Genomic DNA, 55612 nt, shown 5'->3' with positions numbered 1-55612 from the left:
AGCGCCGTGGTTTCCCGCACCGCGGGGTCGAACAGCAGCGTGGTCAGCGCCGCGGCCGTCGCGGCCGGATCCGCCGGCGGCACCACGATCCCGCCGCCGCCGGCCAGCACCCCGGCGATCCCGCCGACGTCCGTCGCGACCACCGGCCGGCCGGCCGCCATCGACTCCAGCACCGCCAGCGGCAGGCCTTCCCAGTCGCTGGTCAGCACCGTGACGTCGGCCGCGGCGAGCAGGTCCGGCACGTCCGCGCGGGTGCCGAGGAACTCGACCCGGCGGCCCAGCTCCTGCGCGCGCCGCTCCAGCTCCGGCCGCAGGCTGCCGTCGCCGGCCAGCCACAGCACGGCGTCGCCGCCGACCGACGCCCAGGCATCGAGCAGCACGTCGTGGCGTTTCTGCGGTTCCAGCCGCGCCAGGCAGAGTGCGACCGGCGTCCGCTCGGGGACGCCGAGGGACGCGCGGATCTCCGCGCGGCCGAACACCGGCGGCCTCGGGAACACCGCGTTGCGGATCACCACCGGACGCTCCAGCCCCGACGCCGCCAGCCGGTCCGCGGTCGCGGTGGAGACCGCGACGACCCGGCCGGACGTGCGGCGCAGGATCCGCGCCGCCGCCGGGTAATCCGGCTCGGCGACGCCGTGGAAGACGGTGACCGGCCGCCGCCGCCCGGGGGCGAGGGCGAGGCGGGCCACCAGGCTCGCGCCGACGTTGTGGGCCAGCACGACGTCGGGCCGGAACCGCGCGATCGCGCGGCGGGCGGCCCAGGCCGCCTTCAGCACCCCCGCCTTGCTGCGGCGGGCGAGCGGCACGGGGAACACCGGCGTGCCGGCCGCGGCCAGCGCGTCGGCGCGGAAGCCCCCACCGCCGGCGACGGCGGACACCCAGCCGTAGTCCTCGCCGCGGGCCACCATGCCGGCCACGAGCGTCTCCGCCCCGCCGGCCCCCATCTCACTGATCACGTGCAGCACCCGCATCGGCGCTTCCCTCTCCTTCTCGAACCCGGGTTTCGGCCGCGACGGCGAGCGCGGCCAGCGACCACAGCGGCAGGTAGTACTGCTCGGACAGGAACGTCGAAGTCACCAGGACGGCCAGCAGCGACGCCTGGATCGCGACCGCTTCCGTCCGCCGGGCGCCGGGGCCCACCCGCCGGACCGTCCGCTCGCTCGCCACCGCGGCGGTGGCGACCACCCCGGCGAACAGCGCGAACCCGGGCAGGCCGAGTTCGGCGGCGACCTCGAGGTACATGTCGTGCGCCACCGGGGTCTGCTCGTCGACCTCGGCGTTGTGCGACTCGGCGGCGTAGTGCTCGCGGAACCCGCCGGGGCCGACGCCGAGCACCGGGTGGGCGGTCAGCATCCGGGCCGCCGCCTGCCAGCGCAGTTCGCGGGTGTCCACATTGGACGCGGCGATGAAGGTCTTCTCCTGCAGGGCCCGGTCCAGCTGCGGCCCGGCGAACGCCCACGCACCCAGCCCCAGCCCGGCGACCGCCACGGCCGCGGCGGCGAGCAACCGCCACGGCAGCACCCCGCGCAGCAGCAGCCAGCCCACCGCGGCGGTCAGGCCGAGCGCGCCGCCGCGGGAAAACGTCGCCGTCGCGCCGGCCACCAGGACGATGCCCGCGGCGGTCAGGACGGCGGCCCGGCCCCGGCGGTGCAGCGCCGCGAGCAGGGGCACCGCCGCGACGAGGAAGTAGGCCAGGTCGTTCGGATCCGGCTGCGGCCCGCTCGCGCGCGCTTCGCCCTCGGCGACCAGGGCGTAGAGGGCACCCGCGCCGGCCGCGGTCGCACCGGCGGCCGCCGCGAGCAGCAGCCACCGGATCGGCACCTCCCGGCTCGCGACGTCCGCGAGCGCCGCGGTGACCACCAGGAACGGCAGCCAGCGCACGGTGTACTCCGCGGTGAACGGGCCCGCCGCGTGCGCGGACGCGGTCGCCGCCAGCACGACGGCGAGAAGCGCGAGGACGGCGTACAGCGGAGTCGGCCGGGGCGCCTGCCGGCGGCGGATCCGCACGGCGAGCCAGACCGCGGTCAGCAAGGCGGGCGCGACCTTGCCGAGCTGGCTCTGCACGGCCGTCAGGTAGCCCTCGACCGGCGCCAAGCCGACGGTCGCGCACGCGAGGACCCGAAGCAGGGTCGTCTCGAGGTTTTCGCGCCGGGCCGGCCGGACGACCGCAACCAGGGTCATCTTCCGGCGTCCAACCGGGTCACCGGCCGGGTGCGCCGCACGGCCGTCCGGCTGACGTACTCGCCGGTGCCGACGACGTCGAAGTGCTCCCGCAGCGCGGAAAGCACCCAGCCGAGCCAGGCCACCTTCCGCGCACCCGGTGCCGCCATCCCGGGGAAGAACTCCATACCGGGAGCGTCGGCCGCGCCGAGGACGTCGGTCGGGTGCAGCAGCAGCGAAGGCGACACCCCGCGGACGAGGCAGAGCCGCAACGCCGTCCGGAAGTACGCCCGGGCCAGCCGCGGCGAGATCGCGTGCAGCTGCAGGAGGTACGAACCGTGGATCGGCGTGCGCAGCAGTGGCATCGTCGTCACCGGGAGCTCGACCAGCGCGCTGCCCGCGCACGTCTGCCAGCGGTAGGCGTGCACCGGCGCGAGCACCCGGGAAACCCCGCCGAACAGCTCGCCGAGCCCTTCTTCCGCGGCTTTCGCCGTGCGGTTGTGGTACGCGCGGGCCAGCGGGCCGATCCACGTCGGCAGCGTGCTGGCGTCGTAGGCGTAGCCGCGTTCGGCGAGCAGCTCGACCAGATCGCGCGTGACGCTGTAGCCGGGGCCGCGGAACCCGCTGGGCCGGGGCGCGCCCGCGGCGGTGATCGCCTCCTCGGTCCGGCTCAGCTCATCCTCGAGCCGCTCGCGGGAGTAGCGGTGCAGCCAGGGTTCGTGACCGAAGGAGTGGTTGGCCACCTCGTGCCCGGCCGCGGCGATCTCGGCCACCGCCTTGGCGCCGTCTTCGCGCACGACGTCGGCGCCCACGACGAAGACCGTCGTCGTCAAGCCCTGTTCGCCGAGGATCTCCAGCAGCCGCGGTACCGCGGACGGCAGGAAACTGGGCCGGTCGCGCCAGCCGGGATCGCCGTGGGTCTTGAGGTAGGCCCACAGGTTGTCGAGGTCGACCGAGACGCTCGCGAGCGGCCGCGGGGTCACGCCGCTTCCCCCGCGAGGGCGGGCGCGCCGGCGCGTGACTGCAGGCCGAGCAGCAGCACACCGCCCACGACCACGGCGAGGCCGGTGGCGACCCACGCCCCCTGCCCGGCGACGACGTGGTCGCCGAGGACGGCGATGCCGGTGACCGACGCGAGCACGATCGTCGTCGCGTCGGCGGTGGCCACGACCGCCGCCGCCGGCCCGCGCTGCAGGGCGGCCGCCATCGAAGCCTGGCCGAGCACCGCGGCCGCCAGCATCAGCCAGGTCAGCGGATTTCCCGGCAGGGCGAGGAGATCGAGGTGCGCGAGGGTCCGGCTGGCGACCGCCACGACGGCGAACGCGACCCCGGACACGACCGCGGCCGGCAGGAACGTCCCCGCCCGGCCCGCGGGGATCATCGCCAGCCCGGTGCCGAGCACCACGACGGCCAGTGCGGCGACCCCGGCGGGCGGGAGATCGGTGGCGACCGAGGCCGACGACGACCCGGCCAGCACGACCAGCCCGGAGGCCAGCAGCACCAGCGTCATCGCTTCCCCGGTGCGGATCCGCCACCCGAGGACGAGCACCCCGAACGCGGTCGCCAGGCCGATCGCCGACGACGACGCGGCCTGGACCAGGTACAGCGGCAGGGACGCCCGCGCGAAGAACGCGAGCGCGAAACCGCCCAGCTGACCGGCGAAACCCAGCAGGTACAGGCGATCGGCGGCGAGCCGGGCCAGCAAGCCCAGTCCCGCGCCCGGCCGGTTCCCGGCCCGCCGCGCGGCGACGCTCTGCGCGACGATCCCCACCGCGTAGAGCACCGCGGACGCCACGAGCACCGCGTAATCCACCACGAACGACTCCTCACGTCCCGCCCCGCGTACCGGGTGACCCGGCAAAGCGTAGGAACGCGGAAGTGGCTTCACTTTCGAAGGATGGGGTTCGGGAATTCGTCACGCTCCGACACTGATCCGCGCTGGTTCGGCAACCCCAAAGCGTGACGCACCGCAGTGTCTCGATCGGCGGAACACGTGGCGTAGCAACGGTTCGTTGATCACCGGCGCCGGCTTCCGGCCGACATCGTGGTTCGCCTCCGGCAGGCCACCCGTTCGAGCTACACGAACCCCGGTCAGGGGTTCGCGGACCCCACACGATCGGTTAACCGGCTGGAACGCCCGGCGGGCCGTCAGTACGTTTTTCCCACCGAGGCGGAACACTTCGTTGAATACCGCCTTGGCAACTGTCTTGTCGAAGACAATTGTCTTATCGAGGGAGAACCCATGCTGAAGAAAATCGGCTTCGTCGCCGCCGCCATGGCGGCCGGCGCATTCGTCACCGGTGGCATCGCGTCCGCCGGGACGCCGGACGAAGAGCACGGCCACCACCACGGCAACTACGGCTACGACCACACCAGCCAGGTCGGCCTGGTGAACCTGGACAACACCGACGTGCTGCACAACGTCGAGGCCACGGTCGGGCTCTGCGGCAACGACATCAACGTGCTCGGCGTCCAGGTGCCGATCCACGACTCGCTCAACGGCATCGGCGTGCCGGTCCTGTCGCCGGGCGCCAGCGAGGCGAGCGGCGAGTCGCCGTACAACTGCGCCTCCAGCGGGCTCGCCGACGGCGGCACCAGCCAGGGCGAGTGACTTTCCGCTCCGGCGGAATGAATGGTTTTCCGGAAATGGCGCAGCCTCGGTTCGCGCCGTGAAGTATCGCCCCGGAACCGGGGCGGGCAGTTGAGGAGTTTTTTCTCGTGATCAAGCAGCTCGGATTCGTCGCGACCGCACTGGCCGCCGGGTTGGCCGCCTTCGGCGGCTCGGCCTCCGCGACCACTGTCAGCGTCTCGGGCCACCCGGTCGACCAGAGCGAACAGTTCGGCCTGGTCAACCTGCAGAGCCTCGACGCACTGCACAACGTCAACGTGGTCGGCGGCGTCTGCGACGACAACGTCAACGTGCTCGGCGTGCAGGTCCCGCTGCACGACGTCGCCGAGGGCATCGACGTCCCGATCCTGTCGCCGGGGGCGCACGAAGCCGAAGGCTCGACGCCGTCGAACTGCGCCAGCGGCAGCATCGCGGACGGCGGGACGGCCCAGGGCCACTGATCGACCCGGTGGGAAGAAGCCGTCGCACGGATGCAGTTTCCGTGCGGCGGCTTTTCGCTGTGCCCGGAAAAACGAGAGTGCGCCCGCGGCCGGTGGCGTCGACCCTCGCGGTCGTCATGGCCGCCGGTACGTGCCGGCTTGGCTGGGGGCTGGGAACCGGCGAAGTCGTGCGTCGCCCGGCTGCGGGCTCGGCTGAGGGGTTCACACCTCGCCGGTTCCCAGCCGGAAACCCGTTCCCGGGGTCGAGGGGAACGCGTTCCGTGTGTCCGAGCCTACGGCTTCCGCCTCGTTTCCGTGGTGTTTCTTGGAGTGATGGTGTCATGAACGAGTGTGCGAATGCGGCTCGTTTCACGGAAAGTGTTCTTCCGCGATAAACCTCGCTGACCCGATCGGGCCAATCATGGCCCGGTCAGCGGCTTGTGGTGCGCACCCAATGGTGTCGTGCGGTGGAATTCGCACCATTCTCTCAGTATATTTCCCTCACGCGGGACGGAGCACACACACCTCGCCGCCGTCCTGTCCGATGCACCGACTGATCGAGGAGAACAAATGCTGAAGAAGATTGGGTTCGTCACGGCTGCCATGGCGGCCGGCGCTTTCCTGGCCGGTGGCGTCGCGGCTGCCGGTACGCCCGACGGCCACGACCACCACCACGGTGGCCACACCGGCCAGCTCGGCCTGCTCAACCTGAACAACACCGACGCGCTGCACAACGTCAACGCCGCGCTCGGCGTGTGCGACAACGAAATCAACGTGCTCGGCGTCCAGGTGCCGATCCAGAACTCGCTCAACGGCATCGGCGTGCCGATCCTGTCGCCGGGCGAGCACGAGGCCAGCGGCGAGAACCCGGAGAACTGCGCCTCCAGCGGCCTCGCCGACGGTGGCACCAGCCAGGGTCACTGAGTCCCCGCGCCACGGCCGCCCGTTGTGTGTGCGGATGCCGGCCGAGGCGCGGAACCCGGCGCCGCGCCCGAGGTGGTGCGGCGTGCCCGGAACAGGGAGCGAGCTGCACACTCCGGTTCCCCGTCCCGGGCACGCAGCGATCCCGGCGCCGACGCCGGCACGGGTGGGACCGGCCACCGGGCAGAACCGGTGAGCCGGCCCCACCCGGCGCAGGCAAAAGCCGCGATCGACACGTCGGTCGCGGCTTTTCCATGTGTGCGCTCAGCGGCGGCCGAGCAGCCTCCCGACGACCCCGCGCCGGCGCCGCGGCTCCGGGACGGGCGTGGTGCCCACGCGCAGCACGATGTCCAGCACCGCCGCCTGCTGCTCGGTGGCGGCGCGGGTGTAGCCGGGTGACGCCGCGACGGCGCGGCGAAGGTCATCAGGGTCGGCGGTGCCGCTGTCGAACCCGGTCACCCGGGTGACGTCGATGGGGCCTCGGCACGGTGTTTCCACGCGAAAGTTCTCCTGCGGTCGGACGGTCCGTATCCCGTTATCGCTCCGTTACCGCCCGCGCGTTACCGCCCCGGCGTCCCTCGGTCAGGTGAGAAGCGGAAGCCCGATCGGCTGCCGCGTGACGAGGCAGCGCCGCAATTTCGCTGGTCACGGTGAGGAGAGCGGCCCTAATCTCGGCAGCATGACGAAATGGCCCCGGTGGTTCGACCTCGACCATGACAGCGACGAGCTCAGGCCGGACGAACAGGCCTTTCTCGCCGCGCTGCAGCAGGCGAGCGCGCACTGGGACTTCGAACACACCTCGAGCTGGGCGAGCCGCCGCGAAGAAGAGCACCCCTGCCTGATCGCCGTCGCGATGCTCTCCAATCCCGTCAAAAGCTTTCTGCTGGCCGAGTTCGGTGTCCACTACCGGGACGGGCGCGCGCAAGGCGACAAGTTGCACATCTGCCTGCACGAGCTGCCGGAAGAGCCGACGCGGTCCGCTCTCGACGTGACCGGAAGGCCCGAGCAGGCGGCGGCCGAGTGCGCGGCCTGGTTCGAGAAGATCCTGCGCGGCGCGGCCCCACGCTCGGCGCTACGCCGCGCCCGGTGAGCAGCGCTAACACCGCGTGCGCTGGTGCGGCACCGCTGCCGCACCAGCTCCACGCGTTGCCGATCGGTCAGACGCGGCTCCACTGCTGGTTCGCCTGGCCGTTGCAAGTCCACAGGATCGCGTGGGTCCCGTTGGCCGTCGCGGCGCCTTCGACGTCGAGGCACAGTCCTGATTGGACGTGGCGGATCGTGCCGTCCGAGCCCGAGGTCCACTTCTGGTTGCTCTGCCCGGTGCACGAGCGGCTGAAGACGCGGGCTCCGCTGGTCGTGGCGTCGAGGCACTTGTCGCCGAAGACGCGGATTTCGCCGTTTTCCCAAGTGGTCCACAGCTGGTTGGCGGCGGTCTGGCAGTCCCAGATCAGGATGCCCGCGCCGGAGGCGGTGGAGGCGTTGTCGACGTCGAGGCAGCGGTTGGCGCCGGCGCCGCGCAGCCGCGACGTCGTGGCGGCGAGCGGCGTGCCGCCGGAGACGCGGTAGGCGGCGGCGCCGTGGGCGGGGACGCTCGCGCTGATCGCTCCGCTGCTCGCCGAGGTGCCGCCGGTCCACAGGTCGGTCAGGGTGAACGACGTCCCGGCGAGCCCGATCTGCGCCGCGGTGGTGCTGATGGTCGTGGTGGCGCTGCCGCGGTTGAGCAGGCCGACGGCGACGGACCCGTCGGCCAGCGGCTTGGCGAAGACCTCGACGTTGCCGTCGTCGCGGACCCGGCGGCCGCCGGCAACGAGGCGGTCCTGGTCGACGGCCAGCAGGCGGGGGTTGCGCAGGACGGCACTGATGTCCGCCGACATGGTGCGGATGTCGTTGCCCGCCATCAGCGGCGCCGCCAGCAGGGCCCACAGGGCGAAGTGCGCGCGGGATTCGGTCAGCGACAGGCCGGGGCGGCCGACGACGAGCATGTCCGGGTCGTTCCAGTGCCCGGGACCGGCCTGGGCGGCCAGCGGGGCGGTGACGTCGAGGACGTTGCCGACGCCCATGGGGTAGCTGTTGGTGTTGCCGTTCTGCCAGATGTCGAGCAGGTCTTCGGTGGTGCGCCACAGGTCGGCGACCTGGCCCCAGTCGTACTTGTCGCCGGTGATGGCGTGGTAGCTGTTCGGGTTGATGCTGTAGACGATGGGGCGGCCGGTGGCGCGCACGGCGTCGCGCATCAGGCCGAAGCGGCTGACCTGCTCGTCGCGGGTGCCGGCGGGGGAGCACCAGTCGTACTTGAGGTAGTCGACGCCCCAGGAGGCGAACGTGCGGGCGTCCTGGGTTTCGTGGCCCTGGCTGCCGGTGGAGCCGGGGTAGGCGCCGCCGCGCTGGACGCACGTGCGGTCGGTGGGGACCTGGTAGATGCCGAACTTCAGGCCGCGGGCGTGGATGTAGTCGCCGAGGGCCTTCATGCCGCTGGGGAACTTCGAGGCGTTGCCGCGCAGGTTGCCCTGGGAATCGCGCTGCGGGTCGAACCAGCAGTCGTCGACGACGACGTACTGGTAGCCCGCGTCGCGCATGCCGGAGGAGACCATCGCGTCGGCGGCTTGGTGGATCGTGGACTCGCTGACGTTGCAGCCGAAGCTGTTCCAGCTGTTCCAACCCAGTGGCGGGGTGACCGCCGGGCTCCCCGGCGCGGCGACGGCGGCGGCCGGGACCGCGGCGGACAACGACACCGCGGCGGCCACCCCGGTGAACAAGTGCAGGATCCGTGAACGGGTTCGAGCGGGCATCGTCGCCCCTTTCCGGACGAGCGACCGGGAGTTAGCGTTAACATTTCCGGTCGCACGGACAGTCGTGAAACTTTCCGAAAGTTTTCGGCCTGGCTGGCCCTGATGGCTCAGGTATGTATAGAGGAAGCCCGATGCCGCGTCCACCTCCCTTCCGAGGATTGCCAAAGGCGCGCGCACCTGATTACAGTCCCCAGTCTGGGAGCGCTCCCACTTACGCCTGGCTCGACGACGAGGAGTGGCGAATGCGGGCAAGGAAATTCCGGGCTGGTCTGGTGTTACTGGCGGTGACGGCGCTCGGGCTGACGGCGGGATCCGTGCCCGCGTCCGCCGCGACGTACGAGCGGCTGCTCAACGGCACCTTCGCCGGCGGCACCATCGACCCCTGGTGGGCCGGGTCCGGGACCACCGGCCACGTCACCGGCGGGGAGTTCTGCACCGACGTCACCGGCGGCACCGCCAACGGCTACGACGCGCTGGCCGGCCAGAACGGTGTCCCCTTCGAGACGGGCCAGCAGTACACGCTGACGTTCGACGCGCACGCCACGACCACCCAGCAGATCTCCGCCGTCGCGGGCGAGGCCGTCTCACCCTACCGGCAGATCTCCCGCACCGACCTGACGGTCACGCCCGCCACCCAGCACTTCACCGTCACCTTCACGTCCACATTGGACTTCCCGAACGCGGGCAACGGCCAGCTGGCCTTCTGGTTCGGTGGCCAGGCCGCGAACAACACCGTCTGCCTGGACAACATCTCGCTGATCGGCGGCGTCATCCCGCCGGGCGGCCTGCCGCCGACGAGCGGCATCCGGGTGAACCAGGAAAGCTACACCCCCGGCCTGCCCAAGCACGCCACGGTGATCAGCAGTTCCTCGACGCCGCTGACGTGGACGTTGCGCAACTCCGCCGGCACCGCGGTGACCACCGGCCAGACCCGGCCCCGCGGCGCGGACGCCGCCTCCGGCGAGAACGTCCACGACATCGACTTCTCCGCCTACGACACCGCGGGCACCGGGTACACCCTCGCCGTCGGCTCCGAGACGAGCTTCCCGTTCGACATCTCCGCGGACGGCCTGAAGAAGCTGCGCTACGACGCGCTGGCGTTCTTCTACCACCAGCGCAGCGGCATCGCGATCGACGCCCGGTACGTCGGGGCGACCTACGCGCGCCCGGCGGGACACCTCAACGTGGCACCGAACCAGGGTGACAACAACGTGCCCTGCCGGTCGGACCTGAACTGCGGCTACACCCTCGACGTCCGCGGCGGCTGGTACGACGCCGGCGACCAGGGCAAGTACGTCGTCAACGGCGGCATCGCGACCTGGGAGCTGCTCGACGAGTACGAGCGCGCGCTGAAGCTGGGCGACGCGAGCGCACTGGGCGACGGGAAGCTGGCCATCCCCGAACAGGGCAACGGCGTTCCCGACATCCTCGACGAAGCCCGCTGGGAAGTCGACTTCCTGCTCTCCATGCAGGTGCCCGACGGCAAGCCGAACGCGGGCATGGTGCACCACAAGATCCACGACGCGGCGTGGACCGCCCTGCCCACCCGGCCCGACCAGGACAGCCAGCCGCGCCGGCTCTCCCCGCCGAGCACGGCGGCCACGCTGAACATGGCCGCGGTCGCGGCGCAGGCGTCCCGGCTGTGGCGGACCATCGACCCGGCGTACTCGGCGAAGCTGCTCGCCGCGGCCGAGAAGGCGTACGCCGCGGCGAAGGCCAACCCGAACGTGCTCGCCGACCCGAACGACGGCACCGGCGGCGGGACCTACAGCGACAACACCGTGACCGACGAGTTCTACTGGGCCGCCGCGGAACTCTTCGCGACGACGGCGAAGTCCTCCTACCGCACCGACGTCACCGGTTCCTCGCTCTACCGGGGCGTCAGCTTCAACACCCACGGCTTCGACTGGGGCTCGACGGGCGCGCTCGGCGACATCACCCTGGCCCTGGTGCCCACCGACCTGCCCGCGGCCGACGTCACGGCGATCAAGTCGGCGATCACCACGACCGCCGACAGCCACCTCGCGCAGATGGCGGGCATGGGCTACCCCGCGCCCTACCGCACGGCCGACGGCACGTACGAGTGGGGATCCAACGGCCTGGTGGCCAACAACGGCGTCGTGCTCGCCCTGGCCTACGACTTCACCAAGCAGGACAAGTACCGCGACGGCGCGTTCCAGGCCATGGACTACCTGCTGGGCCGCAACCCCGCGAACTACTCCTACGTCGCCGGCCACGGTGACCAGGCCGTGCAGAACGTGCACCACCGGTTCTGGGCGCACGAGCTGGACCCGTCGCTGCCGACCGCGCCGCCCGGGGCGCTCTCCGGCGGGCCCAACAGCGGCCTGCAGGACCCGACCGCGGCCCGGCTGCTCACCGGCTGCGCGCCCCAGCGCTGCTTCGTCGACGACATCCAGGCGTACTCGGTGAACGAGGTCGCGATCAACTGGAACTCGGCGCTGGCCTGGCTGGCGAACTGGACGGCGGAGAAGTCACCGTCCGCGGTGGACACGACCGCCCCGGCCGCGGCGGGCAAGCCCGTCGTCTCGGCGGTCTCCGCCACCGGTGCGACGGTGACCTGGACGGCGTCCTCGGACGCGGAGAGCGGGATCAAGAGCTACGACGTCGTCGGCGTGACCGGCTCGGCCCGCAAGGTCCTCGCCACCGTCACCGGAACGACCGCGACGCTGACCGGGCTGTCGCCGTCGACGGCGTACACCGTGGTCGTGGTGGCTCGCAACGGCGCCGGCCTCACCGGGCCGGACTCGGCGTCGACGCAGTTCACGACGCTGCCGGACGCCTCGGGCGGCGGCTGCTCGGTGGCCTACGCGGCCACCTCGTGGACCGGCGGCTTCACGGCCTCCGTCACGCTGACCAACACCGGGACGACGGCGTGGCCGACGTGGACGCTGAAGTTCGCCTTCCCCGGCAATCAGAAGGTGACCCAGGGCTGGTCGGCGACGTGGGCGCAGTCCGGTGCGGGCGTCACCGCCACGGCGCTGCCCTGGAACGCTTCGGTGGCGCCGGGCAAGTCGGTTTCGATCGGCTTCAACGGCAGCTTCACGGGCAGCAGCAACCCGTCGCCGACGGCCTTCGCGGTGAACGGGAAGACCTGCGGCTGACGGCCTCGCCGGTCGCTCGATCGGCGAACCGCCGGAGAGTCCGCTAGCGTCAACACCTGCGGGCAGGTGCGCCTCCTCCCCCTCGGCGCGCCTGCCCGCTCTTCTCGCCTCCGCACCCGGGCCTTGTCCCGGACCGTCCCGGCGCTCACCATGAGGGCCCGGGGCGGGAAGGAGGACGCCGTGGACGAGCCGGCGATCGTCGTGGCGGACCTGCGCGTCCACCGCGGCGGCGAAGAGGTCCTGCGCGACATCGGGTTCACCGTGCGGCGCGGGACGGTGACCGGGCTCCTGGGCCCGAACGGCTGCGGCAAGAGCACGCTGATGCGCTCGATCGTGGGCGTCCAGCTCGTCGAATCGGGGCACGTGACCGTGCTCGGCAAGCCCGCGGGGCACCCCGAGCTGCGCCGCCGGATCGGCTACGCGACCCAGGAACCGGCGGTCTACGCGGACCTGACGGTGACCGAAGCCCTGCGCTACTTCGCCGCGGTGCTCGGCGCGCCGCCGTCCGATGTGGACCGGGTGATCACCCGGACGGGGCTCGGCACCTCGGCCCGCGTGCTGGTCGGCCGCCTCTCCGGCGGCCAGCGCGGCCGGGCCAACCTGGCCGTGGCGCTGCTGGGCACCCCCGAGCTGCTGGTGCTGGACGAGCCGACGGTCGGCTCCGACCCCGAGCTGCGCGACGAGCTCTGGAAGCTGTTCCACGACCTGGCCGCCACCGGCGTCACGCTGCTGATCTCCAGCCACGTCATGGACGAAGCCGCACGCTGCGACGACCTCCTGCTGCTGCACCGCGGCAAGCTCCTCGCCCGCGGCACCCCCGAGGCGCTGCGGACGCGGACCGGCGCGCCCGATCTCGAGCAGGCGTTCCTGCGCCTGATCAAGGGCCGTTCGGAGGCGGCCCGATGAACGCGCTGGCCACCACCCGCCGGATCCTCACCCAGCTGCGGCACGACCCGCGCACGGTGGTGCTGCTCGTCGCGGTGCCGAGCGTGCTGATGATCCTGCTGCGGTACGTGCTGAACTCGGAGCAGCGGTTCAGCGCGGTCGCCCCGGCGTTGCTCGGGATCTTCCCGTTCACGATCATGTTCCTGCTGACCTCGGTGACGACGTTGCGCGAGCGCACGACCGGCACGTTGACGCGGCTGATGACCATGCCGATCGGCAAGCTCGACCTGCTCCTCGGTTACGCGCTGGCGTTCGGCCTGCTCGCGACCCTGCAGGTGGTCGTGGCCGCCGGGATCTCCCTGACCTGGCTCGGGCTGGACATCGCGGGCTCGGTCTGGGTCCTGCTGCTCATCGTGGTGCTGGACGCGCTCCTCGGCACCGCGCTCGGCCTGTTCGTCAGCGCGTTCGCCCGCACCGAGTTCCAGGCGATCCAGTTCCTGCCGGTCTTCGTGCTGCCGCAGTTCCTGCTGTGCGGCCTGTTCGTCCCGCGCGGGGACATGGGCTGGGTGCTGAGCGCGGTGTCGGACGTCCTGCCGCTGTCCTACGCCGTGGACGCGCTCACCCAGGTGACCCGCTCGGCCGAAGTCGGCGGCACCCTGGTCCGCGACATCGGGATCATCGCCGGCTGCGCGGTCCTCGCGCTCCTGCTGGGTGCGGCGACCCTGCGCCGCCGCACCCCCTGAGGGCGGAGGCGGTCGACGAGCGGGAGGGTGGATTCCCCTGCTGACCGGGACCGACCGTGACCACCGCCTGCGCAGCGGGCTGACCGGGTACCTGGCCGCGGTGAGTGCCGCCGTGGGCGTGGAGTCCTGCACGGTGGACCCCGACGCTCCGGTGCTCGCGTACCTCGGCCTCGAACGCGTGCCGGCCTGCTGGCGCGGTTGCGGTGTCACCGCCGGTCGGGCTGGTGGTCATCGACTGGCGAGGCCGCCCATGATGGCGTCGATGAGGCCCTGGTGGGTGACCGCGTAGGACTTCCGGTCGAACAGGCCGAAGCCGTATTGGCCGTTGTTGCCGTTGTCCCAATAAACGGTCGCGGCGCCGTACTTCTTGGACGTCGACACGATGGCGCGCGCGAAGTCGGCGCGGTACCGGTTGTTCGCCGAATCGAACGCGGACTTGTCGATGGACCCGTATTCGCCGACGACGACCGGGTAGCCCTTCACGACGAATGCGTCGTGCACCAGTTTCAGCTGGGCGTCGAGGTAGTCTTCCTGTCCCCAGGTCGACTTCTTCGCCGGATTGGTCGCGCCCCGGCCCCACTGGGTGATGGTGCCATTCTCCTCGCCGGCGAAGTCCCAGGGGCTGTAGTAGTGCACGGAAATCATGATCCGTTTTTCGGCGGCGGGCACCGACGAGGAGCGGAACTGGTCGGTGGGCAGCGTGAATCCGTAGTTCCCGGTGGTGTAGTCGATATTGGTGTTCCAGCCGGGGATGAGCAGCCACCGCGAACCGTTGTTCCCGCCGGTCTTGCGCACGGTGTCGACGAAGATCTGGTTGTAGGCGTTGATGTTCGAGTAGCACGGCTGCGTCGGGTTGCCGTACTGGCCGTCGAACTCCTCGTTCATGGACTCCAGGACCAGGTGCTGGTCGTAGCCGGCGAACCGGGCCGCGACCTGCTGCCAGACCTTCTGGTACTTGGCCTTGATCGTGGCCTGGTTGCCGGAGTCGCAGATCAGCCAGGAGCCGTTGACGGTCTTGTAGCCGTCGCCGTGCATGTTGATCAGCACGTACAGGCCGCGCTGGTAGGCGTAGTCGGCAACCTGCTGGATCCGGTTCAGCCAGGCGGCGTTGATCGGGTAGTTCGGGCCCGCACCGATATAGCCGAGGTAGGAGACGGGAATCCGGACCGTCTTGAACCCGGCGGCCTTGACCTTGTCGATGAGCGCTGGGGTGACGGCCGGCAGCCCCCACGCCGTTTCACCGGGCACGCCGTTGCTGCTGGCTTCCAGCTGGTTTCCCAGGTTCCACCCGGCGCCCATGTCGGCGACGATCTGCGAAGCATTCAATGAAGTGGCGGCGGTGGCCGGAGCGAGCCCGGACACGCTCGCGGTGACGGCCAGTGCGGCGGCAAGGAAGACGGACCGGAGCTTCGTTGCTCTCGAAGTCATGAGGGATACCTCTCGTGCCCATTGGTGGACATATTCCAACATGCCCGGTACCCGCCGTCAATCCTCTCGGCGATGCGGATCTTTAATGCGGAAGAACGGCGATCGAAGAAATCGAATAATCGAAAGAATCGACGTTTCTTCGACGGTGGCCGGCGGGAATCCGGCTCGGTCGGCGGCCTCCTGGCGGCAGCGCTTAAGGTGGAGCGTGTCCGGTGCCGGACCGAGCAGAGGAGTGCGCATGCAAGGAGTGGATCCCTCGGTGCCGCCCAGTGGCACGGGGTGCGCGGACTGCGAGGCCGCCGACCCGCAGGGCTGGTGGTTCCACCTCCGGCGCTGCGCGGAGTGCGGGCACATCGGGTGCTGCGATTCCTCGCCCGCGCAGCACGCCAGCGGCCACGCCGCCGCCAGCGGGCACCGGCTGGCGCGCAGCTTCGAGCCCGGCGAAGAGTGGTTCTGGGACTACGGCGAAGAGGTGCTGTACGAATCCGGCCCCGCGCTCGCCGCCCCCGAACACCGGCCGCTCACCCAGGCCGTGCCCGGCCCGGCCGAGCGGGTTCCCGCGGACTGGACCCAGCACCTGCACCAGTAGCCGCTCCGGTCTCGCGGGCGAGCGGATCCGGCCGGACCACGCCGCGACCCCGGTGGTACCGCGGTACCACCGGGCGCCCCGGATTCCCTCCGGCGGTACCACGGATGGCGCCGCTCCCGCTCCTAGCGTGGACCTGGACGGGCCGGCAGCCGGCCCGCGGGACCCACCGGAGACCGGCGATGATCGAAGCACTGCAGCTCACGAAGCGGTACGGGGAAAAGACGGCGGTCGACCACCTGGACTTCACCGTCCGGCCCGGCGCCGTCACCGGCTTCCTCGGCCCGAACGGCGCGGGCAAGTCCACCACGATGCGGATGATCATCGGGCTGGACGCCCCGACCAGCGGCTCGGTCCGCGTCAACGGCCGCCACTACGCCCGCCACAGCGCCCCGCTGCAGGAGGTCGGGGCGCTGCTGGAGGCCAAGTCGATCCACCCCGGCCGGTCCGCCTACGACCACCTGCTGGCGCAGGCCCACACCCACGGCATTCCGCGGCGGCGGGTGGACGAGGTGATCGACCTGGCCGGGCTGCGGTCCGTGGCGAAGAAGCGGGCCGGCGGGTTCTCCCTCGGCATGGGCCAGCGCCTGGGCATCGCCGCGGCCCTGCTCGGCGACCCGGCGACGGTGCTGCTCGACGAGCCGGTCAACGGCCTGGACCCCGAAGGCGTCCTCTGGATCCGCACCCTGCTCAGCGGGCTCGCCGCCGAGGGGCGCACGGTCTTCGTGTCCTCGCACCTGATGTCCGAGATGGCCCTGGTCGCCGAGCACCTCGTCGTCGTCGGCCGCGGCCGGCTGCTCGCCGACACCACCGTGGCCGACCTGGTCCGCGACGCCGGCGGCGACACGGTGCAGGTGGCCACCGCCGATCCCGCGCGGCTGCGCGAGATCCTGGCCGGCCCGGGTGTCGAGATCACCGGCCGGACCGGTTCGGAGGTGCTGCAGGTGACCGGCCTGTCCGCGCGGGCCATCGGGCTCAAGGCGGCCGAGCACGGCGTGGCGCTGTTCGAACTCACCGCCCGGACCGTCTCCCTGGAGCAGGCCTTCATGGACCTGACCAGGGACGCCGTCGAGTACCACGGCACCGGCATCGAAACGCTCCGGAGGGCCGCATGAGCACCGTCACCGCCCCCTCGACCGACGTCGAACGGCCCGCCTACCGGGTGACCGGACCCCGGGTGCTGCGCTCCGAGTGGGCCAAGCTGTGGTCCCTGCGCTCGACGTGGATCACCCTCGGCCTCGGCCTGGCGTTCCTGATCACCTTCGGCCTGATCGCCGCGGCGCAGTACACGCCCCAGCCGGCCGGGTCCGGTGCCGGGATGGAACGGGAGTTCGCCAACGCCACCACCGTCAGCCTGTCGCTGTTCGGCCTGACCTTCGCGCAGCTGGCGCTGGGTGTCCTCGGCGTGCTGGTCACCGCGGGCGAGTACTCCACCGGCATGATCCGGTCGACGCTGGCCGCCGTCCCGAGCCGGCTGCCCGTGCTGTGGGCCAAGGCGGCGGTGTTCGGCGTGGTCGCCTTGGTCCTCGGCGTCATCGGCGTGTTCGTCACCTTCCTCATCGCCGGCGGCCTGGTGTCCGGGACGCCGGCGGCGGTGACGCTCGCGGACGCGGGCGTGGTGCGCAGCCTGCTCGGCGCGGGCCTCTACCTCGGCCTGGTCGGCGTGCTCGGGGCCGCGCTCGGTGCCCTGCTGCGGTCGGTCGCGGGCGGCATCTCGGTGCTGGTCGCGGTGCTGATGCTGATCCCCGGCCTGATGTCGCTGCTGCCGGCGAGCTGGCAGGACGACGTCGGCCCGTACCTGCCCAGCAACGCCGGCCAGTCGATGTACGCCCTGACCCACGACAGCAGTTCGCTCTCGCCTGCGGCCGGGCTGCTCGTGTTCCTGGGCTGGACGGCGCTCGCGCTGGCCGGAGCGGCCTACCGGCTGCGGCGGACCGACGCCTGAGCCGCGTTTCGTCCACGATGGACAGGTGACCGACGTGAGCAGTGACGACACCGCGGGTGTAGCGGGGCAGCCGCTGTTCACGCGCGCGCTGGCGATCGGACGGCGGCTGCGGCGGCTGGACCGCGCTCACCCGTGGCTGCTCGACGCGGCCGTGGTGGCCGCCGTCGCCCTGCTGTTCTGCGTGCCGGAGTTCGTGCACCCCGACGGCGACCGCGATGGGCTGCCGATCACGTTCACGCAGCTGCCGGTGGCCGGGACGCTGGCCCTGCAAGCCGGCCTGGTGCTGCCCCTGCTGGCCCGGCGGCGGGCCCCGTCGGCGGCGTTCGCCGTGATCGCGGCGGTATTCGCGCTGCAGTGGTCGCTGGGGGTGTTCCTGCGGGCGGACGTGGCCCTGCTCGTCGCGCTGTACAGCGCGACGCTGCACGGACGCGTCCGGCACCTGCCGTGGGTGGGCGCGGCCGTGGCCGGGCTGGTCGTCCAGGTGGCGGTGCGCGTCTCCCCGCTGGTGTCCGTGTGGGGTGCGCTGTTCTTCCTGGTCAGCACGGCGATCGCGGCGGCCGCGCTGGGGTTCGCGGTGCGGATCCGCCGGGCTCAGCTGGCCAACCTGCGCGAACGCGCGGCCCGGCTGGAGGTCGAACGCGACCAGCGCAGCAGGCTGGCCACCGCGACCGAGCGGACGCGGGTGGCCCGGGAGATGCACGACATCATCGGTCACAACCTGTCGGTCATCATCAGCCTGGCGGACGGCGGTGCGTACGCGGCCGAGGCGGCGCCGGAGCGGAGCCGGGAAGCGCTCCGGCTCGTCGGGGAGTCCGGTCGCCAGGCACTGGGCGAACTCCGGCGCATGCTGGGCGTCCTGCGCGAGCAGGCGGCGACCCCGGAGCTGCACCCGCAGCCCCGCATCGCCGACATCGAGGCGTTGTGCGGCCGGCTGCGCGCGGCCGGGCCGGAGGTCTCTTACCGCTCCGGAGGCGACCTGGACGCCCTGGACCGCGGGGTCCAGCTGATGGCGTACCGGATCGTGCAGGAGGCGCTCACGAACACGCTGAAGCACGCCGGCCCCGGCACGCGCGTCCACATCACGCTCACCGCCGAAGGCACGCGCTTGCGGATCGACGTCCAGGACACCGGCCTGCCCGACGGCAGCCGGCCCGCACCCGGCGAAGGGCACGGGCTCACCGGGATGAGAGAACGCGCGGCCCTCTACGGCGGCACCCTCACCGCGGGTCCCGTGCCGGGCGGCGGCTGGGCCGTCCGGGCGGTCCTCGACGTCAGCCCGCTCCCGGGAGGCCCGGCGTGATCACCGTGCTCATCGTGGACGACCAGGCCCTGCAGCGCTTCGGCTTCCGGATGCTGCTGGAGGCGACACCCGACACGGAGGTGGCGGGCGAAGCGGCGCACGGGGCCGAGGCGGTGCGCCGGACGGCCGAACTGCGCCCCGACGTGGTCCTGATGGACATCCGCATGCCGGGGATGGACGGCATCGAAGCCACCCGCCACATCATCGCGGGCGGCGGGCGGTCCCGGGTCCTGGCGCTGACGACGTTCGACCTGGACGAGTACGCGCACGCGGCGCTGCGGGCGGGCGCGAGCGGATTCCTGCTCAAGGACGCCCACCCGGAGGAACTGCTGGCCGGCATCCGCGCGGTGGCCCGGGGTGACGCCGTCGTCGCGCCGGCCCTGACCCGGCGTCTCCTCGACGCCTACGCCCACCACCTGCCGTCCGCGACCGGCGGCGGTACGGACGACCCGCGCTGGGAGGCGTTGACCGAGCGCGAGCGGGAGATCCTGGTCGCGATCGGCCAGGGCCGGACGAACGGCGAGATCGCCGAGCGGCTGGTGCTGTCGGAGTCGACGGTCAAGACGCACGTGGGCCGGGTGCTGGCCAAGATCGGCGCTCGCGACCGCATCCAGGCGGTGATCATCGCCTACGATCTGGGCCTGACCCGGCCCGGCTGATCCAGGGGTTCCCATGCTGAGCGAGGAAGAGCGCCGTGCGGCGAAGAAGGCGTACAAGCAGCGCGCCCGGGACGAGATGTGGGCCCGCCTCGGCCTGAACGCCGCACAGCTCGCCGACCTGCTCGAGCACCTGGAAGACCACTTCGACGACGACCTGGCCGACGACTGCGACGGCGAGCTCACCCTGACCCGCGAGTGGGCGCTGCGCGAGGGGCTCAGCCCGGCACCGCTCGAAGACCGGCTGCGGGAGCTCGGCGGCGGGTGCGACTGCGAGGTCCTCGCGAACCTGGATCCGGCGGACTGGGTCTGACTTCGCGCGTCACAGCCGGCGGAACCGGGCTTCGAGCAGGGCGAACACGCCGAACACCGCGATCCCCGCCGCCAGGGCCAGCAGCAGCACCTGGCCGTACGGCTGCACGGCCAGCGTCTTCAGCGCCGGATCCAAGCCGGCGGCCTTGCCGGGGTCGTAGCGGACCGCCGCCAGGACGAACATCGCCCCCACCGTGGCGTAGGTGATTCCCACCGCGCACCAGCCGATCTGGCCGAGCCGGGTGGTGGACAGCCGGAGGGTGCGGGACGCGCCGCCGAAGTCGAGGTCGTGGAGGAACTTCTTCCGCGCCCCGCGGTAGGCGAGCCACGCCGCGACCACGATGACCAGGACGCCCGCTGCGATCACCGCGACCGCGCCCCACGGCCGGCCCAGCACGCTCGCGACCACCGACCCGGCCTTGCCGGACGCGCCCATCGCCGTCTTGCCCGCGCTGTAGGCGACGAGGCCGTACAGCACCACTTCGACGCCGCTGACGGTCCGCCGCACCCAGCGCCGCCGGGGGTCGGCGTTCCGGTGGCCGGTGATCGCCTCGGCGAGCTGCCACAGCGCCAGCACCCCGGTGCCGGCGGCGATCAGCCAGAGCAGCCACGCCCCGCCTTCGGAAGCGACGATCTGCAGTGCGCCCGCCTTGTCGGCTCACTCGTTGTCGCCGAGCGCCACCTGGGCGGCCAGCCACGCGACGACGAGGTGCACCGCCGCATAGCAGGTCAACCCGATCCGGGCAAGCAGGCTGAAAACTCTCAGTTCGGGCATGAAGGTGAGTTTTACTCACCTTGGCCGGTTTGGCCAGACTCGATCGGCGCCGAGGCCGCACCCCTCGCCGAGCCGCGCATCGCAAATGCATCGCAAGTTGGTCCTTTCGTGGCCGCTCGCCTCCAGTTTTGGGCGTATCTCGCGGGTACGGTGATGCAAAACCTGTGCAGCCAGCGCCCGGGGAGACCGCGTGAGCAGAACACCCGAGTCGCGCTCCTTGAGTTCGGGCGACGTCGCCCGGGCTCTCGGCGTCTCGCAGGTGACGCTGCGGACGTGGGAGCAGCGGTACGGCATCGGTGCTTCGGATCGCGAGGAGAACGGCCGCCGCCGCTACACGCCCGATGACGTCGATCGGCTGCGGCGGATGCGGGCGCTCCAGGCGCAGGGCACCCGGGCGCGCGACGCCGCCAGGCTGGTGCTGTCGCGGTCGGCGGGCGAGACGACCGCCGGCCGGCGACGGGAGCGGATCGCCGAGGCCGCCGAGCTGCTCGACGTGTCCGCGATCGGTGATCTGGTCGACGACGCGCTCGCGAGCCTGGGGGTCGCGAAATCGTGGACCGAGGTCGTGGCGCCGGTCCTGCGCGCCATCGGGGAGCGCTGGGCGCGAGCGGGCGACCGCGACGCGATGGCCGCGGAATGGGCGCTGGCCGCCGCGGCTTCGGCGGCGCTGGACCGGTTGCGCGCGCCGGCGCCCGCGCGGGCCGGCCGGGGTCCCGCGCTTTTCGTGTGCGGGCCCACCGAGCGGCACGAACTGCCGGTCAAGATGCTCAGCGCGGCGCTGGCCGACGACGGCGCTCCGGCGATGTTCCTGAGCGGCCCGGTGGCGCCGGACGTCCTGCGGGTGGTGGCCGGCCGGTTCGCGCCGAGCGCGGTGGTGGTGTGGTCGATGACGTCGCCGTCCGCGGATGTGCGAACCTTGCGCACGCTGCACGCCGAGGGGGTTCCGGTGCGCCCGGCCGGCCCGGGCTGGCGAGGCCTGCCGACGGTCGGTGAGCCGCTGCCGCCGTCGTTCTCCGACGCCTTGGCGGCTTTCGGCAGCTGACGCGCCGCATCGAAACCGAAACGCGGCCAAAACGCTTCGGCGAGCGCAATGGCGAACGTTCTCTTAGGCTTGCGCACCTGCATCGTCCGTGCATCGAGAGGTGAGCGTGGCCAGGGTTTTTTGCCCGGTCGTCCGGCCGGCGGCCGAAGCCGGCCACGCCGGCACCCCGGCGCCCGAGGCGTTCCGGCGCTCGATGTCCGCCCACCGGCACCGGCAGCTGGCCGCCGACCTGGCCGCGCACCGGCGCTACCGGCACGATCCGCTGACGGTCGCGGTCACCGGGGCGAGCGGTCTCGCCGGGACGGCGCTGACGGCCTTGCTGACCATCGGCGGCCACCAGGTCGTCCGGCTGGTGCGGCGGCCCGCCGAGACCCCCGGCGAGCGGACCTGGCAGCCGGAAACCCCGGCGGCGGACCTGCTCACCGGCGTCGACGCGGTCGTGCACCTGGCCGGGGCCCTGCTCGCCGGCCCGTTCGACGACCGCCACCGCCGGGCCGTGCGCGAGAGCCGGATCGCGCCGACGCGGGCGCTCGCGGACCTGGCCGCGCGTACCGCCGGTGGGCCGAAGGTGTTCGTCTCGGCGTCCGCGGCCGGCTACTACGGGCCGGACCGCGGCGACGAGCTCCTCACCGAGGAAAGCGAGCGCGGGCAAGGGTTTCTCGCCGACGTCGTGACGGACTGGGAAGCGGCCACCGAGCCGGCGTCGGCGGCGGGGCTGCGCGTGGTCCGGGTGCGCACCGGCCTGGTGCTGAGCCCGCGCGGCGGCCTGCTGCGGCTGCAGTACCCGCTGTTCGCCGCCGGGCTGGGCGGCCCGCTCGGCACCGGGCGGCAGTGGATGCCGTGGATCGGTCTCGACGACCTGGCCGACGTCTACCTGCACGCCCTGACCGACTCCGTCCTCAGTGGACCGGTCAACGCGGTGAGCCCGGAACCGGTGCGCACCGCCGAATACGCGCGCACGCTGGGAACCGTGCTCGACCGGCCGACACTGCCCGAGGTGCCGCCGAGCGGCCCCCGGCTGCTCCTCGGCCAGGACGGCGCCCGCGAACTGGCGGTCGCCGACCAGCGCGTGGCACCCCGGCGGCTGACCGCGGCCGGCCACGAATTCCGCCACCCGAGCCTCGCCGGCGCCCTCGGTCACCTGCTCGGCACCGCCGCGGACGTGATCGACTCGGCCGCTGGAGACCGGGCCTGACGGTCCGGCCGGCCTGATCGGCGGTCGAGCGCCGGCGGCGTAGCGGACCGAACCGGCCCGGGCGGTTCGGCGAAGGCGGGGCCCCCGCCGTACCGCTTCGTGGGATTCCGGTGCGTGCGCCGAGCGGGTGAACTCCGGCGCGCGGCTGCGTCGGACAGCGGTACGGAATTGCTCCGTTTGCCACGGTGGTTGCTGCGCATGCCCGGGTTTGATTCTCCGTTCCGGCGGTTATCAACCTCGTTCCGGTCGTTCGACCGGCGAATCCGCCGCGTTGCCCGGCAATTGCCGGTGCGGTAGAAAGTTATTACACGCCGCTTCGCCTTTGCGCGAATGAATGGAATTGTCCATCGCTACCTCCCCTGGGGGAACCTGTGCCTGATCGTCACGCTTTCGTTTCCTGCGCTCGTCTCATGGGTCGGGTCGATTCCGCTTACATGGACTGCGTTTCGGACGTCGTGGCGCTCCTGCTGGCGCACGCCGGGGTGGCCGACGTGCGCACCCCGTTCGCCTACCAGTGGGCGTTCCGCGTCGTCGGCGGAATCGACGGGGTGCTCGAACTCGACCTGCCGCCGCGGGCCCGAGACCGGTCGGTCGCCCGCTTCACCGGGCTCCGGCCGAAATGGACGGACGTCGAATCGACGGCGGAATGCCTCGATTCGTGGACGGCGGAGCTCGGCCGCGGCAACGCGGTCGCCGTCACCGCGGACGCGTTTTTCCTGCCGTGGCTGCCGTATTGCGGAAATGAGCACATGGAACACGGATTCGTCGTCGAAGGCGTCGAAGGAGGGCGCGAACCCGTGCTGCACGTGGTGGATCCGTATGAAAACCGGACCCGGTGGGGGCACGCGCGGCCGACGACGACCAAGGTGGTCCTCGGCGACCTGGGGCCCGCCCTCGACCGGGGTGCCTGGGCGGTGCTCGAACCGTGCGGGCCGGCGGAACCGCTGGACCCCGAACGCGAAGTCCGGGCGAACTGCGAAGCCGTCCTCGCTTCCCACGCCGACGGCACGGCGGCCGCCTTCGCCGGGCAGTACCGCGAGCCGGACAAGGCCGCGTTGCACCGGCTCGCGCTGCAGAGCTGGCTGATCACCCGCGACCGGCAGCTGCACGGCCTCTGGCTGCGGGAACTGCCCGGCACCCCCGCGCCCGGGTTCTCCCGCGCCTTCGACGAAACCGTCCTCCCGCGCTGGCAGAAGCTGCAGGAACTCACCTACATCGCGATCCGCCGCGTCGAAGCCGGCCGCTCGGTGCCGCCGGCCGTCCCCGCGGCCCTCGAAGCCGCGCTGGCCGCCGAAGCCGAGCTGGCCGGTGCCTCACTCGACCATCCGGAAGGAACCGCTTGATGCTCATCCACCAGCACTTTTCCGCACAGGCCCGGCGCGCGCCCGGCGCCGTGGCGGTCGTCGAAGACGACGGCCCGTCGATCACCTACGGCGACCTCGCCCGCGCCGCCGCCGGGCTGGCCGGGCAGCTGGGCGACCGGCCCGGCCGGGTGGCCGTGGTGAGCCGCAAGCGGATCGGCACCGTGGTCGCCTTCCTGGCCTGCCTGCGGGCCGGCCGCGCCTACGTCCCGATCGACCCCGCCCACCCGGCGGACCGCCGCGACTTCGTCCTCGCCGACGCCGGCTGCGAAACGCTGCTCGACGCCGAATCCCTGGACGTCGGCGCGCTTCAGCAGCAGCCGGAAGGCGAGCCGGCGCCGGTGGGCCCGGACGACGAGGCGTACGTGCTCTACACCTCCGGCTCGACCGGCACGCCGAAGGGCGTCGTCATCACCCACCGCAACGCGGCGGCGTTCACCGACTGGGCCGTCGCCGAATTCCCGCTCACCGCGCAAGACCGGGTCGCGGTGCACGCGCCGCTGCACTTCGACCTGCCCGTCTACGACCTCTACGCCGGCCTGCGCGGCGGCGCCGCCCTGCACCTGGTGCCCGAGCGGGCCGCGCTCTTCCCGGCGGCGCTGGGACGGCTGCTGCGCGAGCGGCGCATCACCAGCGTCTACGCCGTCCCGACCGCGCTGGCCGCGCTCGCCCGCCGCGGCGGCCTGGCCACCGGAGACCTGCCGGAGCTGCGGCAGATCCTGTTCGCCGGCGAGGAGTTCCGGACGGCCGCGCTGGCCGAGCTGATGGCCCTGGTCCCCGGCGCGGCCGCGGCCAACCTGTACGGGCCCATCGAGACCAACGTCGTCACCGCGCACCGGCTGCCGGGCCCGCCGGACCCGGACAGCCGTCTGCCGATCGGCCGGCCGGTCACCGGCGCCGTCATCGGGCTGCGCGACACCGAAGGGCACATCGAATTCGACGGCGAGGGCGAAGGCGAACTGGTCGTCGCGGGCGGCTGCGTCACCCCGGGCTACCTGGGCCGGCCGGACCTGACCGACGCCGCGATCGTCCACTCCGGACAGTTGCGCTGCTACCGCACCGGCGACATCGCCCGCCGCGACGCCGACGGCACGCTGCACCTGCTGGGCCGCGCGGACGGGCTGGTGAAGACCCGCGGCTACCGCGTCGAGCTGGGCGACGTCGAAGCCCACCTGGCCGCGCACCCCGGCGTGGACGGCGTCGCCGTCGTGGCGCTGCCCGACCCGGCCACCACCCACCGCCTGCACGCCGCGGTCGTCCCGCGCGCCGGCACCGACCACGACACGCTGCCCGCGGACCTGCTCCGCCACTGCCGCGCCCGGCTGCCGCACTACATGGTGCCGTCCCAGGTGCACGTCCTGGCCGCGCTGCCCACCACGAGCACCGGCAAGACGGCGAAACGGGTGCTGGCCGAAACGCTCGGAGGAGACAGCCGATGACCGACACCCTGGCCCGGACGGTCGCCGACGTGCTCGGCGTCCCCGCCACCGACGTCCTGTCCGCCGACTCCCTGTTCGACCTGCCCGGCTTCGACTCGATCGCCATCGTCTCGGTCCTCGAACGGCTCGAAGACGACCTCGGCGTCGAGGTGCCGGCCGAGCGGATCGTGCCGGAGGCCTTCGAAAGCCTCCCCGCCCTGCGGTCGCTGCTCGCCGCCGCCCTTCCGGAAGGAGCACACCCGTGACCCCGCGGTTCCTGCACGACCTGCTCGACCGGCGCGCCGCCGCCACGCCGGACGCCCCCGCACTGGCCCGCGACGACCTGCAGTGGACCTACGCCGAGCTGGCTCGCCGGTCGCACACGCTCGCGGCCTGGCTCGGCGGCCAGGGCGTCGGCCGCGGTGATCGCGTGCTGGTCGCCGCGCCGCACGCCCCCGACACGGTGGCGCTGCTCTACGCCGTTTCGCGGCTGGGTGCGGCCTACGTCGTCGTCAGCGACCGGATCCGGCCGTTCCACCTCGACCACATCCTCGCCGACAGCGAGCCCGCGCTGGTGCTGGCCGCCGACGCCGCGGCCGAAACCGTCTCCCGCAGCACGGCGAAGGTGCACAAGCTCGGCGAGCTCCCCGCGACCGGGGACGCCGAGGCCCCCGCGTCGCGCGCCACCGGCGTCGACATCCTCAGCCTCATCTACACCTCCGGCAGCACCGCCATGCCGAAGGCCGTGGTCTCCACCCACGAGCAGGTGCTGTTCGCGGTGTCGGCGATCGCGCAGCGGCTGGGCTACCGCGCGGCCGACCGGGTGTTCTGCTGCCTGCCGCTGTCCTTCGACTACGGGCTCTACCAGGTCTTCCTCGCCGCCGAGGCGGGTGCCTGCCTGGTGCTCGGCGACGACGCCGCGGCCGGACCGGCTCTGCTGTCCACTGTGGAGCGCGAAGGCGTCACCGTGCTGCCGCTCGTGCCCGGCCTCGGCGCCACGCTGGCCCGGCTGGCCGCGCGGGCCGGGCGGTTCCCGGCGTCGCTTCGCCTGGTGACCAACACCGGCGCGGCGCTGCCGGCCTCGCTGTCGGCCAAGCTGCGGGAGTTTTCCCCGGGCCTCGACGTCGTGGCCATGTACGGGCTGACCGAGTGCAAGCGGGTGTCCATCGAGGACCCGAACGCGTACCTGACCCGGCCCGGCTCGGTCGGGCGGCCGCTGCCCGGCACGGAGGTCCTGGTCCTCGACGACGACGGCGCCGAGCTGCCGCCCGGGCAGGTGGGCCAGTTCGCCGTCCGCGGGCCGAACGTGATGGGCGGCTACTGGCGCGCGCCCGAGCAGACCGCCCGCCGCTTCCCGCGCGACGCCTACGGCCGCGCCACCCTGCTGACCGGTGACCGCGGCCGCGTCGACGAGGAGGGCTACCTGTACTTCGAAGGCCGCGACGACGACCAGTACAAGCAGGACGGGTTCCGGGTCAGCGCGGTCGAAGTGGAGGGTGCCGCGGCCGACGTCGACGGCGTCACCGAAGCCGCGGTGCTCCCGCCCGCCGGCGACCGCCCGGCCGTGCTCGCGGTCACCGGCGCGCTCGACACCGGGCAGCTGCGCGAAGGGCTCGCCGAACGCCTCGAACCGCACAAGATCCCCGACCGGATCGAGGTCGTCGACACGCTCCCGCACGGCGTGAACGGCAAAATCGACAAGCGCGCTCTGGAGGCCGCCCTGTGATCACCCCATTGCACGAGGAGATCGCGGAACGGCACGGCACGCCCGCGTTCGTCTACGACCTCGACGCCGTCCGCCGGGCCCACGCCGACCTGACCGCGGCCCTGCCCCGGCCGTCCACTGTGTACTACTCGGTCAAGGCCAACCCGCACCCGCGGATCATCGCGCTGCTGCACGCGCTGGGCTGCGAAGCCGAAGTCAGCTCGACCGGCGAGATCGACGCCGCGCTCGGCGCCGGGGTGCCGCCGGAGGCGGTGCTGCTCACCGGCCCGGCCAAGACCCCGGAGACGGTCGCGCACGCCCTGTCCCACGGCGTCACGCGCTTCTCGGTCGATTCGCCGGACGACCTCGCCCGCGTCGACGACTTCGCCCGGAAGGCGGGCGTCGAAGCCCGATGCGCGTTGCGCGTCAACGCCGACGAGCCGGTGCCCGGCGCGGGGCTCAGCATGACCGGGACGTCGTCGCAGTTCGGCGCGGACCTGTCGTGGGTGCTGGCCGAGACGCCCCGGTTCACCGGGTTCCGGCACGCCCGCGTCACCGGGCTGCACCTGTACATGGGCACCAACCTGACCGACGAGAAGGACCTGCTGGCCCAGTTCGAGGTCGGGATCGGCATCGCCGAAAAGCTCGCGGTGCTCTTCCCGGGCCTCGACGAAATCGACCTCGGCGGCGGGTTCGGCCTGCCCTACGCCCGGGTGGGGGAGCGGCCGCGGTTCACCGGGCTCGCGGTGGCGCTGGAGACCCTGCTCGACGACCGCCTGCCCGCGTGGCGGGAGGGCGCCCCCCGCGTGTCCTTCGAATCGGGCCGCTACCTCGTCGGCGACTGCGGGGTGCTGCTCAGCCGGGTGGTGGACGTGAAGGAGTCCAAGGGCACCCGGTACGTCCTGCTCGACACCGGCGTGCACCACCTCGGCGGCATGTCCGGCCTGCGCCGCATCCCGTCGATCTCGGCCGACGTCCTGGCCGGCGGCGAGGTCGAGGACGAGCCGGTGACGGTGGCCGGCCCGCTGTGCACCCCGCTCGACGTCCTCGCCCGCGGCGCCCGGCTGCCGAGCACCGGGATCGGCGACCTCGTGAGCGTGCCCAACGCCGGCGCCTACGGCCCGACCGCCGGCCTGCTCGCGTTCCTCGGCCACCCGGCGCCCGCCGAGGCGGTCGTCGACGACGGCCGCCTGGAATCGGCCTCCCGGCTGCACGTGACCCGCAATCCGCTCTGACGAAAGGGAACGACCATGGACACCGAACGCTTCGACACGATCCTGCGCAAGCACCTGAAGAACCTCGGCCCGCAGCAGGAGCTGACCGCCGACGCCCGGCTCAAGGAGCTCGGCCTGAACTCGATGCGCGCCATCGACCTGCTCTTCGACCTCGAGGACGAGTTCGGCGTCGAGCTGCCCGACGAGGCGATGACCGACGACACGTTCGCCACCCGCGACGCCCTGCTGGATCGGGTGCAGCAGGCGCAGGACACCACGGCGGGTGCCCGGTGACGGCGCTGGCGCCCGCCGCGCCCACGCTCGCCGAGCGCACGGCCCGCGTGGTGGGTGTGCTCGCCGAGCACGCGCGGGCGGTCGACGAAAGCGCCACGTTCCCGGCCGCCTCCCTCGACGCGCTACGCGAGAGCGGGCTGATGGGCCTGCTGGTGCCGGTGGAGCACGGCGGCCTCGGCGGCGACCTGGCCGACCTGGCCCGCATCGCCGCGGAACTCGGCGGCGCGTGCCTGTCGACGGCGATGATCTGGGCGATGCACGGCCAGCAGGTCGCCGCGATCGCCGAGCACGCCGGCCCGCGGCTGCGCGCGGACCTGCTGCCGCGGATCGCCCGCGGCGAGGTCTACGTCGCCTCGGTCACCAGCGAACGCGGCAAGGGCGGGCACCTGCTCACCGCCGAAGCGCCGCTGCGCCCGGCCGGCGGCTCCCTCGGCATCGACCGCGACGCCCCGATCGTCACCGGCGGCGCGGTCGCCGACGGGTTCCTGATCACCATGCGGGCCTCGCCCGAGGCCGGCTACGACGACGTCTCGCTCGTCTACGCCGACCGCGGGCAGGTCACCGCCGAGCCCGGGCGCGGCAGCTGGAACCCGATGGGGATGCGGGGCACGCACAGCGTCCCGCTGCGGATCACCGGGGACGTCCCGGCCGACCAGCTCGTCGGGGCGCCCGCCGGGTTCCGGGCGGTGGCCACGCGGACGTTCGTGCCCGCCGGGCACATCGGCTGGGCCGCCTGCTGGCTCGGCGCCGCGCGGGGCGCGCTGAGCTCGGTGCTGGGCATGATCCGCGACCCGCGCACCCGGGGTTCGTTCGACCCGTCGTCGGAGCTGCTGCGCCGGCGGCTGGCTCGCGCCCGGCTCGACCTGGACACCGTGGCCGCCCTGCTGGCGCAGGTGATCCGCGACGCGGCCGACGCGCCCGACGCCGAGGCACCCGCCGTGCAGCTGCGGCTCAACGGCCTGAAGGTGCACGCGGCGGAGCGCTGCGCGGCCGTGGTCGACGAGCTCGTCGAGCTGACCGGCCTGCGGCACGGGTACATGCGGGACTCCGCGCTGCCGCTGGAACGCGTCCACCGCGACTTGCGTTCGGCGAGCCTCAACTACGCGAACGACCGGCTCTACGACGCCAACGGGGCGATCGCCCTGCTCGACCGCGACGTGACGCTGGCCTGGGCGGGCCGTCCGTGACCGCCCCGGCGGGCGACCGGCTCGCGTTCCGGTCCCTGATGGCCCAGTGGCCGACGGGCGCCACCATCGTGTCCACTTCGGACGGTTGCACTCCGGCCGGCTGCACGGTGAGTGCCATGATGTCCCTTTCGGACAGTCCACCGCTGGTGGTGGTCTCGTTGCTGACCCGCAGCACGACCCTGGCGGCGATCCGCCGGGCGGGCCGCTTCGCGATCACCGTGCTCAGCTCCGCGCAGGCCGGGCTGTGCGCCGACTTTGCGCGGTTGCCGGTGACCGAACGCTTCTCGGCCACCGAACTGCGCGAGGTCGACGGGCTCCCGCTGCCGACCGGCGGCGTCGCGGCACTGACCTGCGAGCTCGCGGACGAACTGCCGTACGCCGACCACGTCCTGCTCGTCGGCGCGCCGACCTGGACGGAGATCCGCGAGGACCGGGACCCGCTGCTGGTGCACCGGCGCGAGCTGAAGGCCGTGTCGTGACCACCGTCGAGGTGGTTCGCGAGGTGTGCCTGACGGCCACGCCGGCCGACGCGGCGATGCCGGTGCCGGACTGGGTGGGCGCCGGTCGCCGGGCCCCGGTCGGGACCGCCGTCGAGGTGGCTCCCGGGGTGCACCTGACGGCCGCGCCGGCCGACGAAGCGCTGGCCGAACTGCCGGTGCCGGACTGGGCCGAGCGTGAAGCAAGGGCCATGTCACCCCGCCGAGCCCGCGAATACCTCGCCGTACGCGCCCTGTACGTGCGGCTGATGTCCGAAGTGGACGGTACAGCCAGCCCGCTGCACCGCACCGAGCGCGGAAAACCGGTCGTCCCCGGGCGGCCGGGCCTGCGGGTCAGCCTGGCGCACTCCGACGACGTCGTCGCGGTGGCGCTGGCGCACGGCCGGGACGTCGGCGTGGACGTCCAGGACGCGGGCCTGCCCGGGCCGGCGATGCTGCGGCGGTGCTGCCCGGGCGAAGCCGGGCGGATGGCGGCCGAGCCGGCGGCGGGCGGGCGGGACTTCGCCCGCGTGTGGGCGGCGCAGGAAGCCTGCGTCAAGGCGACCGGGCAAGGCATCGCGGGCCGGCCCTGGCGCATTCCGGTCACCGCGGCGGCCCCGGCCGGCCGCTGGCGGGATCTCACGTGGACGCAGCTGCGGGACCGCGGAAGCACCTTCGCGCTCTGCTGCGCCTACGCCGACCGAACGGAGGGGCGATGACCGACGGTTTGAGCTGCTACACCGCCAACCTGGCGGCCTACCTGGAACACCACGGCACCCCCGGCGCGGCGGACGCGATCGCCGTGTCCGTGCGGCTGGCCGTCGACCTGCGCCGGCCCGACGGGCTCGTCGCGGTCTCGCACCACGACCGCCCGCTGGACCGGATGGGCGACGGCACCCGGCTCACCTACCGGGGCCACCAGGACTTCGGCGGCTTCCGCGCCGATCTCGACCGGGAGCTGCGGCGGTACGGGTGTGCCCTGGTCGTCGGCTACAGCACCCAGCTGCCCTGGGCCGCGCAGCGGGAAGGCACCGCGGCCCCGCACTTCCTGCTCGTCGACGGCTTCGAGGACGGCTCAGAGGGCGCCCGCTGGCACGTCGAAGACCGCTTCACCGGCCTGATGACCTCGGGCCAGCACCAGGAACCGTTCACCGGCTGGATCGGCGAGCCCGAGCTGGACCGGCTGACGCGCCGGGACGGGCCGGAACCGGTTAAGCACCACCTCCGCAACACCCTCGCGTTCGGCTTCGAGAACCCGGCCCCGGCCGGCTGCCGCCACCTGCTGCTGCGCCGGCAGTCCCGGCCGGTGCACCCCAACCCGCTGCCCCCGCACTGGGTGACCGGGACCGTCGAGGCGCTCGGCGCCCTCGGGACGCACCTGGCCGACAGCGACGCGCTGGTCCGGGACCCCGACGTCGTCGACGACTGCTGGGCCGCGGCCCAGCACCACCTCTGCAGCCACCGGTGCCTCGGCCGGTACCTGGGCCGGACCACGAGCGGGCGGAGCCACGCCGCGCTCGAAGAAGCCGTCAAGTGCTGGGAAAAGCTGCCGCGGACACTGCGCTTCGCCGCGACGTCGGCGCGGCGCGGCCGGTCCCGGCCCACGCTCGTCCGCTCGGCGTTCGCCGAGCTCGCCGAGCGCGAACACGAAGCCGCCCAAGCCCTCACCGGTGCCGTTCTCGTGGCCGCCGGTGCGAGCGACTGACCCAGGAGGACGACATGACCGGATCCGTGGCCGAGGTGGCCGACCTGCTCGCCCGGCACCTCGACGAAACCCCGGCGGCGGGGATCACCGCCGAGTCCCGGCTCGAGGACGACCTCGGGCTGAACTCGGCCCAGGTGGTCGACCTGCTCTCGGAACTGGAAGAGCGGTTCGGCTGCGTGGTCGAGGACGAAGACCTCGACACGCTCGAACGCGTCGGCGACCTGGCCGCCATCGTCGACCGGGCCGGCGTCCGGTGAGCGTCGCGCTCGAGGCACCGGCCGATCCCGCGGCCCACGAGTGGCGGACCCTGGACGTCGCCTGGCCGCCGGGCGGCGACCTGCGGGTGACCATCCGGGGGACCGGCGCGGGCAACGTGCTCGGCGGCACGTTCTGGACCGAGCTGGCCGAGCTGCTGGAGCTCGCCGAGGCCACCGACCGGCCGGGCAGCATCGTCCTGGGCGGCGCCGGCGGGGTGTTCTCCCGCGGCCTCGACCTGCGCTGGTACGTCACCCGGCTGCGCCGGGCCGCCCGGCGCGGCGGGGACGTGCTCGCCGCCGACGCGCGGCGCCTGCAGGACACGATCACCGGGCTGGCCCGGAGCCGCCGCGTGGTGATCGCGGACATCGACGGCGAGTGCACCGGCGCGGCCCTGGAGCTGGTCTGCGCGTGCGACGTCCGCTACGCCTCGGCCCGTGCCTGGTTCTCGCTGCCCGAAGCCGAACTGGGGCTGGTCGCGGACCTCGGCGGTCTCCAGCGCCTGCCCCGGCTGCTCGGCGAGGGCCTGGTCCGCGAACTGGTCCTCGGCGGCGGCCGCATCGGCGCCGCCCGGGCCGAGCGGATCGGGCTGGTCAACGGCGGGGCGGGCGAGCTCACGGCGTTCGCCGGCCGCGTGCGGGCCCAGCCCGGCACGGTGCTCGCCCAGCTCAAGCGGGAGTTCGACGCACCACACGCCGGCAGCCTGGCGAGCGGCCTGGACCGGGCGGTCCGCTGGAACACCGAGCACGCCGTGGACGGCCTCGCGAAGCGGATGACGGGCCGCCTCGGCGGTCGCTGAAACCCCACCGACAACCCGGAAAGGTGACTCACGTGTCCACCACGCACGACATCCGGACCCCGGCGCTGCCCGGTGTCCGGCTCCGCCCGCCCACCACCGCCGACGCGGCGGCGATCCACGAGCTCGTCGTGCGGTCCCCGCCGCTCGACGTCAACTCGCGCTACGCCTACCTCCTCTGGTGCCGCGACTTCGCCGCGACCTCCGTGGTGGCGGTGTGCGAAGACCGGCTCGCCGGCTTCGTGACCGGGTACCGGCCGCCGCGCGATCCGGAGACCTGGTTCGCCTGGCAGTCGGCGGTGGATCCGGAGCTGACCCGGCCCGGACTGGCGTTCGCGATGATGGCCGAGGTGGCCGGCCGGGCCCGCCGCGCCGGCGCGCGCTGGTTCGAAACGACCGTCAACCCCGGCAACCGGGCGGTCATCATGCTCGTCCGCAAGCTGGCCCGCCGGCACGGCGGCACGCCTGAGGTGTCGACGCTGTTCGAGAGCGCCGAACTCGGCGGCGGGCACGATCCCGAGGTCCTCTACCGGTTTCCGCTCGCCGATCCCCGCGATTGAGATCCGTGAACGTGGGTAATCGATTACGGACAGTGTCGAAGCCGGTACCGGGGGAGGGTGGCTCATGAGCACCGGGGTGTTGCTGGCGTTCGCCGGCGTGGTCATGGTGGCCTACATCGTGCCCGGCCCGGACTGGGTGGTGGTCCTGCGCGCTTCCGCCCGGGCCCGGCGCTACGGGTTCCTCGCCGCGGCCGGGGTGCAGTGCGGCCTGTGCGTGCACATGGCCGCCGCCGCTCTCGGGGTGTCCACGGCGCTGCTGCACAGCCCGGTCCTGTTCACCATCCTCAAGCTCGTCGGGGCCGCCTACCTGGTGTTCCTCGGCGCCCAAGCGCTGTGGCAGTCGTGGCGGCGCCGACGCGGTGACGAGGACGAAGCCGAACCTCCCCCGGAGGAGCCGGCGGCCGGGCTGACCCCGGTGCGGGTGTTCCGGCAAGCGTTCTTGTCCAACGTCCTCAACCCGAAGGCGGCGCTGTTCTTCGTGAGCGTCCTGCCGCAGTTCCTCGACCCCCAGGGCCCGGCCGCCGCGCAGGTGCTCGTGCTGGGCAGTCTCGACATCGCCCTCGGCCTCCTCTGGTGGGCGCTGTTCGTGCTGCTCACCGCCCGGCTGTCCGGCCTGATGCGCCGCAGCGGCCCGCGCAAGGCCCTCGACCGGGTGACGGGCACCGCGCTCGTCGGCCTCGGGGTCACGCTCGTCGCCACCAGCTGATTTCCGCCTTCAGCGCTCAAGAAGCGGGCGCGGTTCCTTGTTGTTCGCCGTGCATCGAGGGGTAATTCCGTGACCGAGGTCGTCCGCCGCGCGCTGCGGCGCTTCCGCCGCAAGCACGACGTTCCCGGCGTCGTCGTGTGCACCTTCACCGCCGCCGGGCCCGATGCCGCCGTCGCCGACGGCGTGACCAGCGCCGAGACCCAGCACGCGATGACACCGGAGACGGTGTTCCGGATCTATTCGATCGCGAAGTTCGTGACCGCCACGATGATCGTGTCCCTCGCCGCCGACGGCGTCCTCGACCTCGACGCGCCCGTCGACGGCTACCTGGGCGGGCTGCGCCGCCGCACCGGGACCGGCAGCGACGGCACCACGCTGCGCCACCTGCTGAGCCACCGGTCCGGCCTGCTCCCGGACGCCGTGCTGCACGACGGGCTGAGCCGGGACCCGGGCGGCCTCGCCGTCGCGGTGCGCCACGACTACGCCCGGACGCCGGTGCTGGCGCGGGCGGGCGAGTTCTACGGTTTCAGCAACCTGGGCGTCAGCTTGGCCGGCCTCGTCGCGCAGGAGGTGACCGGCCTGCCCTTCGCCGAGGTCGTCCGGCAGCGGGTGTTCGAGCCGCTCGGCATGGGGCACAGCACCCACGACCCGGCGGTGGCGATGACCTATCCGCTGGCCCAGCACCACCTGCCCGGCGAAACCGGGCTGCGCGTCGACCACGGCGCCAAGGCCGGGGCCAAGCACGAGCCGTCGTCGCTCTGCTATTCGACCGCGCTCGACCTGGCCCGGCTCGGCGCGCACCACCTGCGGGCCCGGACCGAGCTCGGCCAGATGCACCTGCCGCACGCGGACCCGCGGCTGGACGTCGACCTGCGCTACGGCCTCGGCTGCACCCTCTCGCCCGCCGTGCAGGGCATCCGCCAGATCGGGCACGAGGGGTCCTTCGGCGGGATGTGGGCGAAGCTCGTCATCGACCCCGCCGCGGGCCGCGGGGTGGTGTGGCTGGACAACCGCGGCGAGGAGCTGCGCGAACAGCGCTACCGGACCATCCGCGAACTGTTCGACGGGCTCGGCCGCACCGACGCGGCCGGCGGCGTCTCCGGGTTCGGTCTCGGTCTGGCCGTCGAGCCGGAAGCCGTGCACGGCGAGTACGTCCGGACCGGGGCGCCCCCGTTGACGGTGGCCGGCCGCGAGGAACTGGAACTGACGGCCGATCGCGATCGCGCCGTGCTGGTCCCGCACCAGCGCGCGGTGTGGCGCAGTGCCGACCGGTACGGACCGGGCGCGCCCCCGTGGGGACCGCACGCCGGCACCGACCGGATCGTCCTCGGGGTGACGGCGTGGCGCGACGGCTCCGTGCCGGTCGTGCACCTCAACGGCCTGCCGTACGTGCGGCAGGAATGGCGGAAGCGCTTGCGCTCCCGCACGAGTGCCGGGTGAGCGGCCCGGCGGTCAGCCGACGGTGAAGCTCGCCGAAAGCGTGGCCGCCGAGCTGGTCCCGACGTAGACCTCGATCTTGCCCGGCTCGACCCGGAACCGGGCGGTGTTGTCGTAGAACCCGACGTCGTCCGGGGTGAGGGTGAAGGAAACCGTCGTCGACGCGCCCGCGGCCAGGCTCACCCGCCGGAAGCCGCGCAGCCGCCGCACCGGCTGGACGATGCTCGCGACCGGGTCGCGCAGGTAGAGCTGGACGACCTCGTCGCCGGCCCGGCCGCCGGTGTTGGTGACGGTGGCGCTCACCTCGATCCGGCCGCCGGTCGCCGGCAGGCGTGCGCCGGAAAGCCGCAGGCCGTCGACGCGGAACGTGGTGTAGGACAGGCCGTGGCCGAATTCGTAGAGCGGCCCGCTGTCGAGGTCCAGGTACTTCGACGTGTACTTGTTGGCCGGGTCGGCGGGGCGTCCGGTGTTCTCGTGGTTGTAGTAGATCGGGATCTGGCCCACCGCGCGCGGGAAGCTCACCGGCAGCTTGCCGCCCGGGTTCACCGCGCCGAACAGGACGTCCGCGATCGCGTGGCCGCCCTGCACCCCGGGGGCCCACGCCTCGAGGATGGCGGGGGCGTTTTCGTGCAGGTACGGGATGGTCAGCGGGCGGCCGTTGACGAGCACGACCACGAAGGGCTTGCCGGTCTCCTTGATCGCGGCGACCAGCTGCTGCTGCACGCCGGGGAGGCCGATGTCGCTTCGCGCCGCCGCTTCGCCGCTCATCGCGGCGGTTTCGCCGACCACCACGACGGTCACGTCGGCGGCGCGTGCCGCCTGCTGCGCGGCGGCGAACCCGCCGGTATCGGTCCCGTCGACGGTGCAGCCGGCGGTGTAGCTCACGGTGGCGCCGGGTACCGCGGCCTTGATCCCGTCGACGACGGTCACCGGCGGCGTCGTCGAGGCCCCGGTGCCCAGGCCCGCCCAGGTGCCGTTGAGGTCGTAGGTCGCCGCGCCGAGCGGCCCGACGACGGCGACCGAACCGGTGGTTTTCGCCAGCGGCAGCACGGGTCCGTCGTTCTTCAGCAGCACCATGCACCGCGCGGCGGCCTGCCGCGACGCGGCCAGCGCGGCCGGCGAAGGCGCTTTCACCTCGGCGGTTTCGTCGGCGTACGGGCGCTCGAACAGGCCGAGCCGGAACTTGACGAGCAAGATCCGGCGGACGGCGTCGTCGATCTGGTCGCGGGTGATCCGCCGTTCGGCCAGCAGCCGTTCGGCGAACCGGGCGTAATTCGTGCTGACCATCTCCATGTCGACACCGGCCGGAAGGGCGGCCGCCGCGGCGTCCGCGCCGTCACCGGCGAGGCCGTGCAGGATCAGTTCCTCGATGCCGGTGTAGTCACTGACGACGAACCCGCGGAAACCGTAGGCGCCCTTGAGGACGTCGTGCAGGACGTAGCCGTTGCCGTGGGCGGGCACGCCGCTGATCGTGTTGAAGCTGGCCATGACGGTCGCGACGCCCGCCTCGACACTGGCTTTGAACGGCGGCAGGTAAAGGTTGTGCAGCCGTTGCAGCGAAACGTCCACGGTGTTGTAGTCACGCCCGCCTTCGGCGCCACCGTAGGCGACGAAGTGCTTGGCACAGGCGGCAACCCGGTCCGGCGCGGAGTAGTCGTTCCCCTGGTAGCCGCGCACCTTGGCGACGGCGAACTGCGTCGCCAGATAAGGATCTTCGCCGTACCCTTCGGCGATCCGCCCCCACCGCGGCTCGTGGGTGACGTCCATCATCGGCGCGTAGGTCCAGTGGATGCCGCTGCTGCGGGCTTCCCGGGCCGAAATGGTGGCGTCCGTGCCCGCGACGGCGGGGTCGAAGCTGGCGCCCTGGGCGAGCGGGATCGGGAAGTTGGTGGTGTACCCGTGGATGACGTCGAGGCCGAAGATGAGCGGGATCCCCAGCCGCGTCTTCTCGACGGCAAGGCGTTGCAGGGCATTGAGTTTCGCGGCCCCGACCACGGAGAAGACCCCACCGAGCCGGCCGACGGCGAGGGCCGCGCGGGCGGCGGTTTCGTCCCCGACGAGCTGCAGCTGCCCGAGCTTTTCGGCGAGCGTCATCTTCTGGAGCAGCGCCTCCACCCGCCGATCCCGCGCGGCGGCCGCTCCGGCTGTGTCCCCGGCGGTCTCCCCGGCTGTTTCTCCGGCGGCGGCCGCGGGCGAGAGCAGCCCGAGGGAAGCCACCCCACCGGCGACGCCGGCCAGCACCAGCCGCCGGTTCACCCCGCTCGCGGCCGAAGTTCCGTGACGATCCTGCTGCGACATGGCGGGGACCCTTTCGCGAGGCGAGCTCCGTTGCCCGGTCAGGCCTGTTTCAGCGTAGTCACCGGCGGGCCTGCCGCAGCGTCAGCCGAAAACCGGTTCCCCGGCCACGACGTGCCTCGCTAACCTGACGGCATGCCGACCTACCGCGTCCTGGTCCGTGGCAAGTTCGACCGGCCCTCGGAAGCCGTCCGCGCGAAACTCCTGGCCAACGCCGGCACGGCGGACCTGGCGGACCTGGTGTTCAGCGAAACGGGAACGCTCGCCTACAGCCGGCACCTGGGCGGCTTCAGCTACCGCGTGGCGCTGGAAGTCGCGGCCGGCGAGGACGCCACGCAGCGAGCCCACGACCAGGCCGAGCTGATGGCGATGGAGCTGCTCGAGGGCGAGCACTACCCGTACCGGGATCTGACGGTCAGCTCGACCTGCATGGACGACGTGAAGGTCAACCGCCGCTGAGCCGCGGTTCGGCACATCGAGAACGGCTGGCAACGAGGCCGGCCGGCCGTCCGTCGGGACCTCGTCGGCTACAGCACCGCGCTGTCGCCCTCGTAGATCTCCGCTTTCAGGATCGTGCGCCGGGGCACGGCGTAACCACGGTGCATCTTGACGAGGAAGTCGACGGCGCCCACCGCCAGGCGGTGGGTGTCCTGGACGACGGTCGCCCGGAACGGGCAGTCCGCGGTGTCGATCAGCGTTCTGGCTTCCAGCACACCGTCGATGCCGATCACGACCGTGGCCTGGGTCGCCGCCGACGCGGCTGCCGCGATGGCGTCGACCGCGCCCAGGGCCATCTCGTCGTTGGTGCAGAAGATCGCATCGAGGCGCTGCCCGGGTGCCAGGCTCCGGACGTGGGTCCGGACCGCGTTGTGCGCCCGTGAGCGCACGAACCCGCATCGGTCGTCGGTGACGATTTCGACGTCGGGCAGCCCGGAGCGCAACGCCTTTTCGCAGCGTTGCTGCCGGCTGTCGTGTTCGAGACTGGCGATGATGAGCACCCGCGGCCCGGTTCGTCCGCGCAAGTGTTTGACCAGCCAATGGCCGGCCAGCTCGCCGAGTTCACCCGTGTCGTAGCCGATGAACGCGGTGTCGTGCGGGTACTCCGACTCGGTCGGGAACGGCTCGAGGTCGGAAAACACAGTGGGCAGCCGCGACTCCCGGCAGAACGTCACGAGGTCCTCGCGCAGCCTGGACACCTCTCCGGCGATCACGATGCCCCCGATGTAGGCGTGCTTCCGGTTCAGGATGCGGCGCAGGTGATGAGCTTGCGCGCCCGCGTCGTAGTCCCGGTCCGGTACCTTGAGCACGAGGTCGATGTCGTCCCGGTCGAGGGCGCTGTGCACCTGTTGCACGAATGCCGCCACGTAATACTTCTGCTCGAACGCCGACGTCAGCAGGAAAGCCGTGCCGCGCCGGTTTCGTGGCCCCAGCGCGAACACGGCCCAGAAAACGATCGCGACGACGGCGGAAACCAGCGCGGACCAGAGGATCGTGGCTCCCGCGGAAATGCCCCCTTGCAGGACTTTCGCCAGAACGGCCACAATGCCGCCGCTCACGACGGAAGTGGTCACCGCGAACAGCGCGGGTGTCTTGTCCCGGTTCAGCCAAGCCATCCAGGCACCCTCCCAGCGGTATCGCCCGTGGGCAATCCTACTGGCGCACGCGGCCGGTCCTACCGGGCCGAAATCCCGGCAGCGACCGCCGAAGTGGTCACCGGCCCGGCGCGGTGGGGTACGCACGCCGGGCCGGGAGCTTGATCACGCGGGGACGAGCTGCCACTGCTGGTTGGCGCCGGCGCCGGCCGTGTACCGCACGACCTCGGCGCGGTCACGGCGTGCAGCGTGGTGAAGCTCCACGACCCGGCCAGGTCGACCGACGCGAGCGCGCCATTGCCGGCGCCGACCCCGTCGGGGACGGCGGCGGGCTCCGCGACCCACGCCTGCACCCCGGCCATGGCGGGCGCCGCGGTGGCCGTCCACCTGGTGAGGCGGCGACGCCACGGCGGCCGAGTTCGTTGCCCCATGACGCCGCTCCCCATCTCCGTTGACAGCCGGAATGTTATCGCTCACATTCCGGCGGCGGAAGCCTTGAATTTCGCGGACCCGGGAGCCATGCTCACCGGTCGGGCGGGACGTCTCCGGGGCGTGGTCGGGCCACAAAGATCCAGTACAACGGCGTGCGGAGCGCTTCGTGACGCCCGGCCAGAGATCGCGTCTTCCGGCCCGAGTCGTCGCTCGCGTGCTGTTAGCGTTAACCAAATGGCCGTATGCACGGCCTCGTAGTCACGGCCGGACGGCCGCGGTGATCGCCGCGGTGACGGCGGTGATCGCCGGCGTGGCGGCACCGGGAAGCCGGGCCACGAGCACCCGGCGGATCTCCGGTGGCGCGCCTTCCACCCGCAGGGAAATCACGCCGGGCGGGACGACCGGCGCCAGGCCGTCCGGGATCGTGGTGACCCCGAAACCCCCGGCGACCAAGTGCAGTTTGGTCAGCCAGTCGCGGGCGCTGTGGACGATGCGCGCTCGCCCGGGCAGGCCCGGCCAGACGCCGAGCAGGGGCTCCGCGCTCGACGCCGGGGTGGCGATCCAGGGTGCGTCGACCAGTTCGTCGACGTGCACGGCCGCGCGGCCCGCGAACGCGCCGGTGGCCGGCGCCGCCACCAGGAGTTCGGAGTCCCGGACCGTCGTGACGTGCAGGCGGGGTGCCTCGCCGTCCGGCGGCCGGTGCGGTGGGCGGGAGGTGAGCACGGCGAGGTCGAGCGAACCGGTGCGCAACGCCCGGGCCAAGCCGGGCGTGGTGCCTTCGCGGGTGGTGACCCGGATTCCGGGCGCGGTCCCGGCGAGCCGGGCGAGCGCGGCGGGCAGGAGCACCGGCCCGGCGCTCGGGACGAGCCCGAGCCGCACCACCTCCGTGCGGGGAGCCGCCCCGATCAGCTCGCGTTCGGCCGCGTCGACCGACTCGAGGATCGCTCGCGCGTGGCGCAGCAGGGTCAGCCCGGGCCGGGTGAGCCGGACCCCGTCCGGCCGCCGCTCGAACAGGGTGACCCCGGCGCCGCGTTCGAGGGCGGCCGCCTGGCGGGAGACCGCGGACTGCGTGTAACCCAGCGCCGCGGCGGCCGCGGTGAAGCTGCCCGACTCGGCGATCCGGCAAAGCACCCGGAGGCTCGTGCTCGACACGTCCATGCCTACTACGCATAGCAGAGATGCGTGATCAGCGCTTCCCGCATGCCCCGGGCCGTCCTAGCGTGGCGGACGACGACAGAAGGGTTTTTCCATGCGTGCAGCGACATTGACCGCGTTCGGCGCCCCGCTCGAGGTGTGCGACGTACCCGACCCCGAAGCCGGCACGGGGGAGGTGCTGGTCGAGGTGCTGGCCACCTGCGTGCCCCCGTACGCGGCCGAAGTGTTCAGCGGGGAACGGCGCTATCCGCTGGAACCCCCGGTCGTGCCGGGGGTCGGCGGGATCGGCCGGCTGGTGCGCGTGGGCCCGGACGCGACCAAGCTCGAGGTGGGCGACCTGGTGTGGTGCGACTCGACGGTGCGTGCCCGCGACGACGCCCTGACCCCGGACATCACGCTGCAGGGCTGGAGTTCCCGCGGTGAAGGCGGCGCCCGGCTGGCCCGGTATCTGCACGACGGGTCGTTCGCCGAACTGATGCGGGTGCCCACCGAGAACGTGTACCCCCTGCCCGCCGGCGCGGCGGCGGATCCCGCCCGCTGGTCCGCGCTGGGGGTGCACACCATTCCCTACGGCGGGCTGCTGGCCGGCCGGCTCGCGGCCGGGGAGACGGTGCTGGTCAGCGGGGCGACCGGCAACCTCGGCAGCAGCGCGGTCGCCGTCGCGCTCGCCATGGGCGCCGGGCACGTGGTCGCCCCGGGCCGCAACCGGGGCGTCCTCGACCTGCTCGCCGGCCGGTTCGGCCGGCGAGTGAGCCCGGTCGGGCTCAGCGGGGACGAGGACGCAGACCGTGCGGCCATGGCGGCCGCCGCCGGCGGCCCGATCGACCTCGTGCTCGACCTCCTCCCGCCGCAGGCACCCAGCTCGGTGGCGCGCGCCGCCGCCATGACCGTGCGCGAGTACGGGCGGGTGGTGCTGATGGGCGGCGTCGGCATGCTCGGCGGCGCGGACCTCGCCCTGCCCTACCCCTGGATCATGCGCAACTCGGTGACCGTGCGCGGCCAGTGGATGTACCCCCGCACGGCGAACGCCGGGATGATCCGGCTCGTCGCGACGGGCGCACTGGACCTCGCTCCCGAACGCGTCACCCGGTTCGGCCTCGACCGGGCCGGCGACGCGGTGGCCCACGCGGCCGCCCACGGCGGGCCCTTCGACCGCACGGTCCTCACCCCGGGGGCCTGACTCAAGCGGCGGAGGCGCTGGGCTCCACCCGGTGGGCGGCCGCGTAGTGCGCGGTGCCGATGGCTCCGGCGATCGCCAGGACGAAGCCCACCGCGGCCGCGGCGGTGAAGCCGTCACGGACGCGGTCGTCCAGCACCACCACGCCGATGAGCGAGGAGACCGCCGTGTTGGTGGTGAACATGATGGCGGTGACGGCGGTCGCCCGGCCGCGTTGCAGAGCCATCGCGAACGCCACCGCCGCGACGAGCCCGTTGGCGATCATCGCCCACAGCGCCGGCTCGACGGCGAGGTGCCAGACCGGCCCGGACGTGTCGAGCGTCCGCGCCGAGATCCCGACGACGCTGAAGCCCAGCCCGGCGCAGAACCCGAGCACGATCGGCGACCAGCGGCCGTCCCGGCGCTGGACGGTGAACGCGATCGCCGCGATCACCACCGCCACGCCCACCAGCAGCAGCTTCCAGCCGGCCGGCAGCGGCCGCGCGGGGCCCGGATCCGCGGACAGGCCGAGCAGGACCAGGCCGGTCGCCCCGACCCCCAGCGCGGCCCACCCGGCGCCGGCCAGCCGGACGCCGAGGATCGCGGAGATCGTCGCGGTCACGCCGACGCTGAACGCGAGCACCGACTGGACCAGGAACAGCGGCAGGCGGTGCAGCGCGGCGGCGGCGAAGACGAACCCGAGCAGGTCCACCCCCACCCCGAGGAAGTAGAGCGGCTGCCGGCGCAGCGCGACCAGGTCCTGAGGCGAGCCGCCGAAGGCACCGGCCCGCCGCACCCCGGCCGACTCCAGGATGGAGCCACTACCCGAGGCGACGGCGGCCAGCACCGCGAGGACGTATCCGAGGAGCACGGCCTGAGTGTGCCAGCCGCCGGTGACCGGCCAGGCCGGAGTCCCCGCCTGGTCCTCGCCGGGTGTCGTCGCACGTCGGCGCGTCCTGGGATACTCACGCTCGTGTTCCGTCCCCACGACGTGCCGGCCGTGCATTTCCTGCTCTCGCTGATCGAGCCCGGGCACGCGTCCCGGGTGCGTCGGCATCTCCGGATCGGGAAGCCGGCGCGCTTGAGCGCCAAGCATGCGGCGTGGCAGCTCGATCGGCTGGACGCGCCCCGGTCGGTCCTGCTGTGGATGCTCGAGCGGGACGACCCCGCCACGAACCAGCTGGTGTACCACCAGGCCCGCACCGACGACCCGCTCAAGCGCGACATCCTGCGTGGGCTGCCGTTCGGCACCGCGATCGCGCCCCTGCCGGTGCCGGCGCGCTGCGAACAGCGGAACTGCGCACACACGGAACCGGACCTCCCGCCCGGCCCGCACGGGCTGATCGGCGGGCTGCGCGAGGCGCGGACGCTGCGGTCGGCCCGGGCGGCGGTGCGCGCCGTCAGCAAGCGCGACTGGGCCACGGTCGCCGAGGCGGATCGGCGTGAGCCGCTGCCCGGCTTCGCGCGCTGGGCGCTGGCCGAGCGGATCGACTGCCCGCCGGAGGTGCGGACGCGGTTCGGCTCGCACCGCAAGTTCACGAACCGGCTCCGCGCGGCGGGCATCGTCGAACCGCGGGAGTACGTCGAACTCGGCCGCCCGCCCGAGGACGTGCTGGCGGTGCTGTACTTCGGCACCAAGCTGTTCCCGCACCGGGCCGGGGAAGCCGCCGCGCTGCTGGCACCGCTGGTGCGTGCCGAGCTCGGGGCGAACCTGGACGCGTGGGCGGCGCTGGCGGACCTGGTGCCCGGATTCGCCGGAACGGTGCCCGAGCTGGTGACCGCCGGCGGCGCGGCGACGAGGGAGTGACGGGCGGCTGGATTCGAACCAGCGTGTCCCCCTTGTCGAGGAGGCGCGGCTGCCTCTGCGCTACGACCCGCCGGCACGGACCCTACCGGGGGAGACCGGCCGCCGGAAACCGCCGGTCCGGGGCTCGAGCAGTTCGGCCAGCCGCAGCGGGGTGCGGTCTTCGGACATCGGGCCGATGAGCTGGACCCCGACCGGCAGGCCCTCGGCGGACCGGCCCGCGGGGATGGCGGTGGCGGGCAGGCCGGGCATGGTGGCCACGCCGGCCCAGACGAGCTGGTCGAAGTACGGGTACTCGACGCCGTCGATGTCGATGCGCCGTTCCAGCGGGTTGGGGGAGTGGTCGTGCGGGAACGCGGGCGTCGGCGTGATCGGGCACACCACGGCGTCGAACTCGGCGAACAGCTGCCGCCAGCCGTGGCGGTGGACCTCGCGGCGGTGGTTCGCCTCGAGCCAGTCGCGGTGGCTGAACAGCAGGGCACGCAGCCGCACGGCGGCGAGGCTCTCGTCGTCCGGGCTCAGCCCGGCGACGCGGGCCCGCAGCTGCTCTTCCGATTCGAGCGGAAACCGAGCCACGGAACCGGAAATCAGCAACTGCATGTAAAGCGTCGCGGCTTCGGTCAGGTCGGGCAGCAGCGGACTGTGCCGTGCGACGCGGGCGCCGCCGTCGGCGAGCGCGTCGGCCACCCGGTGCACGCCCGCCCGCACGGCGGAGCCGGTCGCGATGAGCGGGTGCTCGTCGAGGACCAGGACCCGGAAGTCGCTCAGCCGCTCGTGACGAGCGGGCGGGAGGGCCAACCGGTGCGCCACGCCGTGCGTCAGCGGGTCCGGCCCGGCCATGACGTCGAGCAGGAGCGTGAGATCCCGGGCGCTGCGCGCCATCGGCCCGACGACGGCGAGGTCGAGGTCGACCGGCAAGGCCGGCTCGGACGGCGCGACCATGCCACGGCTGGCGACCAGCCCCAGTGTCGGCTTGTGCGCGTAGACGCCGCAGAAGTGCGCGGGGGTGCGCAGCGAGCCGGCGATGTCGGAGCCGATGGACAGCGCGCCGAACCCCGACGCCAGCGCGGCCGCCGACCCGCCGGAGGAGCCGCCCGACGTGCGGCCCGGGTCCCACGGGTTGGTGGTGGTGCCGTAGATCTCGTTGAAGCTCTGGATGTCCTGCAGCCCCAACGGAACATTGGTCTTGCCGAGCACGACGGCGCCGGCTTCTTTGAGCCGCGACACCTGCACGGCGTCCTCGGCGGGCAGGAAGTCCCGATGCGGCGGCATACCCCAGGTCGTGGGCAACCCGGCGACGTCGTAGCACTCCTTGACCGTCACCGGAACACCGAGCAGCGGCCGGTCTTCACCCCGCGCCCGCGCCTGATCGGCCCGGAGGGCGGCGGCCCGCGCCCGATCGAAATCGGTTACGCAGACCGCGTTGATCACGTCGTCGTCGCGCTCGATCCGAGCGATCGCCTCATCGGTCAGTTCCACCGACGACACGGCACCTGACCGCAACGCGGCCATGAGTTCTTCGGCTGTCTTGAAGCTCCATTCCATGAATCCGAAGCTAAAGGCCTGTTGTGGTGGGCACGAAATTCCGGTTCGGGCAACAGAAGACTGTCTGCATCGGGTGAATTCGTGCGCTCATTCTCTTCTGGACGGTGTCTTACCGCAGGTCAAGGCGCTGGCTGTGGTTCACCTTCGCCTGCTTGAGCCATGAAATGCGGCATCGTGCAACGGGACGCATGTCTCAATGCCGGCGAAGGGGATCAAGGCATGCGGGCGATCCATGCCACTTCCCCGATGTTCGGGTCGCGCCCGAGAGCCTGCCAAGCCGCCATGGCCGACTCGGCCGCCCCCTGGGTTTCCCAGGGGGTGAAGGTCCCTGTCGTCTCGTCGAGGCTGCCGATGGCCGCGCCCGCGGCCACCAGCGCTTCCAGTACAGCGGCAGCGATCTCACGTACCTGCCGATCACCCGCTTCCGGGAGTGCGCGCCGGATGTGCCACGGCAGCGCCCACAGGCCGACACCGTCCTCAGCGAGTTCCCGGTGGACCAGCATCGCCACCGAAGCGGCCACGGTCGTCTCGTCGATCATGGGGTGACCTTCAGCTTCCCGAGGTCGAGGCGGCGATCGTTCCCGGTCGAAGGATGGGCTGGACGGCGAACGGCCGGTACCCGGCCGCGGCGGGCAGGTCGAAGTGCTCGAACCGGCCGGACCGGACGTCCCAGCGCACCAGCCGGCTCGTGCCGCCGCGCTCGTGGGTGAACACCAGCGTCGCCGGCGTCTCCCAGAACGGGGCCGAGGGGATCGCCGTGCTGAGGTCGCAGCCTTCCGGCAACGGGTGTTCTTCCGGTTCGCCGTCGTCGAGGAGCCAGACCGAAGGCGGCGCGTACTGGAACGCGTACAGCAGCTCGCCGCCCGGGGCGAGCTCGTACTGCCGGTCGGCCGGCACCGGGGTCCGGGTGCCGTCCGGGCGGTGGTGGAAGACGCCGTCGGGGCCGCGTTCCAGCGCCGCGCCCGAAAGCGGGTCGATCTGCCAGAGGCCGGGCGCGAGCGGTTCGGGGTCGGCGCCCGGGCGCCAGCGGAACGTCCGGCTGCCGACGTGGAAACCGTCGGCGTAGAACAGGGCGCCGTCGATGACGGCCAGCGCGCGGCGCGTCAGCTCGTCGGTCCGGGCCAGGCTCGTGACCTCGCCGGTGGTGACGTCCAGCAGGTGCGGCCGGTCCCACGACCGGCGCCCGACGTGGTGTTCGACCCCGGCGAGGAACCGCCCGTCGGCACTGCGGACCGGGTGGCTGCCGAGGTCGGTGGGCAGCCGCTCGGCGGTGCCGTCCCACCGCACCAGCATCCCCGGGCCACCCGACGTGGCCACCGCGATCCCCGCCGGCGTCTCGTGCGCGCGGTAGCGGTACTGGTCGGGAACCCGGCCGAGCACGACCGGTTCGCCCGCCCGCCACACGATGACCTCGCCGTTGCCCCCGACGACGCCGGCCCGCGGCGGCGCCCCCGGGATCGTGGCCGGGTGTTCCGACCGCGACGGCACCACCGGCACGGGCACCGACACCGGTTGCGGCTGCTGCCGCCGCGGCAGCGCCGCGATGCCCGCGCCGACGCGCCGCACCAGGTGGTCCGACACGGCGTAGGCGAGCAAGCCGGGAACCTCGCCCGGCGCGACGAGCAGCCGTTCGGCGAGGTCGCCGGCCGGCGCCGGGTCACCCCACGCGGCGATGCTGGTGAGATCCGCCGCGGCCCAGGTGTACCGGGCACTCGCGGCCGCCTGTTCCACTTGTGCCGCAAGGGTTTCCGGCAGGGAGACGCGGTCGGCCGCGAGCGGCGGGTGTTCGGCGAGCCGGTGCCCGTCGCCGTCGGTGACGAGCACCCCGGCGGCGACGAGGAGCGCGACCGCGTCCCGGTGGGACACCGGCTGTTCGACACCGAGCTGCGCGCAGATCGCCGCGTCCGGCGGATCGCCGGGCAGGGGCTCGTCGAGCCAGGAGTCCGGCCGGGGCGGCCCGAACCCGGCGGCGGTCCACGCGGCCGACATCACGGGATAGCCGAGCACCTGCTGCCAGCCGGCATCGGGTGCGAAGAGCGCCGGCCGCGTCCGCCGCACCCAGCGGGGCAAGCCGGGGTCCGCGGACGGCCAGAACTGCACCAGCCAGACATCGCCCTCCTCCTCTTCCGCAGCCGCGCGGCGGGCGACCCGTACCCGGAACAGCCCCCGCCGGCCGAGCTCCAGCGTCCCGTCGTGCTCGCCGCCGGTGAGGAACCCGAGGGCAACCCGCCCGCTGCGGCTGTGGAACGGCGACTCGACGACGTCCTCCCAGTCGTCGAGCACGACCATCGGTGGCGTGTCGTGGGCCTCGAGCCGGACCGACTGGAACGGGTCGCCGGCGTGGCCGTGCACCCACCCGTCCCCGGCCGTCGCGACCGTGCCGGACAGAGCCTCGGTCGCCAGCTCGCCGAGCAGCTCGTTTTCCAGCGGGGCCAACCCGTCCGCGCTGTAGCGGTCGCGGACCACCAGCGTCCCGTACTCCGGCAGGTACTCGTCGTCTTCCAAGATCCCCAGCAACGTCACCTCTCGACCGTAGCGAACTTCCGCGGCCAGGCCCCGCGCCGGCGAGCGTCGTCAGCGGTTGCGCTGGTAGTGCCGGCGGGCTTTCATGCGGTTGCCGCACGTGGCCATCGAGCACCAGCGGGCCTGGTTGGCGCGGCTGCGGTCGAGCAGGAACAGCCGGCACTCGTCGTTGGCGCACGGGCGCAACCGGCCGGGTAGCTGCTCCTCCGTGGCGGCCCAGTCGAGGATCACCTCGACGGCCAACCGCGTGTGCGGCGGGGTCTTGGTCGTCCACAAGAGACCGTCCGAAGTGAACTCGGGCACCTGGTGGACCCCTTCGAGCAGCGGGCTCAACGCGGCAGGCGAACTGGTTCCCAGCACCACGTCCCGCAAGATGTCCCGCGCCTCGCGCAGCGACGCCAGCTCCGCGAGGCTGCCGTCACCGCCGTGCTCCCGCGCCCAGCGCCGGCCCGCGACCGGGTCGCCGAGCGCGTCCTGCTCCGCACCGTCGACCAGCGGCCTGCTGTTGAGCAGGTCCAGCAGCGCAGTCATCCGGACTCCTTCTCTAACCAGTTCGACCCGCTTGACAGGTTACCCCGTTCATGCTTGCCTGGGAACCTAACCGGAACAAGTCTTCGAAGGAGTTAGACATGAACCCGGTACACCACCGGACCGCCGTCGTTGACGGGCACGAGCTCTTCTACCGCGAAGCCGGTCCCGCCGACGCCCCCGCGATCGTCCTGCTGCACGGCTATCCGACCAGCTCGTTCATGTTCCGCGAACTCATCCCGCTGCTCGCCGGGGACTACCACGTCATTGCGCCGGACCACCTCGGCTTCGGCCACTCCGCCGCCCCCCTCGTGTCGGAGTTCACCTACACCTTCGACGCCCTCGCCGAACTCACCTCCGGGCTGCTCGATCACCTCGGGCTGGGCCGCTACGCGATCTACGTCCAGGACTACGGCGCACCCATCGGCTGGCGCCTCGCGCTCAAGCACCCCGAACGGATCTCCGCGATCGTCACCCAAAACGGCAACGGCTACGAGGACGGTTTCGTCGAGTCGTTCTGGACCGGCGTCTGGGCCTACGGGGCGGCTCCCGGCCCGGACACCGAGCCCGCCGTCCGCACCGCGTTGAGCCTCGACGCCATCCGCTGGCAGTACCTGCACGGCGTTCCCGACCCGAGCGTGGTCAGCCCGGACACCTGGGAACACGACTTCGCCCTCGTCTCCCGCGAAGGCAACGACGAGGTCCAGCTGGCGCTGTTCCGCGACTACCCGAACAACCGCCCGCTCTACCCGCTGCTGCAGGAGTTCCTGCGCACCAGCGAGGTGCCCGTCCTCGCCGTGTGGGGCCGCAACGACGAGATCTTCGGCCCGGCCGGCGCGCAGGCCTTCGCCCGGGACGCCGAGGACGCGGAGGTGCACCTGATCGACGGCGGCCACTTCCTGCTGGAGAGCCACCTGGACATCGTCGCGGGCTACCTGCGCGGCTTCCTCGGCCGCGTGCTGGACCGGCCGGGAGTCTCCTGAGCGGCCTCCGGCGGTGCTCCCGATCGCGGCGGCGAGGTGCCGCGATCGGGACGTCGTGCGGCTTTCCTTACTGTGCCCGGAGAACCGGAACCAGCAGCCGGGCGTACTGTTCGCGGTCCAGTTCGGTGATGAAGGCGGGATGCCGGGTCGCGGTGCCCAGATCGCGCCAGATGCGCTGCGCCGGGTCCGAGTCGGCGAATCGGCCGGCACCACCGACATCCAGCAGTTTGTCCGCCGCCTGGCGGATTTGCCGCGCGGCGAACCCGCAGTCCATCCGGGTGCGGGCGATGGCGAGGGGAGACAACCGTGCGCCCGTGCGGGTGGCCCGGTCGACGGCGTGGGCGGTGCGCGCGGCCTGCAGGATCGCGCTGTCGATGAGCATGGCGGCATCGGCGATGTTCGCCTGCACGGCGGGGGCGTCGATCGCCCGCCCGGGGGATCTCCCCGCGGAGACCAGCGGCCGGCCGGCGCTGAGCTTCGCCACGACGTGGTCGTAGATCCCCATGCCCATCCCCAGCACCGGTGCGGCCAGCGCACCCATCAGGCCCTGCGGTTTCGGGACGCTCAGCGGCGTCGAGGGTCCCGGGACGGCCCCTCTGGCCGGGAAGACGATCTGCTCCTCCGGGACGAAGACGTCATCCGCGATGATCGTGTCGCTGCCCGTGCCGCGCATCCCGACCATGTTCCAGGTGTGTTCGACCGACGGTTCGCTCGTCCGAACCAGGGCGAACCCGCTCTCCCGGGCGGACCCCGCGTCCTCGGTCACCACGCTGAGGATCGCCCAGGACGCGTGGTGGATGCCCGAAGCCCAGCCCCAGCGGCCGCTGAGCAGGTAACCGCCATCGATCTTCCGGGCCGGCGCGGCGCCGGCGGAGGAGCCGCACACGGTCGCGTCCGGATCCTCGTCCCAGACCCGGTGCCGTACCTCGTCCGGGAAGAGCCAGAGGGCGATCCCCGCGGTGTAGTACACCGTCAGCACCCAAGACGCCGACGCGCAGCCGCGCCCCACCTCCGCGGCAACGGCCGTCGCGGCGCACGCGCCGGCCTCGTGACCGCCGTACCTCCGCGGTGTGGCGAGGCGGAGCAAACCCTCTTTGCGCAGCGCCGCGATGTCGTCATCGGGCAGTTTTCCCATGGCATCCGCCGCGTCCGCGTTGGCGCTCAAGACCGGCACCAGCGACGCCGCGGCCGACACGAGCGCCAGCTCTTCCGCGGGCAAGCCGGCGGTGAGCGCGTCCAGCCGATCGTTCACCGGGGGTGTGCTGCCCTTCGTCGTGGTGACCTGGCTCGGGTCCATCGAGGTCTCTCTCTCCGCTCCGAATCTGACACTGAGTAGCATTTGTGAAACTACAGTACCAGGTTTGGGGTGTAGTACCATCGGCCGGTGACCAGGCTGCCGGAGCGGGACGAGCGTCGTCCCGGTGCGCGCGAACTCGCCCGGCGTGCCATGAGGGCGCAGGTGTCCGAGATGGCGCTCGATTTGTTCCTGGAGAACGGCTACGAGCAGACCACCATCGACGACATCTGCGCGGTCGCCGGAATCTCGCGCAGCACGTTCTTCCGTTACTTCCCGTCCAAAGAGGACGTCTTCGCGAGCGAGACCTCGGCCGCCGTCGACGAGATATTGGCGGCGTTGCGTCAGCGACCCGATGACGAAGCCCCGTGGTCCGCGCTGCGCCACGCCATGGGCCCGCTCGTCGAGTACTACGCGACCCAGACGGACCGCGCCCATCGGCTGGCCGCGCTCGCCGTGACGACCCCGGCCCTCGCGACGGTCCAGCAGGAAAAGCAAGCGAAGTTCCGGGCCCTGATAGCACCCGAGCTCGCACGACGGCTCGGGGTGGACCCGGCCAACCCGACCGATCCGCGGCCGCGTGCGCTCATCGCAAGCGCCCTGGGTTGCCTGGAGGCCGCCGTCGCGGCGTGGATCGCGGGAAACGGAACGCAGCAATTGGGCCGGCTGCTCGACCGCGCGATGGACTCGATCAGCCCCTGAATTGCGTTTCGCCGGGGTGACTTTTTCAATGGGGATAGGTGAGTTCGATTGTCCGAAGAGGTTCCGGGGTACCGCGAAATCGGGGACGGGGAGTACGCCCTCCTCGGCCCCGACGGCTCCGAGTGGCGCGAGGTCACAGGCTGGCTCGAGCCGGGTGAGGTCCGTCAGCTTGTCGACGAGGGCGCAGTCCTGGTGTTGGACCTCTGTGAAAGCTGGGTCTGGGGGGCCGAGCTGGACAACGAGGTGCTGTCCCACGTCGTCACGGCGGTTCGTTCGCACAAGCTCGCTCGATGGAAATACTCGGGAAACGTCATCTACGCACCCTCTCTGTGGCATGATCAGGAGGGGCGAAAATTGGTGCTGCTGGCGGAAGAAAACGCCAAACGAAAGAAAGTCATTCGCGAGCTTCGAGGCGACTACGAAGTTGTCCGCGGCCTGTAGCGTGAGAAGAAGGGCGGCCATGGCAGAGGTCCGGCTCGATCCGATGACCCCCGAGGAATACGCGGAATACCACCGCGACGCGGTACTGGCCTACGCCGAGGCCCACGTTTCGGCGAAGAGCTTGCCGCCCGAGGAGGCACGGCAGCGCGCCATCGACGAGTATGCCGAACTCTTGCCCGAGGGCGCGGCCACACCGGGCCACCACCTCTACACCGCCCGCGACGGCGACCGGAAGATCGGCATGATCTGGTTCGCCGAACGCCCCCACGGCGCCTACCTCTACGACATCAAGGTCGAGCCGGGCCTGCGTGGCCGGGGGCACGGTGAAGCACTCATGCGGGCGATGGAGCACGAGGTCCGGTCCGAGGGCCTGAAAACCGTGCGGCTCCAGGTTTTCGGCAACAACTCGGTGGCCCGGTCGCTGTACCGAAAACTCGGCTACATCGAGACCAACGTCGTCATGGCGAAGGAGCTCGACCAGTAAACGGGACACGCACACGGCCAACGGCGGTGCGGCGGTGCGGCGGTGAATGTTACGACAGGTCTCGCCGGTCTGTGCAGGCCCATCGAAGGCTCGATCAACACCGTCGCAAGCCAATTCCCATGCACATGGGCCATGTGCTGTGCTGATCCGAATGGACTTTCAGTACCCCTTGCCTTCCCGGGTTGGATTAGCTCCGCGGTGTCAGAATCCGGCGGTAGCCGGATGGTCACCATGGAAAGCGGGGGCTTCCGCAGTAACACGCTGGAGGTCCCGCCCCGGCGCCTGACCGGAAGTGACGCCGCCTGCGGTTCCTTGGCGATGCCGCTCAGCTGGACCGGTCGGCGGGCGAATCACGCGACCTACCCCTCCGGCTGTGGCCGACGAAGTCCGTCCAGCACAAGGGTGATGACGTCGTCGGCCTCGGCTCGCCAGCGGGGGCGATCATGAGCCGCGCCAATTCCGTGTAGCGCCATCATGACGGCGCCCGCGTCCACGTCGTCGCGAACGGTGCCCGCCTTTACCGCGGCGGCCACCAGGTCGGTGACGGCCTGCTCCAGCGCCTGGCTGCCTTCGGCGAGGGCGCTCGAGTGATCGGCCCAGAGGGTGGCCAGCGTCCGGGCGAGGCCCTGGTGGGTGTCCATGTGGTCGACCATGCCGCGGAGGAAGGTCGCCAGCGCCTCCGCCGCGGGCCGTGTGGCCTGGAGGTGGCGGGCGCGGTCGCACAGCGTGGCGACTTCGCCGTGGTAGACCGCCTCGGCCAGCGCCTCCCGGGTGGGGAAGTGGCGGTACAGCGTGCCCGTGCCCACTCCGGCCAGGGTGGCGAAGTCATCGAAGCGCAGGTCGAAGAACTCGCCGGCGGCGGCGACCTTCCGTGCGGTGGCGAGCAGGGCCTCGCGCTTGCGCTGGGCGTCGGCTCGCAGCGGCTTGTCGGCGGTCATGCGCTCCCTCGCGTTGACAAATGGAGATGACCTCCATATTTTGGAAAAGTGGAGATGACCTCCAGATCGAATCGTACCCCACGAGGTGCAGAGTGAAGATCCTGATGTTCGGCCGAGGCGTGATCGCCACCATCTACGGCTGGGCCCTGGAACGGGCCGGGCACGACGTCGAGTTCTACGTCCGGCCGGGCCGCGCGGCGACCTATGGGGACGCGGTGGACCTCGACCTGCTCGATACGCGACGCCGGGTCTGGGGACAGCGCGTCGCCGAGAAGTGGCCCGTGCGCTACCGCGAGACGCTGGAGCCGGACCACGACTTCGACCTGATCTTGCTGAGCGTGTCGCACCACCGCCTCGCGGAGGCGGCGGCTTTCCTGGCCCCGCGGGTCGGCCGGGCCACGGTGCTGGTCTTCGGCAACATCTGGGCCGAGCCCCTGGCGGCGGTCGGCGCGCTCCCCGCCGACCGGATCGCGTGGGGCTTTCCCCAGGCCGGTGGCGGTTTCGGCGCGGACGGCGTGCTCCATGGGGTACTGCTGCCGTCGGTCGTCTTCGGCACCCTCGGCCGGCCTCCGACCGACCGGGAGCGGGCCGTGCGCCAGGTGTTCCGCGAGGCCGGCCTCCGGCTCAAGGAGCGTCCCGACTTCCGCGGCTGGCTGTGGGTCCATTTCGTGTCGGACGCCGGCTTGCACTCGCAGGGCCTGCGGCGGGGTTCCTTGTCCAAGCTGGCCGGGGCGAAGGGCGACTTGCGTGAGGCGCTGCTCGCCGGCCGCGAGTTGCTGCCGCTGCTCGAGGCGCGCGGCCTCGACCTGCGACGTCACCGCGGCGGTCTGCAGCTGTTCCGGGCGCCCGTCTGGCTGACGGCGCGCGTGTTCGCCTGGCTGACCGCTCATGTCGCGCTGGCGCGGATGGCTCTCCAGGCGCACTCGGACCCCGACGCCGAGGAACCGCGGGAGATCTGCCGGGACACCCTCGCGGAAGCACGGCGGCTGGGCATCGCCGTGCCGCGGCTGGAAGCGGCGGAACCGTACTTCGCCCGTGAGGCGACGGGCCGAGCCTGAATGGAAGGAAAAGTCATGACCACCGCCGAGAAGCACGAGTTCCCCCTGGCCCGCACGTGCCCGTTCGCGCCGCCGCCGGCGTATGAAGAGATCCGCGAGCACGAACCGATCTCGCGGGTTCGCCTGCCCGACGGCGGGTGGGCGTGGGTGGTCAGCCGCCACGAAGACGTGCGAACCGTGCTGAACGACCGGCGGTTCAGCGCCGACCGGCAGCATCCGGACTTCCCGCAGCTGGTCAAGGGCGCGGCGGCGGCCCGGCGGCCGGACGAAGAGCGCACCCTGATCGAGATGGACGCACCCGAGCACGGGCCGGCGCGCAAGGCCGTGCTCGGCGAGTTCACGGTGCGCCGGATGGAGGCGCTGCGGCCGCGGATCCAGGAGATCGTCGACGAGCGGATCGACGCGCTGCTGGCCGGACCGCAGCCCGGTGACCTGGTGGAGTCGCTGTCGCTGCCGGTCCCGTCCCTGGTGATCTGCGAGATGCTGGGTGTGTCCTACGCCGACCACGGCTTCTTCCAGGAGCACACGGCGAAGATGTTCAAGCAGTCGACGCCGCCCGAGGAGCGGGGAGCGGCCATGGGGGCCATCCAGGGCTACCTGACCGACCTCATCGCGAAGAAGGAAGAGAACCCGCCGGACGACCTGCTCGGGCGGCAGATCGTCA

At 72.5% G+C, this 55612-nt stretch carries 59 protein-coding genes and 1 tRNA gene (2 of these 60 running past the window's edge); 39 read left to right on the top strand and 21 right to left on the bottom strand.

Features of this window, described 5'->3' with window-relative positions; all coding sequences use genetic code 11:
- The 4 genes in view from AB0M30_RS26265 to AB0M30_RS26250 are tightly spaced (each overlapping or abutting the next) and all read right to left on the bottom strand, a layout consistent with a single transcriptional unit that may run on beyond the window.
- Window positions 1-971 carry the 5' portion of a glycosyltransferase gene (locus AB0M30_RS26265; RefSeq protein ID WP_364588466.1) on the bottom strand. The gene continues 85 nt to the left of window position 1, outside the view, so the window shows 971 of its 1056 coding nt (coding positions 1-971); it begins with the start codon at window positions 969-971; its stop codon lies off the left edge, out of view.
- A complete protein-coding gene (locus AB0M30_RS26260) occupies window positions 946-2181 on the bottom strand; it encodes an O-antigen ligase family protein (RefSeq protein ID WP_364588463.1) in 1236 nt (411 codons plus the stop codon). The genes AB0M30_RS26265 and AB0M30_RS26260 overlap by 26 nt, the downstream gene beginning before the upstream one ends.
- Window positions 2178-3143, bottom strand: coding sequence for a polysaccharide deacetylase family protein (locus AB0M30_RS26255; protein WP_364588460.1), 966 nt, complete (start codon window positions 3141-3143; stop codon window positions 2178-2180). The genes AB0M30_RS26260 and AB0M30_RS26255 overlap by 4 nt, the downstream gene beginning before the upstream one ends.
- The gene (locus tag AB0M30_RS26250; protein WP_364588457.1) at window positions 3140-3976 is read right to left on the bottom strand and encodes a hypothetical protein; all 837 of its coding nucleotides are present in this window, start codon (window positions 3974-3976) and stop codon (window positions 3140-3142) included. The genes AB0M30_RS26255 and AB0M30_RS26250 overlap by 4 nt, the downstream gene beginning before the upstream one ends.
- Before the next feature lie 426 nt (window positions 3977-4402).
- Here AB0M30_RS26250 and AB0M30_RS26245 point away from each other — a divergent pair, with 426 nt between their 5' ends.
- From AB0M30_RS26245 to AB0M30_RS26235, 3 genes are all read left to right on the top strand, one after another.
- Window positions 4403-4771 (top strand): hypothetical protein, encoded by a 369-nt coding sequence (locus AB0M30_RS26245; RefSeq protein ID WP_364588455.1) that lies wholly within the window; start codon window positions 4403-4405, stop codon window positions 4769-4771.
- Between the two features lie 107 nt (window positions 4772-4878).
- Complete coding sequence (locus tag AB0M30_RS26240) at window positions 4879-5229, top strand: hypothetical protein (RefSeq protein WP_364588452.1); 351 nt, start codon at window positions 4879-4881, stop codon at window positions 5227-5229.
- Window positions 5230-5778: 549 nt separating this feature from the next.
- On the top strand, window positions 5779-6132 hold the full coding sequence (locus AB0M30_RS26235; RefSeq protein WP_364588449.1) for a hypothetical protein: 354 nt from the start codon (window positions 5779-5781) through the stop codon (window positions 6130-6132).
- 261 nt (window positions 6133-6393) lie between these two features.
- Here AB0M30_RS26235 and AB0M30_RS26230 read toward each other — a convergent pair whose 3' ends face one another.
- On the bottom strand, window positions 6394-6627 hold the full coding sequence (locus AB0M30_RS26230; protein WP_364588446.1) for a hypothetical protein: 234 nt from the start codon (window positions 6625-6627) through the stop codon (window positions 6394-6396).
- 181 nt (window positions 6628-6808) lie between these two features.
- On the opposite strand from AB0M30_RS26230, the gene AB0M30_RS26225 reads away from it, so the two are divergent.
- Window positions 6809-7219 carry a hypothetical protein gene (locus AB0M30_RS26225; RefSeq protein ID WP_364588443.1) on the top strand — a complete coding sequence of 137 codons (411 nt, stop codon included), beginning with the start codon at window positions 6809-6811 and terminating at the stop codon, window positions 7217-7219.
- A 67-nt stretch (window positions 7220-7286) separates the two neighbouring features.
- Here the strand turns inward: AB0M30_RS26225 and AB0M30_RS26220 are convergent, their stop codons facing one another.
- Window positions 7287-8915 carry a ricin-type beta-trefoil lectin domain protein gene (locus AB0M30_RS26220; RefSeq protein ID WP_364588440.1) on the bottom strand — a complete coding sequence of 543 codons (1629 nt, stop codon included), beginning with the start codon at window positions 8913-8915 and terminating at the stop codon, window positions 7287-7289.
- A 242-nt stretch (window positions 8916-9157) separates the two neighbouring features.
- Here AB0M30_RS26220 and AB0M30_RS26215 point away from each other — a divergent pair, with 242 nt between their 5' ends.
- The 3 genes from AB0M30_RS26215 to AB0M30_RS26205 all read left to right on the top strand — a co-directional run bounded on the left by AB0M30_RS26215 (window position 9158) and on the right by AB0M30_RS26205 (window position 13665).
- On the top strand, window positions 9158-12037 hold the full coding sequence (locus AB0M30_RS26215) for a glycoside hydrolase family 9 protein (protein WP_364588437.1): 2880 nt from the start codon (window positions 9158-9160) through the stop codon (window positions 12035-12037).
- 180 nt (window positions 12038-12217) lie between these two features.
- Window positions 12218-12943, top strand: a complete 726-nt coding sequence (locus tag AB0M30_RS26210; RefSeq protein ID WP_364588435.1) for an ABC transporter ATP-binding protein — start codon at window positions 12218-12220, stop codon at window positions 12941-12943.
- Window positions 12940-13665, top strand: a complete 726-nt coding sequence (locus AB0M30_RS26205; protein WP_103340067.1) for an ABC transporter permease — start codon at window positions 12940-12942, stop codon at window positions 13663-13665. Before AB0M30_RS26210 ends, AB0M30_RS26205 begins: the two co-directional genes overlap by 4 nt.
- Before the next feature lie 228 nt (window positions 13666-13893).
- Here AB0M30_RS26205 and AB0M30_RS26200 read toward each other — a convergent pair whose 3' ends face one another.
- Together AB0M30_RS26200 and AB0M30_RS26195 are read right to left on the bottom strand one after the other, a co-directional pair.
- Window positions 13894-15093, bottom strand: coding sequence for a glycoside hydrolase family 5 protein (locus AB0M30_RS26200; protein WP_364588431.1), 1200 nt, complete (start codon window positions 15091-15093; stop codon window positions 13894-13896).
- Between the two features lie 57 nt (window positions 15094-15150).
- Window positions 15151-15333 carry a hypothetical protein gene (locus AB0M30_RS26195; protein WP_364588429.1) on the bottom strand — a complete coding sequence of 61 codons (183 nt, stop codon included), beginning with the start codon at window positions 15331-15333 and terminating at the stop codon, window positions 15151-15153.
- Here AB0M30_RS26195 and AB0M30_RS26190 point away from each other — a divergent pair.
- From AB0M30_RS26190 to AB0M30_RS26165, 6 genes are all read left to right on the top strand, one after another.
- Window positions 15332-15682, top strand: coding sequence for a UBP-type zinc finger domain-containing protein (locus tag AB0M30_RS26190; RefSeq protein ID WP_103340065.1), 351 nt, complete (start codon window positions 15332-15334; stop codon window positions 15680-15682). The genes AB0M30_RS26195 and AB0M30_RS26190 overlap by 2 nt on opposite strands.
- Window positions 15683-15861: 179 nt before the next feature.
- On the top strand, window positions 15862-16794 hold the full coding sequence (locus AB0M30_RS26185; RefSeq protein WP_364588427.1) for an ATP-binding cassette domain-containing protein: 933 nt from the start codon (window positions 15862-15864) through the stop codon (window positions 16792-16794).
- A complete protein-coding gene (locus AB0M30_RS26180) occupies window positions 16791-17624 on the top strand; it encodes an ABC transporter permease (RefSeq protein WP_364588424.1) in 834 nt (277 codons plus the stop codon). Before AB0M30_RS26185 ends, AB0M30_RS26180 begins: the two co-directional genes overlap by 4 nt.
- Window positions 17625-17649: 25 nt before the next feature.
- Window positions 17650-18924, top strand: coding sequence for a histidine kinase (locus tag AB0M30_RS26175; protein WP_364588421.1), 1275 nt, complete (start codon window positions 17650-17652; stop codon window positions 18922-18924).
- Window positions 18921-19583: a response regulator transcription factor gene (locus AB0M30_RS26170; protein WP_364588418.1), complete on the top strand. Its 663-nt coding sequence runs from the start codon at window positions 18921-18923 to the stop codon at window positions 19581-19583. The genes AB0M30_RS26175 and AB0M30_RS26170 overlap by 4 nt, the downstream gene beginning before the upstream one ends.
- A gap of 13 nt (window positions 19584-19596) precedes the next feature.
- On the top strand, window positions 19597-19893 hold the full coding sequence (locus AB0M30_RS26165; protein ID WP_364588415.1) for a DUF2695 domain-containing protein: 297 nt from the start codon (window positions 19597-19599) through the stop codon (window positions 19891-19893).
- 9 nt (window positions 19894-19902) lie between these two features.
- Here AB0M30_RS26165 and AB0M30_RS26160 read toward each other — a convergent pair whose 3' ends face one another.
- A complete protein-coding gene (locus tag AB0M30_RS26160) occupies window positions 19903-20469 on the bottom strand; it encodes a DUF1206 domain-containing protein (RefSeq protein ID WP_364588413.1) in 567 nt (188 codons plus the stop codon).
- Between the two features lie 388 nt (window positions 20470-20857).
- Here AB0M30_RS26160 and AB0M30_RS26155 point away from each other — a divergent pair, with 388 nt between their 5' ends.
- The 17 genes from AB0M30_RS26155 to AB0M30_RS26075 all read left to right on the top strand — a co-directional run bounded on the left by AB0M30_RS26155 (window position 20858) and on the right by AB0M30_RS26075 (window position 36021).
- Window positions 20858-21709 (top strand): MerR family transcriptional regulator, encoded by an 852-nt coding sequence (locus AB0M30_RS26155; protein WP_364588410.1) that lies wholly within the window; start codon window positions 20858-20860, stop codon window positions 21707-21709.
- Between the two features lie 106 nt (window positions 21710-21815).
- A complete protein-coding gene (locus AB0M30_RS26150; RefSeq protein ID WP_364588407.1) occupies window positions 21816-22904 on the top strand; it encodes a TIGR01777 family oxidoreductase in 1089 nt (362 codons plus the stop codon).
- Window positions 22905-23314: 410 nt separating this feature from the next.
- Window positions 23315-24247, top strand: a complete 933-nt coding sequence (locus tag AB0M30_RS26145) for a hypothetical protein (protein ID WP_364588404.1) — start codon at window positions 23315-23317, stop codon at window positions 24245-24247.
- Window positions 24247-25704, top strand: a complete 1458-nt coding sequence (locus AB0M30_RS26140; protein WP_364588401.1) for an amino acid adenylation domain-containing protein — start codon at window positions 24247-24249, stop codon at window positions 25702-25704. Before AB0M30_RS26145 ends, AB0M30_RS26140 begins: the two co-directional genes overlap by 1 nt.
- Entirely contained in the window at window positions 25701-25949 is a 249-nt protein-coding gene (locus AB0M30_RS26135) for an acyl carrier protein (protein WP_364588398.1), read from the top strand. Before AB0M30_RS26140 ends, AB0M30_RS26135 begins: the two co-directional genes overlap by 4 nt.
- A complete protein-coding gene (locus AB0M30_RS26130) occupies window positions 25946-27409 on the top strand; it encodes a class I adenylate-forming enzyme family protein (protein WP_364588395.1) in 1464 nt (487 codons plus the stop codon). Before AB0M30_RS26135 ends, AB0M30_RS26130 begins: the two co-directional genes overlap by 4 nt.
- Window positions 27406-28623, top strand: a complete 1218-nt coding sequence (locus tag AB0M30_RS26125) for a type III PLP-dependent enzyme (protein ID WP_364588392.1) — start codon at window positions 27406-27408, stop codon at window positions 28621-28623. Before AB0M30_RS26130 ends, AB0M30_RS26125 begins: the two co-directional genes overlap by 4 nt.
- A gap of 15 nt (window positions 28624-28638) precedes the next feature.
- On the top strand, window positions 28639-28896 hold the full coding sequence (locus tag AB0M30_RS26120; protein ID WP_103340058.1) for a phosphopantetheine-binding protein: 258 nt from the start codon (window positions 28639-28641) through the stop codon (window positions 28894-28896).
- A complete protein-coding gene (locus AB0M30_RS26115; RefSeq protein ID WP_364588389.1) occupies window positions 28893-30083 on the top strand; it encodes an acyl-CoA dehydrogenase family protein in 1191 nt (396 codons plus the stop codon). The genes AB0M30_RS26120 and AB0M30_RS26115 overlap by 4 nt, the downstream gene beginning before the upstream one ends.
- On the top strand, window positions 30080-30562 hold the full coding sequence (locus AB0M30_RS26110; protein WP_364588386.1) for a flavin reductase family protein: 483 nt from the start codon (window positions 30080-30082) through the stop codon (window positions 30560-30562). The genes AB0M30_RS26115 and AB0M30_RS26110 overlap by 4 nt, the downstream gene beginning before the upstream one ends.
- Window positions 30559-31278, top strand: a complete 720-nt coding sequence (locus AB0M30_RS26105; RefSeq protein WP_364588383.1) for a 4'-phosphopantetheinyl transferase superfamily protein — start codon at window positions 30559-30561, stop codon at window positions 31276-31278. The genes AB0M30_RS26110 and AB0M30_RS26105 overlap by 4 nt, the downstream gene beginning before the upstream one ends.
- Complete coding sequence (locus AB0M30_RS26100) at window positions 31275-32264, top strand: hypothetical protein (RefSeq protein WP_364588380.1); 990 nt, start codon at window positions 31275-31277, stop codon at window positions 32262-32264. The genes AB0M30_RS26105 and AB0M30_RS26100 overlap by 4 nt, the downstream gene beginning before the upstream one ends.
- Before the next feature lie 14 nt (window positions 32265-32278).
- On the top strand, window positions 32279-32521 hold the full coding sequence (locus tag AB0M30_RS26095; RefSeq protein ID WP_103340054.1) for an acyl carrier protein: 243 nt from the start codon (window positions 32279-32281) through the stop codon (window positions 32519-32521).
- Window positions 32518-33318: an enoyl-CoA hydratase-related protein gene (locus AB0M30_RS26090; protein ID WP_364588377.1), complete on the top strand. Its 801-nt coding sequence runs from the start codon at window positions 32518-32520 to the stop codon at window positions 33316-33318. Before AB0M30_RS26095 ends, AB0M30_RS26090 begins: the two co-directional genes overlap by 4 nt.
- A gap of 32 nt (window positions 33319-33350) precedes the next feature.
- Window positions 33351-33875 carry a diaminobutyrate acetyltransferase gene (gene ectA / locus AB0M30_RS26085; protein WP_364588374.1) on the top strand — a complete coding sequence of 175 codons (525 nt, stop codon included), beginning with the start codon at window positions 33351-33353 and terminating at the stop codon, window positions 33873-33875.
- A gap of 64 nt (window positions 33876-33939) precedes the next feature.
- Window positions 33940-34581 carry a LysE family translocator gene (locus AB0M30_RS26080; protein ID WP_364588371.1) on the top strand — a complete coding sequence of 214 codons (642 nt, stop codon included), beginning with the start codon at window positions 33940-33942 and terminating at the stop codon, window positions 34579-34581.
- 69 nt (window positions 34582-34650) lie between these two features.
- Window positions 34651-36021 (top strand): serine hydrolase domain-containing protein, encoded by a 1371-nt coding sequence (locus AB0M30_RS26075; RefSeq protein WP_364588368.1) that lies wholly within the window; start codon window positions 34651-34653, stop codon window positions 36019-36021.
- Between the two features lie 12 nt (window positions 36022-36033).
- Here AB0M30_RS26075 and AB0M30_RS26070 read toward each other — a convergent pair whose 3' ends face one another.
- Complete coding sequence (locus AB0M30_RS26070) at window positions 36034-38316, bottom strand: glycoside hydrolase family 3 N-terminal domain-containing protein (RefSeq protein WP_364588366.1); 2283 nt, start codon at window positions 38314-38316, stop codon at window positions 36034-36036.
- A gap of 132 nt (window positions 38317-38448) precedes the next feature.
- Here AB0M30_RS26070 and AB0M30_RS26065 point away from each other — a divergent pair, with 132 nt between their 5' ends.
- Window positions 38449-38772: a DUF6204 family protein gene (locus tag AB0M30_RS26065; protein WP_364588362.1), complete on the top strand. Its 324-nt coding sequence runs from the start codon at window positions 38449-38451 to the stop codon at window positions 38770-38772.
- A 68-nt stretch (window positions 38773-38840) separates the two neighbouring features.
- Here AB0M30_RS26065 and AB0M30_RS26060 read toward each other — a convergent pair whose 3' ends face one another.
- The 3 genes from AB0M30_RS26060 to AB0M30_RS26050 form a co-directional block, all read right to left on the bottom strand.
- Window positions 38841-39926, bottom strand: coding sequence for a substrate-binding domain-containing protein (locus AB0M30_RS26060; protein WP_364588360.1), 1086 nt, complete (start codon window positions 39924-39926; stop codon window positions 38841-38843).
- Between the two features lie 59 nt (window positions 39927-39985).
- Entirely contained in the window at window positions 39986-40336 is a 351-nt protein-coding gene (locus AB0M30_RS26055) for a hypothetical protein (RefSeq protein ID WP_364588358.1), read from the bottom strand.
- 259 nt (window positions 40337-40595) lie between these two features.
- Window positions 40596-41495: a LysR family transcriptional regulator gene (locus tag AB0M30_RS26050; protein WP_364588356.1), complete on the bottom strand. Its 900-nt coding sequence runs from the start codon at window positions 41493-41495 to the stop codon at window positions 40596-40598.
- 91 nt (window positions 41496-41586) lie between these two features.
- On the opposite strand from AB0M30_RS26050, the gene AB0M30_RS26045 reads away from it, so the two are divergent.
- The gene (locus tag AB0M30_RS26045; protein ID WP_364588354.1) at window positions 41587-42672 is read left to right on the top strand and encodes an alcohol dehydrogenase catalytic domain-containing protein; all 1086 of its coding nucleotides are present in this window, start codon (window positions 41587-41589) and stop codon (window positions 42670-42672) included.
- Window position 42673: 1 nt separating this feature from the next.
- Here AB0M30_RS26045 and AB0M30_RS26040 read toward each other — a convergent pair whose 3' ends face one another.
- Window positions 42674-43519, bottom strand: a complete 846-nt coding sequence (locus AB0M30_RS26040) for a hypothetical protein (protein WP_364588351.1) — start codon at window positions 43517-43519, stop codon at window positions 42674-42676.
- Window positions 43520-43621: 102 nt separating this feature from the next.
- On the opposite strand from AB0M30_RS26040, the gene AB0M30_RS26035 reads away from it, so the two are divergent.
- Window positions 43622-44455 (top strand): hypothetical protein, encoded by an 834-nt coding sequence (locus tag AB0M30_RS26035; RefSeq protein WP_364588347.1) that lies wholly within the window; start codon window positions 43622-43624, stop codon window positions 44453-44455.
- On the opposite strand, the gene AB0M30_RS26030 is transcribed toward AB0M30_RS26035, so the two are convergent.
- From AB0M30_RS26030 to AB0M30_RS26010, 5 genes are all read right to left on the bottom strand, one after another.
- Window positions 44453-44527 (bottom strand) — tRNA-Val (locus tag AB0M30_RS26030). The genes AB0M30_RS26035 and AB0M30_RS26030 overlap by 3 nt on opposite strands.
- Entirely contained in the window at window positions 44516-45997 is a 1482-nt protein-coding gene (locus AB0M30_RS26025; protein WP_364588344.1) for an amidase, read from the bottom strand. Before AB0M30_RS26025 ends, AB0M30_RS26030 begins: the two co-directional genes overlap by 12 nt.
- 212 nt (window positions 45998-46209) lie before the next feature.
- On the bottom strand, window positions 46210-46536 hold the full coding sequence (locus tag AB0M30_RS26020) for a hypothetical protein (RefSeq protein WP_364588341.1): 327 nt from the start codon (window positions 46534-46536) through the stop codon (window positions 46210-46212).
- Window positions 46537-46546: 10 nt separating this feature from the next.
- Complete coding sequence (locus AB0M30_RS26015; RefSeq protein ID WP_364588338.1) at window positions 46547-48520, bottom strand: hypothetical protein; 1974 nt, start codon at window positions 48518-48520, stop codon at window positions 46547-46549.
- A 51-nt stretch (window positions 48521-48571) separates the two neighbouring features.
- Window positions 48572-49051, bottom strand: coding sequence for a CGNR zinc finger domain-containing protein (locus AB0M30_RS26010; RefSeq protein WP_364588335.1), 480 nt, complete (start codon window positions 49049-49051; stop codon window positions 48572-48574).
- Between the two features lie 98 nt (window positions 49052-49149).
- Between AB0M30_RS26010 and AB0M30_RS26005 the strand changes: the two genes are divergently transcribed.
- Window positions 49150-50031, top strand: a complete 882-nt coding sequence (locus AB0M30_RS26005) for an alpha/beta hydrolase (protein ID WP_364588332.1) — start codon at window positions 49150-49152, stop codon at window positions 50029-50031.
- 67 nt (window positions 50032-50098) lie between these two features.
- Here AB0M30_RS26005 and AB0M30_RS26000 read toward each other — a convergent pair whose 3' ends face one another.
- Window positions 50099-51328, bottom strand: coding sequence for an acyl-CoA dehydrogenase family protein (locus tag AB0M30_RS26000; protein WP_364588328.1), 1230 nt, complete (start codon window positions 51326-51328; stop codon window positions 50099-50101).
- A gap of 87 nt (window positions 51329-51415) precedes the next feature.
- Here AB0M30_RS26000 and AB0M30_RS25995 point away from each other — a divergent pair, with 87 nt between their 5' ends.
- Genes AB0M30_RS25995 through AB0M30_RS25985 form a run of 3 tightly spaced genes read left to right on the top strand, consistent with a single transcriptional unit; the run spans window position 51416 to window position 52952 of the window.
- Window positions 51416-52027, top strand: coding sequence for a TetR family transcriptional regulator (locus AB0M30_RS25995; protein WP_360174436.1), 612 nt, complete (start codon window positions 51416-51418; stop codon window positions 52025-52027).
- 48 nt (window positions 52028-52075) lie between these two features.
- A complete protein-coding gene (locus tag AB0M30_RS25990) occupies window positions 52076-52468 on the top strand; it encodes a hypothetical protein (RefSeq protein ID WP_364588325.1) in 393 nt (130 codons plus the stop codon).
- A gap of 19 nt (window positions 52469-52487) precedes the next feature.
- Entirely contained in the window at window positions 52488-52952 is a 465-nt protein-coding gene (locus AB0M30_RS25985; RefSeq protein ID WP_364588322.1) for a GNAT family N-acetyltransferase, read from the top strand.
- 359 nt (window positions 52953-53311) lie between these two features.
- On the opposite strand, the gene AB0M30_RS25980 is transcribed toward AB0M30_RS25985, so the two are convergent.
- Window positions 53312-53890 (bottom strand): TetR/AcrR family transcriptional regulator, encoded by a 579-nt coding sequence (locus AB0M30_RS25980; protein ID WP_364588319.1) that lies wholly within the window; start codon window positions 53888-53890, stop codon window positions 53312-53314.
- Between the two features lie 92 nt (window positions 53891-53982).
- On the opposite strand from AB0M30_RS25980, the gene AB0M30_RS25975 reads away from it, so the two are divergent.
- Window positions 53983-54948: a 2-dehydropantoate 2-reductase N-terminal domain-containing protein gene (locus tag AB0M30_RS25975; RefSeq protein ID WP_364588316.1), complete on the top strand. Its 966-nt coding sequence runs from the start codon at window positions 53983-53985 to the stop codon at window positions 54946-54948.
- 15 nt (window positions 54949-54963) lie between these two features.
- On the top strand, window positions 54964-55612 hold the 5' portion of the coding sequence (locus AB0M30_RS25970) for a cytochrome P450 (protein ID WP_364588313.1). Its footprint extends 557 nt past the window's final position; the window shows 649 of its 1206 coding nt (coding positions 1-649); its start codon is at window positions 54964-54966; its stop codon lies beyond the right edge, outside the window.

This window comes from Amycolatopsis sp. NPDC051716, from assembly GCF_040681595.1.
Classification (GTDB): Bacteria; Actinomycetota; Actinomycetes; order Mycobacteriales; family Pseudonocardiaceae; genus Amycolatopsis.
The sequence above is the reverse complement of the archived record's forward strand: the minus strand, read 5'-3'. Positions and strand labels throughout refer to the sequence as shown.

What these genes read in the sequence shown, in the direction of transcription:
- AB0M30_RS26260 (WP_364588463.1), bottom strand. Translation starts at nt 2,181, where the DNA reads ATGACCCTGGTTGCGGTCGTCCGGCCGGCCCGGCGCGAAAACCTCGAG.
- AB0M30_RS26245 (WP_364588455.1), top strand. Translation starts at nt 4,403, where the DNA reads ATGCTGAAGAAAATCGGCTTCGTCGCCGCCGCCATGGCGGCCGGCGCA.
- AB0M30_RS26235 (WP_364588449.1), top strand. Translation starts at nt 5,779, where the DNA reads ATGCTGAAGAAGATTGGGTTCGTCACGGCTGCCATGGCGGCCGGCGCT.
- AB0M30_RS26225 (WP_364588443.1), top strand. Translation starts at nt 6,809, where the DNA reads ATGACGAAATGGCCCCGGTGGTTCGACCTCGACCATGACAGCGACGAG.
- AB0M30_RS26220 (WP_364588440.1), bottom strand. Translation starts at nt 8,915, where the DNA reads ATGCCCGCTCGAACCCGTTCACGGATCCTGCACTTGTTCACCGGGGTG.
- AB0M30_RS26215 (WP_364588437.1), top strand. Translation starts at nt 9,158, where the DNA reads ATGCGGGCAAGGAAATTCCGGGCTGGTCTGGTGTTACTGGCGGTGACG.
- AB0M30_RS26205 (WP_103340067.1), top strand. Translation starts at nt 12,940, where the DNA reads ATGAACGCGCTGGCCACCACCCGCCGGATCCTCACCCAGCTGCGGCAC.
- AB0M30_RS26200 (WP_364588431.1), bottom strand. Translation starts at nt 15,093, where the DNA reads ATGACTTCGAGAGCAACGAAGCTCCGGTCCGTCTTCCTTGCCGCCGCA.
- AB0M30_RS26190 (WP_103340065.1), top strand. Translation starts at nt 15,332, where the DNA reads ATGCAAGGAGTGGATCCCTCGGTGCCGCCCAGTGGCACGGGGTGCGCG.
- AB0M30_RS26195 (WP_364588429.1), bottom strand. Translation starts at nt 15,333, where the DNA reads ATGCGCACTCCTCTGCTCGGTCCGGCACCGGACACGCTCCACCTTAAG.
- AB0M30_RS26185 (WP_364588427.1), top strand. Translation starts at nt 15,862, where the DNA reads ATGATCGAAGCACTGCAGCTCACGAAGCGGTACGGGGAAAAGACGGCG.
- AB0M30_RS26180 (WP_364588424.1), top strand. Translation starts at nt 16,791, where the DNA reads ATGAGCACCGTCACCGCCCCCTCGACCGACGTCGAACGGCCCGCCTAC.
- AB0M30_RS26165 (WP_364588415.1), top strand. Translation starts at nt 19,597, where the DNA reads ATGCTGAGCGAGGAAGAGCGCCGTGCGGCGAAGAAGGCGTACAAGCAG.
- AB0M30_RS26145 (WP_364588404.1), top strand. Translation starts at nt 23,315, where the DNA reads ATGGGTCGGGTCGATTCCGCTTACATGGACTGCGTTTCGGACGTCGTG.
- AB0M30_RS26140 (WP_364588401.1), top strand. Translation starts at nt 24,247, where the DNA reads ATGCTCATCCACCAGCACTTTTCCGCACAGGCCCGGCGCGCGCCCGGC.
- AB0M30_RS26135 (WP_364588398.1), top strand. Translation starts at nt 25,701, where the DNA reads ATGACCGACACCCTGGCCCGGACGGTCGCCGACGTGCTCGGCGTCCCC.
- AB0M30_RS26120 (WP_103340058.1), top strand. Translation starts at nt 28,639, where the DNA reads ATGGACACCGAACGCTTCGACACGATCCTGCGCAAGCACCTGAAGAAC.
- AB0M30_RS26100 (WP_364588380.1), top strand. Translation starts at nt 31,275, where the DNA reads ATGACCGACGGTTTGAGCTGCTACACCGCCAACCTGGCGGCCTACCTG.
- AB0M30_RS26095 (WP_103340054.1), top strand. Translation starts at nt 32,279, where the DNA reads ATGACCGGATCCGTGGCCGAGGTGGCCGACCTGCTCGCCCGGCACCTC.
- AB0M30_RS26080 (WP_364588371.1), top strand. Translation starts at nt 33,940, where the DNA reads ATGAGCACCGGGGTGTTGCTGGCGTTCGCCGGCGTGGTCATGGTGGCC.
- AB0M30_RS26070 (WP_364588366.1), bottom strand. Translation starts at nt 38,316, where the DNA reads ATGTCGCAGCAGGATCGTCACGGAACTTCGGCCGCGAGCGGGGTGAAC.
- AB0M30_RS26065 (WP_364588362.1), top strand. Translation starts at nt 38,449, where the DNA reads ATGCCGACCTACCGCGTCCTGGTCCGTGGCAAGTTCGACCGGCCCTCG.
- AB0M30_RS26060 (WP_364588360.1), bottom strand. Translation starts at nt 39,926, where the DNA reads ATGGCTTGGCTGAACCGGGACAAGACACCCGCGCTGTTCGCGGTGACC.
- AB0M30_RS26055 (WP_364588358.1), bottom strand. Translation starts at nt 40,336, where the DNA reads ATGGGGCAACGAACTCGGCCGCCGTGGCGTCGCCGCCTCACCAGGTGG.
- AB0M30_RS26050 (WP_364588356.1), bottom strand. Translation starts at nt 41,495, where the DNA reads ATGGACGTGTCGAGCACGAGCCTCCGGGTGCTTTGCCGGATCGCCGAG.
- AB0M30_RS26045 (WP_364588354.1), top strand. Translation starts at nt 41,587, where the DNA reads ATGCGTGCAGCGACATTGACCGCGTTCGGCGCCCCGCTCGAGGTGTGC.
- AB0M30_RS26025 (WP_364588344.1), bottom strand. Translation starts at nt 45,997, where the DNA reads ATGGAATGGAGCTTCAAGACAGCCGAAGAACTCATGGCCGCGTTGCGG.
- AB0M30_RS26020 (WP_364588341.1), bottom strand. Translation starts at nt 46,536, where the DNA reads ATGATCGACGAGACGACCGTGGCCGCTTCGGTGGCGATGCTGGTCCAC.
- AB0M30_RS26010 (WP_364588335.1), bottom strand. Translation starts at nt 49,051, where the DNA reads ATGACTGCGCTGCTGGACCTGCTCAACAGCAGGCCGCTGGTCGACGGT.
- AB0M30_RS26005 (WP_364588332.1), top strand. Translation starts at nt 49,150, where the DNA reads ATGAACCCGGTACACCACCGGACCGCCGTCGTTGACGGGCACGAGCTC.
- AB0M30_RS26000 (WP_364588328.1), bottom strand. Translation starts at nt 51,328, where the DNA reads ATGGACCCGAGCCAGGTCACCACGACGAAGGGCAGCACACCCCCGGTG.
- AB0M30_RS25985 (WP_364588322.1), top strand. Translation starts at nt 52,488, where the DNA reads ATGGCAGAGGTCCGGCTCGATCCGATGACCCCCGAGGAATACGCGGAA.
- AB0M30_RS25980 (WP_364588319.1), bottom strand. Translation starts at nt 53,890, where the DNA reads ATGACCGCCGACAAGCCGCTGCGAGCCGACGCCCAGCGCAAGCGCGAG.